The 57,671-nt window shown below is 69.8% G+C and carries 52 protein-coding genes (1 of these 52 only partly in view); 36 read left to right on the top strand and 16 right to left on the bottom strand.

The annotated features are described in order from the left end of the window. The 7 genes from QQY66_RS31780 to QQY66_RS31810 all read left to right on the top strand — a co-directional run. Positions 1-622: the 3' end of a S8 family peptidase gene (locus QQY66_RS31780; RefSeq protein ID WP_301983741.1), read on the top strand. It extends 941 nt beyond the left edge of the window; only the last 622 of its 1,563 coding nucleotides appear in the window; the start codon falls outside the window, past its left edge; the stop codon is at positions 620-622. A 112-nt stretch (positions 623-734) separates the two neighbouring features. Beyond that, complete coding sequence (locus QQY66_RS31785) at positions 735-1,910, top strand: DUF4190 domain-containing protein (protein ID WP_301983742.1); 1,176 nt, start codon at positions 735-737, stop codon at positions 1,908-1,910. Between the two features lie 147 nt (positions 1,911-2,057). Beyond that, positions 2,058-2,810 (top strand): GntR family transcriptional regulator, encoded by a 753-nt coding sequence (locus QQY66_RS31790; protein WP_301983743.1) that lies wholly within the window; start codon positions 2,058-2,060, stop codon positions 2,808-2,810. Positions 2,811-3,139: 329 nt separating this feature from the next. Beyond that, positions 3,140-3,331 (top strand): SPOR domain-containing protein, encoded by a 192-nt coding sequence (locus QQY66_RS31795; RefSeq protein ID WP_301983744.1) that lies wholly within the window; start codon positions 3,140-3,142, stop codon positions 3,329-3,331. A 27-nt stretch (positions 3,332-3,358) separates the two neighbouring features. Beyond that, positions 3,359-3,757, top strand: a complete 399-nt coding sequence (locus tag QQY66_RS31800) for a (deoxy)nucleoside triphosphate pyrophosphohydrolase (protein ID WP_301983745.1) — start codon at positions 3,359-3,361, stop codon at positions 3,755-3,757. A gap of 192 nt (positions 3,758-3,949) precedes the next feature. Then, positions 3,950-4,378 (top strand): ATP-binding protein, encoded by a 429-nt coding sequence (locus QQY66_RS31805; RefSeq protein ID WP_301983746.1) that lies wholly within the window; start codon positions 3,950-3,952, stop codon positions 4,376-4,378. A gap of 249 nt (positions 4,379-4,627) precedes the next feature. Beyond that, positions 4,628-7,303 (top strand): SpoIIE family protein phosphatase, encoded by a 2,676-nt coding sequence (locus QQY66_RS31810; protein WP_301983747.1) that lies wholly within the window; start codon positions 4,628-4,630, stop codon positions 7,301-7,303. A gap of 26 nt (positions 7,304-7,329) precedes the next feature. Here QQY66_RS31810 and QQY66_RS31815 read toward each other — a convergent pair whose 3' ends face one another. Further along, positions 7,330-9,996, bottom strand: a complete 2,667-nt coding sequence (locus tag QQY66_RS31815) for a hypothetical protein (protein WP_301983748.1) — start codon at positions 9,994-9,996, stop codon at positions 7,330-7,332. Positions 9,997-10,082: 86 nt separating this feature from the next. Here QQY66_RS31815 and QQY66_RS31820 point away from each other — a divergent pair, with 86 nt between their 5' ends. Together QQY66_RS31820 and QQY66_RS31825 are read left to right on the top strand one after the other, a co-directional pair. After that, entirely contained in the window at positions 10,083-11,186 is a 1,104-nt protein-coding gene (locus QQY66_RS31820) for a hypothetical protein (RefSeq protein ID WP_301983749.1), read from the top strand. A 139-nt stretch (positions 11,187-11,325) separates the two neighbouring features. Then, positions 11,326-12,249, top strand: coding sequence for a class I SAM-dependent methyltransferase (locus tag QQY66_RS31825; RefSeq protein ID WP_301983751.1), 924 nt, complete (start codon positions 11,326-11,328; stop codon positions 12,247-12,249). 6 nt (positions 12,250-12,255) lie between these two features. On the opposite strand, the gene QQY66_RS31830 is transcribed toward QQY66_RS31825, so the two are convergent. Genes QQY66_RS31830 through QQY66_RS31845 form a run of 4 tightly spaced genes read right to left on the bottom strand, consistent with a single transcriptional unit; the run spans position 12,256 to position 16,119 of the window. Next, positions 12,256-13,023: a succinate dehydrogenase/fumarate reductase iron-sulfur subunit gene (locus QQY66_RS31830; protein WP_301983752.1), complete on the bottom strand. Its 768-nt coding sequence runs from the start codon at positions 13,021-13,023 to the stop codon at positions 12,256-12,258. Next, the gene (locus QQY66_RS31835; protein ID WP_301983753.1) at positions 13,020-14,948 is read right to left on the bottom strand and encodes a fumarate reductase/succinate dehydrogenase flavoprotein subunit; all 1,929 of its coding nucleotides are present in this window, start codon (positions 14,946-14,948) and stop codon (positions 13,020-13,022) included. The genes QQY66_RS31830 and QQY66_RS31835 overlap by 4 nt, the downstream gene beginning before the upstream one ends. Next, positions 14,948-15,784, bottom strand: a complete 837-nt coding sequence (locus QQY66_RS31840) for a hypothetical protein (RefSeq protein ID WP_301983754.1) — start codon at positions 15,782-15,784, stop codon at positions 14,948-14,950. Before QQY66_RS31840 ends, QQY66_RS31835 begins: the two co-directional genes overlap by 1 nt. 44 nt (positions 15,785-15,828) lie before the next feature. Next, positions 15,829-16,119: a hypothetical protein gene (locus tag QQY66_RS31845; protein ID WP_301983755.1), complete on the bottom strand. Its 291-nt coding sequence runs from the start codon at positions 16,117-16,119 to the stop codon at positions 15,829-15,831. Between the two features lie 265 nt (positions 16,120-16,384). Here QQY66_RS31845 and QQY66_RS31850 point away from each other — a divergent pair, with 265 nt between their 5' ends. From QQY66_RS31850 to QQY66_RS31885, 8 genes are all read left to right on the top strand, one after another. Beyond that, on the top strand, positions 16,385-18,565 hold the full coding sequence (locus QQY66_RS31850; RefSeq protein ID WP_301983756.1) for an ABC transporter family substrate-binding protein: 2,181 nt from the start codon (positions 16,385-16,387) through the stop codon (positions 18,563-18,565). Between the two features lie 137 nt (positions 18,566-18,702). Continuing rightward, on the top strand, positions 18,703-18,906 hold the full coding sequence (locus QQY66_RS31855; protein ID WP_301983757.1) for a hypothetical protein: 204 nt from the start codon (positions 18,703-18,705) through the stop codon (positions 18,904-18,906). Positions 18,907-19,073: 167 nt separating this feature from the next. Next, a complete protein-coding gene (typA, locus tag QQY66_RS31860; protein WP_301983758.1) occupies positions 19,074-20,981 on the top strand; it encodes a translational GTPase TypA in 1,908 nt (635 codons plus the stop codon). Positions 20,982-21,569: 588 nt separating this feature from the next. Then, complete coding sequence (locus tag QQY66_RS31865) at positions 21,570-23,195, top strand: ABC transporter substrate-binding protein (RefSeq protein WP_301983759.1); 1,626 nt, start codon at positions 21,570-21,572, stop codon at positions 23,193-23,195. 140 nt (positions 23,196-23,335) lie between these two features. Next, positions 23,336-24,268 carry an ABC transporter permease gene (locus QQY66_RS31870; RefSeq protein WP_301983760.1) on the top strand — a complete coding sequence of 311 codons (933 nt, stop codon included), beginning with the start codon at positions 23,336-23,338 and terminating at the stop codon, positions 24,266-24,268. Continuing rightward, a complete protein-coding gene (locus tag QQY66_RS31875) occupies positions 24,261-25,205 on the top strand; it encodes an ABC transporter permease (RefSeq protein ID WP_301983761.1) in 945 nt (314 codons plus the stop codon). Before QQY66_RS31870 ends, QQY66_RS31875 begins: the two co-directional genes overlap by 8 nt. Before the next feature lie 11 nt (positions 25,206-25,216). After that, positions 25,217-26,266 (top strand): ABC transporter ATP-binding protein, encoded by a 1,050-nt coding sequence (locus QQY66_RS31880; RefSeq protein ID WP_301983762.1) that lies wholly within the window; start codon positions 25,217-25,219, stop codon positions 26,264-26,266. Next, positions 26,259-27,407, top strand: a complete 1,149-nt coding sequence (locus QQY66_RS31885) for an ABC transporter ATP-binding protein (protein ID WP_301983763.1) — start codon at positions 26,259-26,261, stop codon at positions 27,405-27,407. Before QQY66_RS31880 ends, QQY66_RS31885 begins: the two co-directional genes overlap by 8 nt. Before the next feature lie 63 nt (positions 27,408-27,470). Here QQY66_RS31885 and QQY66_RS31890 read toward each other — a convergent pair whose 3' ends face one another. The 6 genes from QQY66_RS31890 to QQY66_RS31915 are packed head-to-tail and all read right to left on the bottom strand — an operon-like array spanning position 27,471 to position 33,231. Beyond that, complete coding sequence (locus QQY66_RS31890; RefSeq protein ID WP_301983764.1) at positions 27,471-28,574, bottom strand: ABC transporter ATP-binding protein; 1,104 nt, start codon at positions 28,572-28,574, stop codon at positions 27,471-27,473. Continuing rightward, positions 28,463-29,428, bottom strand: a complete 966-nt coding sequence (locus QQY66_RS31895) for an ABC transporter ATP-binding protein (protein WP_301983765.1) — start codon at positions 29,426-29,428, stop codon at positions 28,463-28,465. The genes QQY66_RS31890 and QQY66_RS31895 overlap by 112 nt, the downstream gene beginning before the upstream one ends. Next, positions 29,425-29,568 (bottom strand): hypothetical protein, encoded by a 144-nt coding sequence (locus tag QQY66_RS31900; RefSeq protein WP_367667006.1) that lies wholly within the window; start codon positions 29,566-29,568, stop codon positions 29,425-29,427. Before QQY66_RS31900 ends, QQY66_RS31895 begins: the two co-directional genes overlap by 4 nt. Next, positions 29,565-30,458: an ABC transporter permease gene (locus QQY66_RS31905; RefSeq protein WP_301983766.1), complete on the bottom strand. Its 894-nt coding sequence runs from the start codon at positions 30,456-30,458 to the stop codon at positions 29,565-29,567. Before QQY66_RS31905 ends, QQY66_RS31900 begins: the two co-directional genes overlap by 4 nt. Next, positions 30,455-31,483: an ABC transporter permease gene (locus tag QQY66_RS31910; RefSeq protein WP_301983767.1), complete on the bottom strand. Its 1,029-nt coding sequence runs from the start codon at positions 31,481-31,483 to the stop codon at positions 30,455-30,457. Before QQY66_RS31910 ends, QQY66_RS31905 begins: the two co-directional genes overlap by 4 nt. A 5-nt stretch (positions 31,484-31,488) precedes the next feature. Continuing rightward, positions 31,489-33,231 (bottom strand): ABC transporter substrate-binding protein, encoded by a 1,743-nt coding sequence (locus tag QQY66_RS31915; RefSeq protein ID WP_301987563.1) that lies wholly within the window; start codon positions 33,229-33,231, stop codon positions 31,489-31,491. 396 nt (positions 33,232-33,627) lie between these two features. Here QQY66_RS31915 and QQY66_RS31920 point away from each other — a divergent pair, with 396 nt between their 5' ends. The 6 genes from QQY66_RS31920 to QQY66_RS31945 are packed head-to-tail and all read left to right on the top strand — an operon-like array spanning position 33,628 to position 39,297. Beyond that, on the top strand, positions 33,628-35,256 hold the full coding sequence (locus QQY66_RS31920; RefSeq protein WP_301983768.1) for an ABC transporter substrate-binding protein: 1,629 nt from the start codon (positions 33,628-33,630) through the stop codon (positions 35,254-35,256). Between the two features lie 6 nt (positions 35,257-35,262). After that, positions 35,263-36,186 (top strand): ABC transporter permease, encoded by a 924-nt coding sequence (locus tag QQY66_RS31925; RefSeq protein WP_301983769.1) that lies wholly within the window; start codon positions 35,263-35,265, stop codon positions 36,184-36,186. Continuing rightward, the gene (locus QQY66_RS31930; protein WP_301983770.1) at positions 36,179-37,156 is read left to right on the top strand and encodes an ABC transporter permease; all 978 of its coding nucleotides are present in this window, start codon (positions 36,179-36,181) and stop codon (positions 37,154-37,156) included. Before QQY66_RS31925 ends, QQY66_RS31930 begins: the two co-directional genes overlap by 8 nt. A gap of 7 nt (positions 37,157-37,163) precedes the next feature. After that, a complete protein-coding gene (locus tag QQY66_RS31935; RefSeq protein ID WP_301983771.1) occupies positions 37,164-37,292 on the top strand; it encodes a hypothetical protein in 129 nt (42 codons plus the stop codon). A gap of 6 nt (positions 37,293-37,298) precedes the next feature. Further along, on the top strand, positions 37,299-38,273 hold the full coding sequence (locus QQY66_RS31940; RefSeq protein WP_301983772.1) for an ABC transporter ATP-binding protein: 975 nt from the start codon (positions 37,299-37,301) through the stop codon (positions 38,271-38,273). Then, on the top strand, positions 38,266-39,297 hold the full coding sequence (locus QQY66_RS31945) for an ABC transporter ATP-binding protein (protein ID WP_301983773.1): 1,032 nt from the start codon (positions 38,266-38,268) through the stop codon (positions 39,295-39,297). The genes QQY66_RS31940 and QQY66_RS31945 overlap by 8 nt, the downstream gene beginning before the upstream one ends. A gap of 119 nt (positions 39,298-39,416) precedes the next feature. On the opposite strand, the gene QQY66_RS31950 is transcribed toward QQY66_RS31945, so the two are convergent. Next, positions 39,417-41,534, bottom strand: coding sequence for a S9 family peptidase (locus QQY66_RS31950; protein ID WP_301983774.1), 2,118 nt, complete (start codon positions 41,532-41,534; stop codon positions 39,417-39,419). Between the two features lie 156 nt (positions 41,535-41,690). Between QQY66_RS31950 and QQY66_RS31955 the strand changes: the two genes are divergently transcribed. The 9 genes from QQY66_RS31955 to QQY66_RS31995 all read left to right on the top strand — a co-directional run bounded on the left by QQY66_RS31955 (position 41,691) and on the right by QQY66_RS31995 (position 49,989). Then, positions 41,691-41,885 (top strand): hypothetical protein, encoded by a 195-nt coding sequence (locus QQY66_RS31955; protein ID WP_301983775.1) that lies wholly within the window; start codon positions 41,691-41,693, stop codon positions 41,883-41,885. A 23-nt stretch (positions 41,886-41,908) separates the two neighbouring features. Further along, the gene (gene mshB / locus QQY66_RS31960; RefSeq protein WP_301983776.1) at positions 41,909-42,757 is read left to right on the top strand and encodes an N-acetyl-1-D-myo-inositol-2-amino-2-deoxy-alpha-D-glucopyranoside deacetylase; all 849 of its coding nucleotides are present in this window, start codon (positions 41,909-41,911) and stop codon (positions 42,755-42,757) included. Further along, positions 42,754-43,170, top strand: a complete 417-nt coding sequence (locus QQY66_RS31965) for a DUF6113 family protein (protein WP_301983777.1) — start codon at positions 42,754-42,756, stop codon at positions 43,168-43,170. Before mshB ends, QQY66_RS31965 begins: the two co-directional genes overlap by 4 nt. Positions 43,171-43,364: 194 nt before the next feature. After that, positions 43,365-45,854 carry a hypothetical protein gene (locus tag QQY66_RS31970; protein ID WP_301983778.1) on the top strand — a complete coding sequence of 830 codons (2,490 nt, stop codon included), beginning with the start codon at positions 43,365-43,367 and terminating at the stop codon, positions 45,852-45,854. Positions 45,855-45,965: 111 nt separating this feature from the next. Then, positions 45,966-46,424: a hypothetical protein gene (locus tag QQY66_RS31975; protein WP_301983779.1), complete on the top strand. Its 459-nt coding sequence runs from the start codon at positions 45,966-45,968 to the stop codon at positions 46,422-46,424. Positions 46,425-46,566: 142 nt separating this feature from the next. Next, positions 46,567-47,475, top strand: coding sequence for an ABC transporter ATP-binding protein (locus tag QQY66_RS31980; RefSeq protein ID WP_301983780.1), 909 nt, complete (start codon positions 46,567-46,569; stop codon positions 47,473-47,475). Continuing rightward, positions 47,472-48,212 (top strand): ABC transporter permease, encoded by a 741-nt coding sequence (locus QQY66_RS31985; RefSeq protein ID WP_301983781.1) that lies wholly within the window; start codon positions 47,472-47,474, stop codon positions 48,210-48,212. Before QQY66_RS31980 ends, QQY66_RS31985 begins: the two co-directional genes overlap by 4 nt. Beyond that, the gene (locus QQY66_RS31990; RefSeq protein ID WP_301983782.1) at positions 48,209-49,378 is read left to right on the top strand and encodes a sensor histidine kinase; all 1,170 of its coding nucleotides are present in this window, start codon (positions 48,209-48,211) and stop codon (positions 49,376-49,378) included. The genes QQY66_RS31985 and QQY66_RS31990 overlap by 4 nt, the downstream gene beginning before the upstream one ends. Then, positions 49,375-49,989, top strand: a complete 615-nt coding sequence (locus tag QQY66_RS31995; protein WP_301983783.1) for a response regulator transcription factor — start codon at positions 49,375-49,377, stop codon at positions 49,987-49,989. Before QQY66_RS31990 ends, QQY66_RS31995 begins: the two co-directional genes overlap by 4 nt. A gap of 82 nt (positions 49,990-50,071) precedes the next feature. Here QQY66_RS31995 and QQY66_RS32000 read toward each other — a convergent pair whose 3' ends face one another. Next, the gene (locus QQY66_RS32000; RefSeq protein ID WP_301983784.1) at positions 50,072-50,923 is read right to left on the bottom strand and encodes a transglutaminase-like domain-containing protein; all 852 of its coding nucleotides are present in this window, start codon (positions 50,921-50,923) and stop codon (positions 50,072-50,074) included. A 17-nt stretch (positions 50,924-50,940) separates the two neighbouring features. Further along, positions 50,941-51,990 (bottom strand): GNAT family N-acetyltransferase, encoded by a 1,050-nt coding sequence (locus QQY66_RS32005; RefSeq protein ID WP_301983785.1) that lies wholly within the window; start codon positions 51,988-51,990, stop codon positions 50,941-50,943. Between the two features lie 140 nt (positions 51,991-52,130). On the opposite strand from QQY66_RS32005, the gene fdxA reads away from it, so the two are divergent. After that, positions 52,131-52,454 (top strand): ferredoxin, encoded by a 324-nt coding sequence (gene fdxA / locus QQY66_RS32010; RefSeq protein ID WP_210585670.1) that lies wholly within the window; start codon positions 52,131-52,133, stop codon positions 52,452-52,454. A gap of 119 nt (positions 52,455-52,573) precedes the next feature. Continuing rightward, positions 52,574-53,668: a bifunctional succinyldiaminopimelate transaminase/glutamate-prephenate aminotransferase gene (locus QQY66_RS32015; RefSeq protein WP_301983786.1), complete on the top strand. Its 1,095-nt coding sequence runs from the start codon at positions 52,574-52,576 to the stop codon at positions 53,666-53,668. Positions 53,669-53,838: 170 nt separating this feature from the next. Here the strand turns inward: QQY66_RS32015 and QQY66_RS32020 are convergent, their stop codons facing one another. After that, the gene (locus QQY66_RS32020) at positions 53,839-54,285 is read right to left on the bottom strand and encodes an ATP-binding protein (RefSeq protein WP_301983787.1); all 447 of its coding nucleotides are present in this window, start codon (positions 54,283-54,285) and stop codon (positions 53,839-53,841) included. 353 nt (positions 54,286-54,638) lie between these two features. Further along, on the bottom strand, positions 54,639-55,628 hold the full coding sequence (locus QQY66_RS32025; protein WP_301983788.1) for a heavy metal transporter: 990 nt from the start codon (positions 55,626-55,628) through the stop codon (positions 54,639-54,641). Positions 55,629-55,712: 84 nt separating this feature from the next. Between QQY66_RS32025 and dapE the strand changes: the two genes are divergently transcribed. Together dapE and QQY66_RS32035 are read left to right on the top strand one after the other, a co-directional pair. After that, positions 55,713-56,792: a succinyl-diaminopimelate desuccinylase gene (dapE, locus tag QQY66_RS32030; protein WP_301983789.1), complete on the top strand. Its 1,080-nt coding sequence runs from the start codon at positions 55,713-55,715 to the stop codon at positions 56,790-56,792. Between the two features lie 100 nt (positions 56,793-56,892). After that, on the top strand, positions 56,893-57,651 hold the full coding sequence (locus tag QQY66_RS32035) for a TIGR00730 family Rossman fold protein (RefSeq protein ID WP_301983790.1): 759 nt from the start codon (positions 56,893-56,895) through the stop codon (positions 57,649-57,651). Positions 57,652-57,671: the final 20 nt, after the last annotated feature.

The raw sequence follows: 57,671 nt of genomic DNA on the forward strand, positions 1-57,671 counted from the left end.
CTTCGGTTCGGTCCTGGACCTGTTCGCCCCGGGCTCGTCCATCACCTCGGCCTGGCGCACCAGCGACACGGCCACCAACACCATCTCCGGTACGTCGATGGCGGCCCCGCACGTCGCCGGAGCGGCGGCGCTCCATCTGGCCGACAACCCCACGGCCACGCCCGCCCAGGTGTCCGCGGCCCTGGTGAACGCCTCCTCGACCGGAGTCGTCACCAGCCCCGGCACGGGCTCGCCCAACCGCCTCCTCAACGTCGGCGGCGGTACGACGACTCCTCCGGGCCCGCGCTTCGACAACACCGGCGACTACACGATCAGCGACAACGCCACCGTCGAGTCCCCGCTGACCGTCTCCGGCGTCACCGGCAACGCGCCTTCGGCCCTGGCCGTCGAGGTCCACATCGTCCACACGTACATCGGCGACCTCCAGGTCCAGCTGATCGCCCCCGACGGCACGGCGTACACCCTCAAGGCGTACGGCACCGGCGGCAGTTCGGACAACATCGACACCACGTACTCCGTCAACGCCTCCTCGGAGGTCGCGAACGGATCGTGGAAGCTGCGGGTCAGCGACAACGCGGCGATCGACACCGGGCGGATCGACGCCTGGGCACTGCAGTTCTGATCAAGCACCTGTGAAGCAGCAGGCGGCGGTGCGGTGCGCGGAAGGCGTGCTTACGATGCGCGCAGCATCAGTCCCGCATCGCGCCGCCGCCTGAACCAGGAGCACGGTACCCGTGTCCATACCTCCGCCCCCCGGGCCCCACCAGCCGCAGGAGCCCTACGGGCAGTACCCGCAGTATCAGCAGGGCCCGTACTACGGGATGCCGTACCAGCCCTGGGGTCAGGGCTACCACCCGTTCAACCGCCCGGCGCCGGTCAACGGTGTCGCCATCGGGTCGCTGGTCACCGGGCTGCTCTGCTTCATGCCGGGCGTGGGGCTGGTCCTCGGGCTGATCGCGCTGAGCCAGATCAGACGGCGGGGCGAGCGCGGGAAGGGCATGGCGGTCGCCGGATCGGTGCTGTCCTCGGTCGGACTGGCGTTGTGGGCGCTGTCGTTGGCGACCGGGGCCGCGTCCGAGTTCTGGGAGGGCTTCAAGGAGGGCGTGCGCGACGACTCGAGCCTCTCGCTGGCGAAGGGCGATTGCTTCAACTCGCCCGGCGGTCTCGAGGGCTTCACCTACGACGTCGAGTCCGTGCCCTGCACCGGCCGGCACGACGGCGAGGTGTTCGCGGCCGTGGAGATGCCCGGCGGCTCCTATCCGGGCGACGACAAGGTCTCCCAGGTCGCGGACGACAAGTGCTATGCCCTCCAGGACAGTTACGCGATGGACGCCTGGGCCGTGCCCGACACCGTCGACGTCTACTACCTCACCCCGACCCGAGAGAGCTGGCGGCTCGGCGACCACGAGATCACCTGCGTGTTCGGCCACACGGACGGCAACAGCAGCCTGAGGGGCTCGCTGCGCAACGACGCGACGACACTCGACGACGACCAGATCACCTATCTGAAGGCGGCGGACGTCCTCAACACCGCCATGGACTCCGCTCCCGCGGAGGAGTACGTCGAGGACGACCTGCCGGGCCACAAGGAGTGGGCGGAACGCGTCGCGGACGCGCTGACGAAGCAGGCCGGGATGCTCCGCGACCACCCGTGGCCCGCCGACGCCAGGACGCCGGTCAGAGAGCTCATCAAGAACCTGGAGGCCGCCCGGAAGGAGTGGGCCGCTGCCGCCGGGGCCACCGACGTGGAAGCCTTCTACGAGCACTACGACGAGGGCTACGCACTCACCGCCCCGGAGCAGTCGGTCACCGCGCGCGAGGCTCTGGGACTGGCCACGACCGTGCCCTCGTACGACTACGACGACGGCGGCTCGGACAGCGGGGGAGGGGACGCCGGGATCGAGGTGTGATCGCGGCCATAGCGGGGAGAAAGTGCCTGCGTAAAGCCCTCCCGACAGGCAAGTCATCACATCGAGTGATTCTCTGGCCTTCGCTTGCACCGGACAACCCACGGTTGCCACGCTGTTGCTGTCTGTACAACCTGATGGGAGCGGCCAGTGACATTCGGTGAGCAGCCGGCGTACCTGCGTGTCGCGGGTGATCTCCGCAAGAAGATCGTCGACGGCTCACTGCCCCCGCACACCCGCCTCCCGTCGCAGGCCAGGATCCGCGAGGAGTACGGCGTCTCGGACACGGTCGCCCTGGAGGCGCGCAAGGTGCTGATGGCCGAGGGCCTGGTCGAGGGCCGCTCCGGCTCCGGGACGTATGTGCGCGAGCGGCCCGTGCCCCGCCGTATCGCCCGCTCCGGATTCCGGCCCGCCGGAGGTGCCACGCCGTTCCGGCAGGAGCAGGCCGACGGCGAGGCGCGCGGCACCTGGGAGTCCAGCAGCCGGCAGGCCGAGGCGAGCCGTGCCGTCGCCGAGCGGCTCGCCATCCAGCCCGGGGACCGCGTGATGTGCACCAAGTACGTCTTCCGGGAGGCCGGCGAGGCGATGATGCTGTCCACCTCCTGGGAGCCGCTGGCCGTCACCGGCCGCACCCCCGTGATGCTGCCCGAGGAGGGACCCCTCGGCGGCATGGGCGTCGTCGAGCGCATGTCCGCCATCGACGTGATCGTGGACAACGTGACGGAGGAGGTCGGCGCGCGTCCGGGTCTCGCCGAGGAGTTGCTCGCTCTCGGCGGCGTCCCCGGCCATGTCGTCCTGGTCGTCTCGCGCACGTACTACGCCTCGGGCCGCCCCGTGGAGACGGCCGACGTGGTCGTCCCGGCCGACCGCTACCGGGTCGCCTATCACCTTCCTGTGAAGTAGCGCACGCCGTCACGGCAGTTGGACCGGCCCCCGCCCAACGGGCGCCGGTCCGCCCGGCGCTGGAATCCGGTCGTTCTCGCAGGTCGCCCCAGCAGGTGCGGCAAGTCGCTGACCGGATGCGCGAACACGTCCGCACGGCGCACTCGCCGTCGTGCGCCCCCTATGTCTTGGCTGGTTGCGTACCTCTTTGTGAAAAGCCGTATTCGCTGCGTAAAGGTTAGGCGTAGGCTCAGGCATATGCGGATTGCGGTTTCCTTAGCGGGTGGGGCACGGCACAGGCCGCGGGCGGGACTCGTGCGGTCGTGGGCGGGAAGGAGCAGTGGGGCGGAATGAACGACAGCACGATCACTCTTCCCTGGCTCGTCATACGGCAGGACGACAACGGCAATCGCTACCGCGTGGGCCGGTACGCGACCCGGGCCGAGGCCCAGAAGATCGCCGACAGCCTCGACACCCGCGGACACAAGCAGCTCTACTGGGTCGAGCGCATCGGGCAGAACGGATCGGGCGCGACCGACTGAGCAGGCGCCTCCCGTAGGCTCCCGCACATGACGCAACCGATCGTGGTCGTGGGGGCGGCACTCCTCGACGCCGGCCGCCTACTGGCTGCCCGCCGCAGCGCACCCCCCGAACTGGCCGGACGCTGGGAACTGCCGGGCGGCAAGGTAGAACCGGGCGAGACCCCAGAAGCGGCCCTGATCCGGGAGCTGCGCGAGGAACTGGGCGCCGAGACGGAGACGGTCGACCGCGTGCCGGGCCAGTGGCCCCTAAAACCCCCGTACGTCCTCCAGGTGTGGACCGCCCGCCTGCTGCCGGGCTCCCCAGACCCCAAGCCCCTCCAGGACCACGACGAACTGCGCTGGCTGACTGCGGCCGAGCTCTGGGACGTCCCGTGGCTGGACGAGGACGTACCGGCGGTGCAGGAGATCGAGGCTCGACTGAGGTAGCCCCGCAAGGGGCGCGGGGAACTGCGCGACCAGCCCTCACGGACCTGCACCCGCACGACAACATCACCCCCCGAGCTCTCAGGCACGCCCCACACCCCACATACGCCGTTCGTGCCACAGTGCGCCGCCGGGAGCGGTACTGGTGGCGCGATATCGGGTATGTGCCCATTAACCCCACGAAACTGGACGTGCGTGGGCTTGCTGGCCTGGGAAGTGATCGGCGTGATCGACACCGATGGCGACTGCGCCGAGTGGACCTTTCCCGCGGACCCCGGCGCCGTACGCGCCGCCCGTGCCGCCGTCCGCGCCAGGCTGCACGCGTGGGAGCTGGAGAGCGTCGCCGACATCACCGCCCTCTTGGTCAGCGAGCTGGTCACCAACTCCCTGCGGCATGCCACCGGCCCCATCGGCGTACGGCTTGTCCGCCCCGCCGATGTGCGGGACGTCCTGCTGGTCGAGGTCTCCGACCCGCTCCCGGACCCGCCGCGCGAGCGTGAGGCCCGGCCCGAGGACGAGAGCGGGCGCGGGCTCCAGCTCGTCGCCCACTCCTCGCGCCGCTGGGGGACCCGGCCCGGCGAGGCGGGCAAGACGGTGTGGTTCGAACTGGCGGTACCGGGCTGACCGGGTGTATGGCCGCGGACGCACTGACCGGTGACTGGTTCAGGCCGGTGGCGGTTGTCCCGTCGCGTGATTCGACGACGTGTCCGCTGGTTAGAAGACTGGAAGTGTTGTCGCAGTCCGGACCGAAAACCGTCGGGACCGTGCTGTGATCGTGAACACCGTGTCAGGTGGCGCCGTAGTGCTGGATACTGCGGGCAGCCGCCCCCGGTGACCGGTGCCGGGCGCGGTGAGCTGGAGGGGACGGTTCGCGTGAGCGAGATACCAGCGAAGGCCACGGAGTCCAAGGACCCGTCGGGCGGCGCGAGGACGGGAGCCGCGGCTGCCGTCGCGGCCGACGCGACGAGAGCCTCCGGCGCCGGGCGGCCCGGCGACGACGGGTCTTCCGGCGCTGTGCCGTCCGCCGACACACCCCCCGGTGATGCCATGTGGCAGAGCAGTCCGCCCGGCTCCATCTACGACTACATCAAGGTCGCGTCCTTCTCCATCGGTGCCGACGGCCTCGTCGACCAGTGGAGCCTGCGCGCCCAGCAGCTTTTCGGCATCCCCGCCGAGCGGGCCCTCGGCATGGACCCCATCGAGGCGTTCGTCGACCCCGACCTGCGTGAGCAGGGCCAGCGGAAGATGGCGGAGATCCTCGACGGCCGGGAGTGGACCGGTGTGATCCCCTTCCGGAAGGCGGACACGGCCGATGGAGAGGGCGGCGAGGCCCTCGCCGAGGTCTATGTCATGCCGACGCGCACCGAGGACGGTGAGAAGGCCGCGGTCTGCATCGTCGTCGACGTCCGCACCCTGCGCCGGATCGAGACCGACCTCGCCGCCTCGCAGTCGATTTTCGGTCAATCTCCGTTCGGCTTTCTGCTCATCGACCCCGACCTGCGGGTTCGCCGCGCCAACCACCGGTTCGCCTCCACCTTCGGTGGCACCCCGGACGACCACCGCGGCCGTGGCGTCCACGACTATCTGACCCGGCCGGAGGCCGAACGGGTCACCGCGGTGCTGCGCCGAGTCCTGGAGACCGGCGAGACCATCACGGACATGCATGTCACGGGCTTTCTGCCGGGCTCCGACGAGCGCCGCCACTGGTCCATCAACCTCTATCGCGTGCACAGCGGCACCGGTCGTCCCATCGGCATCGCCTGGCTCGGAACCGACATCACCGCCCGTCGCGCCGCCGCCCGCGAGGCCGCCGCCGCCCGGCGCAATCTCGCCCTCCTCAATGAAGCGGGCGCCCGGATCGGCAACTCCCTCGACCTGGAGACCACGGCCCGCGAACTCCTCGACGTCGTCGTCCCCGGCTTCTGCGACCTGGCGACCGTCGACCTCTACCAGGGCCTGCTGGCCGGCGACGAGACCCCGCCCGGGCTCGCCGACGGCAGCGCGGCGCTGCGCCGGGTCGCCTTCGCCAGCGCGGTCTCCGACGCGCCGTTTCTCGGCGGCGGCACACAGGTCGCCGTCGGCGCCGTCCACCACTACCCCTTCAACTCCCCTTGCGCGGACGCCCTGCGCACCGCCAAGCCGCAGCGCGTCCAGCCCGAGGAGGGCGGCCTCGTCCAGTCCACGTTCGCCGTCCCGATGGTCGCCCACGACACCGTCGTAGGACTCGCGCAGTTCTCCCGTACGAAGGGCAGCGAGCCGTTCGGTGACCGGGACCGGGATCTGGCGGTGGAGCTGGCGGCGCGGGCGGCGGTCTGCATCGACAACGCGCGGCTGTACCGCCGTGAGCACGAACGGGCCCTGATACTGCAGCGGTCCCTGCTCCCGCCGGGCGACCCGGTGGCCGCCGGCCTCGACATCGCCTGCCGCTATCTGCCCGGCAACTCCTCCGCCGACCGGCCCAGCGAGGTGGGCGGCGACTGGTTCGACGTCATCGAACTGCCGGGCCACCGTACGGCGTTGGTGGTCGGGGACGTGATGGGACGCGGGCTCAGGGCGGCCGTGGCGATGGGTGAACTCCGGTCCGCGGTCCGCACCTTGGCGCTGCTGGACCTCGAACCGGCGGAGGTTCTCTCCGCGTTGGACGAGATCGCGCGGGGCCTCGGGGCGCCGGGCGGCGTCCAGCAGGCGACCCGCGCGGCGCGCCGCCCGCGTGAGGCGGACCTGTCCGAGGTGTACCTGGCGACGTGCGTGTACGCGGTCTACGACTCCGTGACGCGCCGGTGCACCTTCGCGAACGCGGGCCATCTGCCGCCCGTCCTGGTCGAGCCCGGCGAGGACGCGCTGATGCTGGACGTGCCGCCGGGCATGCCGCTGGGCGTCGGCGGGGAGCCCTTCGAGGAGGTGGAGGTCGAACTACCCGAAGGCGCGCTGTTGGCGCTCTACACGGATGGACTGGTCGAATCCCGCGATCATCCCCTGGACGAGGGCCTGCAAGCCTTCGTGGGCGCGCTGACGGACCCCTCCGAACCCCTGGAGGACGTCTGCGACCACGTCCTCAACACCCTCGACACCCACCACGGCGAGGACGACATCGCGTTGTTGATGGCCCGGGTCCAGGGTCTGCCGGCCGATTCCGTCGGCGACTGGACGCTCCCCCGCGAGCCCCGCAGCGTCGGACGCGCCCGCGAGTACGCGCGCGGGCAGCTGCTGAGCTGGGACCTGGAGCCGCTGGTCGACACGGCCGAGCTGCTGGTGAGCGAACTGGTCACCAACGCGCTGCGCTACGGCGAAGGCGAGATCAGGCTACGGCTCCTCCTGGACCGCACCCTCGTCTGCGAGGTCTGGGACTCCGGCCTGGTCCAGCCCCGCCGCCGCCGCGCCCGCGACACGGACGAGGGTGGCCGTGGCCTCCAGCTCGTGGGCCTCCTCTCGGCCGCCTGGGGCTCGCGGCGCACCCCGCGCGGCAAGACGGTCTGGTTCGAACTCCCGCTGCCGGACGGCGAAACGGGGCTGACGGATCCGGCGGAGGCGTTGCTGAGCTTGTTCTGAGGGGTCGGCTCGGCGGGGCGCGCGGTTCACGTGGCTGTGCCGCCTCGGCGGGCCCGGGTGCGAGGTCCGCCGAAGCTCGCGGGTGGGCCGCCGTCCGGGGCACCGCCCAGCAGAATCCCGCCGAGGACGGCCCCGCCGACGCCCATTTGCTGTTCCGCGGCTGCGGCGAGCGGGTTGCCGTGCACACGGACGTCCTGCTCGGCGAGTGCGTGGGCGTGCCGGGCGAGGGTGTCGGCCGTGACGCGATCGCCGGTCACCGTGCGCGTGGCCGCCGGCATCCGCCCCACGGCAGGCGCATGCCGCTGGTCCATCGGCCGGTCCACGCCGGCCCGCGCTCGCAGCCCGGCCGCCGCACGCTCCTCCGGCCCCGCCGCGAGCAACCGCTCCGCCTCCGCCAGCCGCGTCCGGGCCTCACCGCCCACCGCACCCCGGTGCGTCAACACAAACCCGTCCGCAAGCCCGACCGAGTCCCGCGCGGCGAGTAGTGCAGCCGTCGGCAACACCCCCGCCCGCCCCGACTCCACCGCCACGACCGCCCGCACGATCCGCCGCAGAGCATCGAGCGGATCGTACGACCCACCGATCACCTCTTCCCGTACGCCGGCCAGCACGCCATCAGCATGCCGAATCCGCGCCCGCAACTCCCCGACGGGCATCCCGGAAAGCCCGCCCGCCGGTTCAACGGAAAGCCCCGAAATGGCCCCCGGGGCACCGACACCACGGCCGCCCGGCGACCCGACGCTGCCTGTTCCGCCGCCGCTCGGCGCCCTCGGGCTGCCCGGGCCGCGTTGCTGCACCCTGCCCGCCCCGCGACCGGACGGCAAGCCCGGCCCGCCCGCCTCACCGTGCGGTGCCTTGTCGGCGTCGCTGTCGGTGGGTGAGGGTGGGCTGTCGGTTTCGCCGTTGTCTGGGGGGCCTGGTCCGTCCGCTTCACCGTGTGGTGCCTTGTCGGTGTCGCTGTCGGTGGGTGAGGGTGGGCTGTTGGTTTCGCCGTTGTCTGGGGGGCCTGGTCCGTCCGCTTCACCGTGTGGTGCCTTGTCGGTGTCGCTGTCGGTGGGTGAGGGTGGGCTGTTGGTTTCGCCGTTGTCTGGGGGGCCTGGTCCGTCCGCTTCACCGTGTGGTGCCTTGTCGGTGTCGCTGTCGGTGGGTGAGGGTGGGCTGTTGGTTCCGCTGTTGTCTGGGGGGCCTGGTCCGTCCGCTTCACCGTGTGGTGCCTTGTCGGTGTCGCTGTCGGTGGGTGAGGGTGGGCTGTTGGTTTCGCCGTTGTCTGGGGGGCCTGGTCCGTCCGCTTCACCGTGTGGTGCCTTGTCGGTGTCGCTGTCGGTGGGTGAGGGTGGGCTGTTGGTTCCGCTGTTGTCTGGCGGGCCTGGTCCGCCCGCCTCGCCGTGTGGTGCCTTGTCGGTGTCGCCGTCGGTGGGTGAGGGTGGGCTGTTGGTTCCGCCGTTGTCTGGCGAGCCTGGTCCGCCCGCCTCACCGTCCGGAGCCTCGCCCGCCCCGTCATCGGCCGACGTGCTGATGCCGCCTGCCCGGCCGCCGGACGCCCCGCCTGCCCAGCCGCCAGGCCCCCTGTCCGTCCCGCTGCCCGGCTCAGTCTCCGCCCTGCCCCCGCCCTCGCCCGTCGGCCCCATCTCACCCCCCGCCTCCGCCAGCCACCCCCGCGCCGCCGCGAGCTCCACCTCCGCGCCGGTGAGGGCGGCCGGGACGATGGTCGCGGCCTCGGTGAGGTGGTGGGCCAGGCGGGCGATGGTGGCGAGGAAGGCCGTGGCCTGGGCGATGGCGCTCTCGGCGGCGCGTAGGTGCCGTGCCGCGCGGTCTGTCTCGCCGGAGTCGGCGGCCTGGTGGGCCTCGTTGAGGCGGGACGTGGCGAACACGAGGCGGTCCTTGGCCTGTTCTACGTGACCGGTGACGGCGGCGGTCGCGGTATGGGCGTACCGCTTGCCGAGGTCCGCGAGGGTGGCCTGCACGGCAGCCGTGCGGCCCGCCAGCTCCCGGAACCGGCTCTCCGCGACCTCCAGCGCCTCGCCCACGCCCTGCTCCAGGCCACGGAGTTGATCGAACCCGGCCGCCTCCGCGTCCAGCCTCCGCCCCGCCTCCTGGCACCGCCCGACGATCCCGGCGAGCGCATGCCGCCGGGACGCCCCGTCGGCCGGGACTCCGTCGTCGTACTGCTGTCGCATCCGGAAGGCGGCCGACAGCTCACCCTCCGCGTCCCGCACGGCCCGCGCGAAGGGCGCCACGGCCGCCGTACCGAACAGGGCCTGAGCGAACCCGAGTTCCTCACGGCTGGTGCGGACACAGTCATCGGCCTCGACCAGCAACGCCCGTGCACGCTCGTCGAGTTCGGCGAGGGGCGGCGGTGGGACGATGACGGGGACGCCGCCGGGCGTCGTCCGTGTACGCGTCCGCCTTGTCCGTCGTAGATACGCGTACCCGGCCAGCGCGACTGCCGCACTCGCCGCGACGAGCGGCAGCACGAGGTCGGCGGTGGACGTCTCGTCCTCTTCCTGCGATACCTGCGATGCATGCGCCGCCTGCACGACCGTCCCCGTCCGGACCGCCGGAACCGGATCATCGGCACTGATCGTCATCCCCGGCAACACAAGCCACACCAGCCCGGCCGCACCGCCCAGCCCGGCATGCGCCACCCGCACGGCGGCACGCCGCTGCCGGTCCCGGATCAAGGATGACGTCACATTTCGGAGCGTATGACCGGTTATGCGGGCGCGCGAGCGGGGGACGTCGGGTGGGGTGGGGCTTCGATGAGGGAGGGGATACGGGGATGGACGAACCGACAGCCGCCGATGGTCAGGTCCCGCCACAGGGGCCACCCGCACTCGACGACGAAAGCGGCACGCGTGGTGCGGGTGGGAACAAATGGCTCCGCCGTGCCCGTCGCACCGTCCTGGCCGTCCTCCTGCTCATCCTCCTTCCCACCCTCGCCGCCGAAACAGCCCTCTACATCAACCACACCGGCGACATGGCCCCCGGCACCCACACCCGCAACCGCGACGCGATCTGGCTCGGTCACGCCTGGGTGGACGGCCGTAAGAAGGACGCCGACGTGACCGCGCTGGCCCGGCAACTCGACACCACCGGCATCAGGGACCTCTACGTCCACGCGGGCCCCCTGGAACACGACGGAACGCTGCCGGAGTCGTCGTACCCGAGGGCGCGTTGGTTCATCGACGCGGTGCACAAGGAGATGCCCGGCATCCGGGTGCAGGCCTGGCTCGGCGACGTGCTGGCCACCGAGAGCCCCGACGGCATGCGGCTCGAGCGACCGGAGACGCGCGCGGCGGTCGTCGGCTCGACCCGCCAGATCCTCGCGGCCGGCTTCGACGGCGTCCACTTCGACCTGGAGCCCCTCCACTCGGACGACGGCAACTACCTCACGCTCCTCGACGCCCTGCACCGCGTCACGAGCGCCCAGAACGCGCCCCTCTCCGTCGCCGCCCACCAGATCGACCCGCTCCCCGGCTTCCACTCCTTCTGGGGCACGACCACCGGCCACCCCAAGTGGTGGTCGCAGAAGTTCTTCGGCCAGGTGGCCCGCCGCGTCGACCAGATCGCCGTCATGTCGTACGACACCATGCAGCCGCTGCAGAGCACCTACGGCGGCTATGTCGCCCAGCAGACCTCCCTCGCCCTGGAGGTCACCCCGCCCACCACCGACCTCCTGATGGGCCTGCCGTTCTTCCACGAGAACCGGTTCGGCCACTGGGCCCACGCCGAGACCGTGCCCGCCGCCGTACGCGGTGTCCGCCTCGGTCTGTCCCGCACGGATGCGGACCGCCGCAACTTCGGCGTGGCGCTCTACGTCGACTTCGCGGCGACCGCGGATGACTGGACGGCGTACCGGGTTGCCTGGGTGGCAAAGCCTTGACCAGCATCTTCCTTTGACTTAACCGTTCCGTTGCCTTTTTGTCATGCGGCCTTTCCCCGCAAGGGTCCTTCAGTTTGTTGTGAATGTGCTGTGGCGCCCCTAGGGTCCACATCTCCTATCCCTGTGAGGTCGCACATTTATGCGAGCGCTAATCACCAGCAAGGCCGCCCGGCGCGCACTGCGCCCGATCGCCGAACTCATCGACCAGCGCATCGAACGTCAAGTCCGCCGTGTCGTCGAGGAGTCCGCCCGGGCCGACGTGACGCAGGAGGAACTGAAGAAGCTGCGTAACCGTCAGCGGCCACTGGAGCTGTTCTTCGACGGGACCGGACGGGGCGCGTCGCGGCTGCCGTCGGCGCCCCATCTCAACCGCACCATCGCGGAGTTGGCGGAGGTGTCCGGCGGGGACAGGGATGCCGCCGAGCGCAGTGTGGCCCAGGCGTTCCGGCTGCTCATCGCGATGGAGGCGCTCGGCGTCGGCCGTATCGCGGGCGGCACGATGAACATCGTCGGCAAGCTGTCCGCCGTACCGCTGCTCGACCCGCCGAACGACGAGATCCTTGAAATCGGCACGCTGTACGGGATGTTCGGTGCCGCTCTCATCCGGATGATGGAGCGGGCCGGGCGTGCGCCCAGCCTGACCATCGTCGATCCGCTCGCCGGAACGCAGCTGCAGCCCGGCGCCACCATGGGCACCGACGCCTCCGGCACCCCGGTGAACGGCGCCGCCGTACGCACCAATCTGGCCCTCGCGGGCGCGGCCGGTGCCGCCGCCCGGATCCAGCAGGGCTTCTCGGAGGACCCCGAGGTGCGTGCCCTGGTCGCCGACCGCGCCTACGGCGTGATCATCGTCGACGGTGACCACTCCGCCGCCGGTGTCGCCGCCGACCTGGAGTGGGCCGAGCAGATCGTCGCGCCCGGCGGCATCGTCGTACTCGACGATTTCGGGCACCCCAAGTGGCCCGGGATCAAGGAGGCTTTCGAGAAGCACATGACCACGGACACCCGGTTCACGTACCTGGGTCAGGTGGCCCACTCGGGGTATCTGCGAGCCCAGGCGTAGTACGCCTCAGGAACGCCGCCGGATCTTGTTCCCGAGCCACACCAGGGGGTCGTACTTGCGGTCGACCGCTCGTTCCTTCAACGGGATCAGCGCATTGTCCGTGATCTTGATGCCCTCGGGGCAGACCTCCGTGCAGCACTTGGTGATGTTGCAGTAGCCGAGACCGTGTTCGTCCTGGGCGGTGCGTTTGCGGTCCAGGCCGGACTCGGCTGCGGCGTCCAGCGGGTGCATGTCGAGCTCCGCGACCCGCATGAGGAAGCGGGGCCCGGCGAACGCCGGCTTGTTCTCCTCGTGGTCGCGGACGACATGGCAGGTGTCCTGGCACAGAAAGCACTCGATGCACTTGCGGAACTCCTGGGAGCGGTCCACGTCCTCCTGCATCATCCGGTACTCGCCCGGCCCGAGACCGTCGGGCGGTACGAAGGACGGGATCTCGCGCGCCTTGGTGTAGTTGAAGCCGACGTCCGTGACGAGGTCGCGGACGACCGGGAACGCGCGCAGGGGCGTGACCGTGATCGTCTCGTCCGGCGTGAAGACGGACATGCGGGTCATGCACATCAGCCGGGGCCGGCCGTTGATCTCCGCCGAGCACGAACCGCACTTGCCCGCCTTGCAGTTCCAGCGGACGGCCAGGTCGGGCGCCTGGGTGGCCTGGAGGCGGTGGATGATGTCCAGGACCACCTCGCCGTCGTTGACCTCGACCTTGAAGTCCTCCAGGCCGCCGCCCTTGATGTCACCCCGCCACACCTTGAAGCGGGCCTCGTAGCTGCTCACTCGTAGAGCTCCTCTTCGGCGAGGTACTTGACCAGCTCCTCCTTGTCGAAGAGGGCGAGCAGGTCGGAGCGGATGGGTTCGGTGGTCTCGCGCAGCAGGTCGATCTGACCGCGCACCGGGTCCGTGGCCGCCAACCCGCCGGAGGGGTCGGCCAGTTGGCACAGCAGGTTGATGTTGCGCCACTTGCGGTCCATCGTCGGATGGTCCTCGCGGGTGTGGCCGCCGCGTGACTCGGTGCGCTCCAGCGCCGCCCGTGCCACGCATTCGCTGACCAGCAGCATGTTCCGCAGGTCCAGGGCGAGATGCCAGCCCGGGTTGAACTGGCGGTGCCCCTCGACACCGGCCCGCCGGGCCCGTACGCGCAACTCGGCGAGCTTGTCCAGCGCGTGCTGCATCTCGCCCTCGCGGCGGATGATGCCGACCAGGTCGTTCATGGTCTGCTGGAGTTCCTGGTGGAGGGTGTACGGGTTCTCCGGCGTGCCCTCTTCGGGGCCCTCCGCGGAGAACGGGCGCAGTGCCTCCGCCGCCGCCGAGTCGATCTGGACGTCGTCCACCGGCGGGCGCTCGAAGGCCTGCGCCGCCGCGTACTCCGCCGCGTGCCAGCCCGCCCGGCGTCCGAACACCAGCAGGTCGGAGAGCGAGTTGCCGCCCAGCCGGTTGGAGCCGTGCATACCGCCGGCCACCTCACCGGCCGCGTACAGCCCCGGCACCCCGCGCGTGGCCGCCGTGTCGGACTCGACCGCGATGCCGCCCATCACGTAGTGACAGGTCGGCCCGACCTCCATCGCCTCCGCCGTGATGTCGACGTCGGCCAGCTCCTTGAACTGGTGGTACATGGACGGCAGCCGTCGCTTGATCACCTCGGCGGGCATCCGCGTCGACACGTCCAGGAACACGCCGCCGTGCGGAGAGCCGCGGCCCGCCTTCACCTCGGAGTTGATCGCGCGGGCGACTTCGTCGCGCGGAAGCAGCTCAGGCGGGCGCCGGTTGTTGTCCGGGTCGTCGTACCAGCGGTCGCCCTCCTCCTCCGACTCGGCGTACTTCTCCTTGAAGACGTCGGGGATGTAGTCGAACATGAACCGCTTGCCGTCGGAGTTGCGCAGCACCCCTCCGTCGCCGCGCACCGACTCCGTGACGAGGATGCCCTTCACCGACGGCGGCCAGACCATGCCCGTCGGGTGGAACTGCACGAACTCCATGTTCAGCAGGGGCGCGCCCGCGAGCAGCGCCAGCGCATGTCCGTCGCCCGTGTACTCCCACGAGTTCGACGTCACCTTGAAGGACTTGCCGATCCCGCCCGTCGCGATCACGACAGCGGGCGCTTCCAGAACGAAGAAACGGCCGGTCTCACGGTCGTAGGCGAAGGCCCCGGAGACTCGATTGCCGTCTTTCAGCACCCGGGTGACCGTGCACTCCTGAAAGACCTTCAGGCGGGACTCGTAGTCCCCGGTCTCCTTCTTGTCCTGCTGCTGCAAGGAGACGATCTTCTGCTGGAGCGTCCTGATCAGCTCCAGGCCGGTGCGGTCGCCGACGTGGGCGAGGCGCGGGTACTCGTGGCCGCCGAAGTTGCGCTGCGAGATCCGGCCGTCCTTCGTACGGTCGAACAGGGCGCCCCAGGTCTCCAGCTCCCACACGCGATCCGGCGCCTCCTGGGCGTGCAGCTCGGCCATCCGCCACTGGTTGAGGAACTTGCCGCCGCGCAGGGTGTCACGGAAGTGCACCTGCCAGTTGTCGTGCGGGTTCGCGTTGGCCATCGCGGCGGCGATGCCGCCCTCCGCCATCACCGTGTGCGCCTTGCCGAACAACGACTTGCAGATCACGGCCGTACGGGCGCCCCGCTCGCGCGCCTCGATCGCCGCCCTGAGGCCTGCGCCCCCGGCGCCGACCACGACGACGTCCCACTCCTGTCGGTCCACCACGGACATCAGAAAAACCTCGGATCATCAAAGGCGCCGGACGCGACGAGATAGACGTAGAAGTCGGCGAGCGCCACGCTCACCAACGACGCCCAGGCGAGCAGCATGTGACGGTCATTCAGCTTCCCCACCCACTGCCACATGCGGTAGCGCACGGGATGCTTGGAGAAGTGCTTGAGCTTGCCGCCGACGATGTGCCGGCAGGAGTGGCAGGAGATCGTGTACGCCCAGATCAGCACGATGTTGACCAGGAAGACGAGCGTGCCGAGGCCCATGTGGCCCCACTCGTAGTTCTCGTCGCGGAAGGCGAGCACGGTGTCGTACGTCAGAATCCCGGCGACCAGGATCGCGGCGTAGAAGAAGTACCGGTGGAGGTTCTGCAGGATCAGCGGGAAGCGGGTCTCACCCGAGTACTTCTTGTGCGGCTCCGCCACCGCGCAGGCCGGGGGCGAGGCCCAGAAGCCCCGGTAGTAGGCCTTGCGGTAGTAGTAGCAGGTCAGGCGGAAACCGAGCGGGAAGATCAGGATGATGATCGCGGGGGAGATGCCCCACCAGCCGCCGAAGATCTCCCAGTTGGGGCCGGCGTGCATCGGCTCGCAGCGCTCCGCCAGACAGGGGGAGTAGAACGGCGAGACATACGGCGCCGCGTAGTAGTCCGCGTCGGCGAAGGCCCGCCACGTCGAGTAGACGATGAACGCGAGCAGACCGGCCGTGGTGACGGCGGGCGCCAGCCACCAGCGGTCGGTCCGCAGATGCGGGGCGTCGATCGCGGCGCGCGTACCGGTGCGTACGCCGCCGCCGACGGGATGGGGTTCAGTTGTCGGTGGTTCCGTACCAGTGGCCAACTCATGACTCCGGTCGGTTCGATCGGCTCGAACGGTTCGAGGGTTCAGGGGGCGTGGCGGTCACGGGCGCCGAGTCCCTCGTCGTCCGTGTCGATCCACAGAGAGTCGTCGTACGGGGTGTCGGGGATGGTGACGAGATCGGGGCGCTTGGGCGCCGTGGGGGCGGAGGCCGCCTCCTTCAGCAGCGCGGCGCTCTCGCGCAGGTGATCGCAGTCGGTGCGGACCCGGCGGATGTCCAGCCCGCCGCTGCCCATGTGCTGTTCCAGGCGGCTGACGGCCCTGGACAGGTCGTCGAGGCTGCGCTGGATGGACGTCAGTTCGTCGTGCACGGACATGACGTTTCCTCACTTCCGTAGGCCGGGCGGCCCTGGGCGGCAACGTTCATGCGCCTGCGAGTGTTGCGCGTCACACCTGCCGGTGGGAAGTCGTGTGCACCGATTGGCTGAGGTCCGTTGGGCCGAGTGGGTGGGCTTCCGACACCACCTCGCCGTGTCGCACTGCGTTGCCGAACCCTTTCCTCTTCAGTGACCGCATACGTGTGATCAGCTCCATATACCGCCAAAAGTGATCATAACGCCCTGTGGCCCTCGGAGGTAAGAGATGTCCCACCCTGAGCTGTGGTTGGGCAGCGCCCCGAAGGGGCGCGGGACTGTGATCGATTTCCGGCTACCGCCGGGTGGGCGCGACCAGCCACGACGGACCCGCAGCCGATCGACGGCCATTCGCGGCACTACGGCCTTCCTGAGCGCGAGCGCCCTCGCGCTCACCGGATGCAGCTCCGAGGACCCGGCCGGCAAACCGCTCGCCGGGCAGGACATCGCGCCCGCCGCCCGCGCCCAGGTCGCCGACGGCGGCACCCTGCGCTGGGCCGTGGACTCCGTACCGGAGACCCTGAACACCTTCCAGGCCGACGCCGACGCCACCACCAGCCGCGTCGCCCAGGCCGTCCTGCCGTCGATGTTCCGGCTGGACGCGAAGGGGAGCCCGCGGATCAACCCCGGGTACCTGGAGTCCGCGAAGGTCGTCGACACCGAGCCCAAGCAGGTCGTCCTCTACAAGCTCAACCAGCAGGCCGTGTGGAGCAACGGCCGGGAGATCGGCGCCGCCGACTTCGCCGCCCAGTGGCGCGCCCTGTCCGGCAAGGACAGCTCCTACTGGACCGCCCGCAACGCCGGCTACGACCGCATCGAGCGGATCCAGCGCGGCGCCAACGACCTCGAGGTCAAGGTCACCTTCGCCCGGCCCTACGCCGACTGGCGGTCGCTGTTCACACCGCTGTACCCGAAGGAGGTCATGGGCACGCCGGACTCCTTCAACGACGGAGCGCGGCGCAAGCTCAAGGTCACGGCCGGTCCCTTCATGGTGAAGAAGATCGACCGCAAGGCCGACCGGATCACCCTCACCCGCAATCCGCGCTGGTGGGGACGGCCCGCCAAGCTCTCCCAGATCGTGCTGCGCTCCGTACCGCGCGACGAGCGCGCCGACGAGCTGGCCGAGGGCAAGCTGGACCTGGCCGAGATCGAGCCCGACCTGTCGCACCGCATCGTCCTCGCCGCCCGCCCGCAGGGCACCGGCACGCCGCTCCAGGGCCCCGACGGCTCGGACGACTCGGACGACTCGAAGGCCCTGCGCGGCTTCGAGGTCCGCAAGGCCTTCGAGCCCGCCTACACCCAGCTCGCCCTCAACGGCGCCGACGGCCCGCTCGCCGACGAGCGCGTCCGCCGCGCGGTGGCCCGCGCCCTGGACCGCGAGGAGCTGGCCAAGGCCGTCCTCAAGCCGCTGGGCCTGCCCGCCGTCCCCGTCGGCAGCCACCTCGCCCTCTCCGGCCAGCCCGCCTACGCCGACAACAGCGACGCCCTCGGCGGCCAGGACACCAAGGAGGCCCAGGCGCTGCTCGCGGACGCCGGGTGGGTGCGGGGCGGGCCCGTCACGGAGCAGCAGGAGAAGGGCGAGAAGGCGGCCGGCTCCAAGGGAAGGAAGTCCGAGGATGAGTCACAGGGCGGCGACGACGGGACGCACATCGTCGGCGAGGACAACAAGGCGCGCGCGGCGGACCGCAAGGCGCCGGGCGAGGCCGACCGGGAGAAGAAGCACCCCGAGAAGCGCAAGGAACACTTCGCCCAGGACGGCAGGCAGCAGCTGAAGCAGGGCGGTGCGCCCGGCGCGTACGCCCCCATGGGCACCGCCGCTCCCGCCGCCGCGCCGGCCGGCCCGCTCGCGAAGAACGGCAAGCCGCTCACCCTCACCTTCGTCCTTCCAACGGGCGACGGCTCGGAGACCCTCCGCACGGTGGCCGACCGAACCCGGCGGATGCTGGACCGGGTGGGCATCCGCACCAAGCTGAAGAAGGTCTCCGACGACAGCTACTTCAAGGACCACATCGCCTCCGGCGAGTACGACCTCGCCCTCTACTCCTGGCCCTCCTCCGCCTTCCCCGCCACCGACGCCCGCCCCATCTACGCCAAGCCCGTCCCCGCCGCCGACGGCTCCCTGAACGTCGAGCAGAACTACACCCGCGTCGGCACCGACCAGGTCGACCAGCTCTTCGACCAGGCCCTCTCCACACTGGACGAGTCCGAGTCCCGCAGCCTCATCCGCAAGGCCGACTCCCGCATCTGGGCCACCGCCGCGTCGATTCCGCTGTACCAGCGCCCTCAACTGACGGCGGCGAAGAGGAGCGTGGTCAACGCGGGGGCCTTCGGCTTCCAGACGCCGGTATATGAGGACATGGGGTTCTTGAAGAAGGGGGCTAGGGCATCGGCCAGCGCATCGGAAAAGTAGGGCCCACGGTTCCGCGAGGGCTCCGGCGACGAGGAGGAGCTTTGAACCAGCCCGGTTGACGGTCAACGTCAAGGAGACAGTGCGTGCTTGGTTCTCGCGACGCACTGGCCGCAGCGCATCCGATCGGGAGGTACCGGATGACGGTTTCGCCCTCGGTGAGGCCGTACGAAAGCAGCGGCAGGATCTCGGGCTGTCCCATCGGGCACGCAGAAAGTGGGACCGTCCCGGTCGACGGCACCCTCGAATGCGATACGAAGACGGAGATCGACGGCAACACCGCCGGACAGGAAGCCGCACGCCTCGGCCGCGGGGCGGACTCGGCAGCCGCCAAAGGCGCCTGACCAGGAACGGAGGCACTCCGGTGCCCAGGTCACACGGTCCCGCGGAGGCCCTCACCGCGGGATCCCCGTACGATGGGGTAAGGCCGTGGCATGTTCAGCCCGGCAGGGCCCGCGTGACACAGACGTACGCGTAGGCCGTCCTCACCACTCCGGGAGTACGCCACATCATGGCCACGCGCCACGACATCCGTAACGTAGCCATCGTCGCCCACGTCGACCACGGCAAGACGACCATCGTCGACGCCATGCTCAAGCAGGCCGGCTCCTTCGCCGCGCACGCCGCCGAGTCCCTCGACGACCGCATGATGGACTCGAACGACCTGGAGCGTGAGAAGGGCATCACGATCCTGGCCAAGAACACGGCCGTGAAGTACCACCCGAAGGATGGCGGCGACGTCATCACCATCAACATCATCGACACCCCCGGCCACGCCGACTTCGGCGGCGAGGTCGAGCGCGGTCTGTCGATGGTGGATGGGGTCGTTCTTCTCGTCGACGCCTCCGAGGGGCCCCTCCCGCAGACCCGCTTCGTGCTGCGCAAGGCCCTGCAGGCCCGCCTCCCCGTCATCCTCTGCATCAACAAGACGGACCGGCCGGACGCCCGTATCGACGAGGTCGTCAACGAGACCTACGACCTCTTCCTCGACCTGGACGCGGACGAGGAGCAGATCGAGTTCCCGATCGTCTACGCCTGCGGCCGTGACGGCATCGCCTCGCTGACTAAGCCGGACAACGGCACGGTGCCGGCCGACTCCACCAGCCTGGAGCCGTTCTTCTCCACCATCCTGGAGCACATCCCGGCCCCGACCTTCGACGAGGCCGCCCCGCTCCAGGCCCATGTCACCAACCTCGACGCCGACAACTTCCTCGGCCGTATCGCGCTGCTCCGCGTCGAGCAGGGCGAGCTGCGGAAGGGGCAGACGGTCGCGTGGATCAAGCGTGACGGGAACATCAGCAGCGTCCGCATCACCGAGCTGATGATGACCGAGGCGCTCACCCGCAAGCCCGCCGAGAAGGCCGGCCCGGGTGACATCTGTGCCGTCGCCGGTATCCCGGAGATCATGATCGGCGAGACCCTCGCCGACCCCGAGAACCCGATCCCGCTCCCGCTGATCACGGTCGACGAGCCCGCGATCTCCATGACCATCGGCACCAACACCTCGCCACTGGTCGGCCGCGGCGGCACCGGCAAGGGCGCCGACAACAAGGCGGCCGTCAAGGACCGCAAGGTCACTGCCCGCCAGGTCAAGGACCGCCTCGACCGCGAGCTGATCGGTAACGTCTCGCTCCGCGTCCTCGACACCGAGCGTCCCGACGCCTGGGAGGTCCAGGGCCGTGGTGAGCTGGCGCTCGCCATCCTGGTCGAGCAGATGCGCCGCGAGGGCTTCGAGCTGACCATCGGCAAGCCCCAGGTCGTCACCAAGGAGGTCGACGGCAAGACGTACGAGCCGGTCGAGCGCATGACGATCGACGTGCCCGAGGAGCACATGGGCGCGGTCACGCAGCTCATGGGCGTCCGCAAGGGCCGGATGGACAACATGTCCAACCATGGCTCGGGCTGGGTCCGCATGGAGTTCGTCGTACCGTCCCGCGGTCTCATCGGGTTCCGGACCGAGTTCCTGACCCAGACCCGCGGCACCGGCATCGGCCACTCCATCCACGAGGGCTTCGAGCCCTGGTTCGGCACCCTGCAGACCCGTAACAACGGCTCGCTGGTCGCCGACCGCGCCGGTTCCGTCACCGCCTTCGCGATGACCAACCTCCAGGAGCGCGGCGTGCTGTTCACCGACCCGGGTACCGAGGTGTACGAGGGCATGATCGTCGGCGAGAACTCGCGCTCCGACGACATGGACGTGAACATCACCAAGGAGAAGAAGCTCACGAACATGCGGTCGTCCTCGGCCGACTCGTTCGAGGCGATCGTGCCGCCCCGCAAGCTCTCCCTGGAGCAGTCCCTGGAGTTCTGCCGCGACGACGAGTGTGTCGAGGTCACCCCGGAGGCCGTGCGCATCCGCAAGGTGAACCTGGACGCCCGAGAGCGCGCCCGCGCCGCGAGCCGCGCCAAGCACGGCTGACCCTCCGCACCGTACGACCGCGCCGGGCCCCCTCCGCGCCGAGGAGGGGGCCCGGCGCGGCTGCGTTCGAGCAGACATAGAGAGAAGGCATAGGGAAAACCCTCGTCTTCACTCAGGAAGCTCACAGGCCACACGAAACGGCTTACCCTGCTGCCGACGCGCCCCGTTCTGGTCCTGACGTCTCGTCAAGGACCGCGCGTCCGGGCCTCGCGGGCATGCCGATGGCACCCCGCGCATGGATCACCGTAACCGCAACTGGTTTTCTCCTCCGGATCGTCCGGTATGCGGACGCCTGCGACCGATAGGTGTGTAACAAGTCCGTTTCGCAGGGATCTTTCGGCAAACGCTTTGTCCGGATTTTGGAAGAAGTATGCGCCAGGTGTGATCGAACCGAGACCTTGAGGGTGTGGTTCGGCCATCGGCCCATGGCAGATAGTTAGGCGCGTAGAGCTCGGACTAACGGGTCACGCGCTGCAGGCGGCGCCGACTCACGAGCGTGGGGGCACTTGACTATCTCCGGCACCGGTGACGGTGGCGTGTCGTGTGCTCCCCCTTGCGGTGAACCAATGGACTCATGAGGAGGAACCCATGCGTGGTGCCAAGAGCGCCAAGTGGGTCGCGATAGCCGCGGTTGTGGCGCTGGCCGCGACCGCCTGTGGTGGCAGTGACGGCGACAGCGGCAATGACAGCAACGCCGCCGTCGATCCGAACGGCAAGTTCTCGATCGAGGTGGGTGAGCCGCAGAACCCGCTGCAGCCGGCCAACACCATGGAGTCCAACGGCAGCATCGTCACCCGGGCGCTGTTCACCGGGCTCGTCGACTACGACTCGTCCGGCAAGATCGTCATGATGAACGCCCAGTCGGTGGACACCACCGACAACAAGACGTTCACGGTCAAGCTGAAGCCCGGCTGGAAGTTCCACGACGGCACCCCCGTGACCGCCGAGTCCTACGTCAAGGCGTGGAACTGGGCCGCCGCCCCGGCCAACAAGCAGACCAACAGCTTCTGGTTCTCGGACATCCAGGGCTACGCCGACGTCGCCCCCGAGAAGGGCAAGCCGAAGGCCACCGAGATGTCCGGCCTGAAGGTCGTCGACGACAACACCTTCACCATCACCCTCACCAGCCCGATCCCGTACTTCGTGTACAAGCTGGGCTACGAGGTCTTCTCCCCGCTGCCCGAGTCCTTCTACAAGGACCCGAAGGCCGCGGGCGAGAAGCCGATCGGCAACGGCCCCTACAAGTTCGTCAGCTGGGACCACAAGAAGCAGATCGAGGTCGTCCGCAACGACGACTACCAGGGACCGAACAAGGCCAAGAACGGTGGTGTGATCTTCAAGAACTACACCAACCTGGAGACGGCCTACGAGGACCTGAAGTCCGGCAACGTCGACGTCCTGCGCCAGATCGCCCCCCGTGACCTGCCCGTCTACAAGCAGGACCTCGGCGACCGCGCTGTCGACCAGGCCTACTCCGCGATCCAGACGATCGCCCCCGCCTTCTACACCAAGCAGTGGAAGGGCATCGACCCCAAGGTCCTCCAGGGCCTGTCGATGGCGATCGACCGCAACACCATCACCAAGACGGTGCTCCAGGGCACCCGCGAGCCCGCCACCGGCTGGGTCGCCAAGGGCGTCCTCGGCTACCAGCCGAGCCTGGGCACCGACATCTTCACCTACGACCCGGCCAAGGCCAAGGCGCTCATCAAGGAGGGCGGCGGCGTTCCGGGCAACAAGATCTCCATCCAGTACAACGCGGACGGCGGTCACAAGGAGTGGGTGGAGGCGGTCTGCGGCTCCATCACCAAGGCCGTCGGCGTGGCGTGCACTGGTGACTCGAAGGCCGACTTCCAGGCCGACCTCCAGGCGCGTGACGCGAAGGAAGTCAAGTCGATGTACCGCTCCGGCTGGGTGCTCGACTACCCGTTCAACGCGAACTTCCTGCGTGACCTGTTCGGCACCAACTCGTCCGGCAACCAGAGCGGCTTCTCCAACCCGGAGATCGACAAGCTGATCAAGGACGCCGACGCCGCCAAGACGGAGGAGGAGTCGGAGAAGCTGTACCAGCAGCTGGAGAAGAAGCTGCCTGAGTACATGCCGAGCATTCCGCTCTGGTACTACAAGGTCAACGCGGGCTTCTCGGAGAAGGTCACCGGCGTCAAGTACGCCCAGGACGGCGACCCGATCCTGACCGGCGTTCAGGTCAAGAAGTAACCGCAACGACCGTTGTCCCGGGCGCGGCGTGACCCGCCCGGGGAACGGCAGCGGCCGGGGGGCCCTTTCCACCCGCATCTTCAGGTGATGCGTGGGGAAAGGGCCCGTTGGCTGCCCGCCGTGACTGACATGGAGGCACAATGGGGCGCTACGTCGCACGACGACTGCTCCAGATGATCCCGGTGTTCATCGGGACAACTCTGCTGATCTTTCTCATGGTCTACGCCCTGCCCGGTGACCCCGTGCGCGGGCTCTTCGGCGACAAGGCCGGTGATCCGCGGGTCATCGCGGCGCTGAGACATGAGTACGGCCTGGACCAGCCGATCCTGGTGCAGTACTGGAACTACATGAAGGACATGATCCTGCATGGCGACTTCGGCACGCAGATCGCCAGCGGACGGCCCGTCACGGACGTACTGGGCGATGCCTTCCCGGTGACCCTGCGCCTCGCATCGCTGGCCTTCGCCATCGAGGCCGTCCTGGGCATCGCTCTGGGCGTGCTGGCGGGCCTGCGCGCAGGGCGGCTCACCGACAACGTGATCCTCGTGATCACGCTGCTGTTCATCTCGATTCCGATCTTCGTCCTCGGCTTCATCTGCAAGCTGGTCTTCGCCGAGCAGCTCCACTGGTTGGACCCGAACGTCAATGACTCGACGAACTACGGCCAGTTGCTGATGCCGGCCATCGTCCTGGCGACGGCGTCACTGGCCTATGTGACCCGGCTGACCCGGACCTCGATTGCCGAGAACCGGCGTGCGGACTACGTCCGCACTGCGATCGCCAAGGGGCTGCCCAGGAGCCGTGTGGTGGGCGTCCACGTCATGCGCAACTCGCTGATCCCCGTGATCACTTACCTGGGTACCGACATCGGTGCGCTGATGGGTGGCGCCATCGTCACCGAGGGCCTGTTCAACATCCAGGGAGTGGGCGGCACGATCTACGAGTCCCTCGTACGCCGAGAGGGCACCACTCTGGTCGGCCTGGTGACGATCCTCGTCCTCGTCTATCTCCTTGCCAACCTGCTCGTCGACCTGCTCTACGCGGTCCTTGACCCGAGGATTCGCTATGCCTGATGTGACCAAGACCGATGTCAAGAGGGCTGTACAGGGCGGCCCGACGCCCGCGGTGACGCTGCCGGACTCCAAACCGGAGAAGGGCCGCAGCCTCTGGGGCGACGCCTGGGCCGACCTGCGCCGCAGCTGGATCTTCATCATCTCCAGCGCGCTGATCTTCATCCTGCTGCTGATCACCTTCTTCCCCGGGTGGTTCACCAGCGCGCAGCCGATCCTCGGCGACCTGTCCAAGCACTACCTGCAGAAGCCCAAGCTGGGTGAGATCGGTTCGCCCGACTGGCTCGGCTACGACCAGCAGGGCCGCAGCGTGTACGCCCGTGTCATCTACGGCACCCGGGCCTCCATAGCCGTCGGCTTCGGCACCACCCTGGTCGTCACGCTGGTGGGCGGCACGGTCGGCATGATCGCCGGTTACTTCGGCGGCGTCGTCGACTCGATCCTGTCGCGGCTGACGGACGTGTTCTTCGGTATTCCGTTCCTGCTCGGCACCATGGTCTTCCTCAACTCCTTCACGGAGCGCACGCCCTGGATCGTCATCGGCGCACTGGGCTTCTTCGGCTGGACGCAGATCTCCCGGGTGATGCGCGGTGCGGTGATCACCACCAAGCAGTCCGACTACGTGCAGGCGGCCAAGGCCCTCGGCGCGAGCACCCCGCGGATCATGTTCCGGCACATCCTGCCGAACACCCTGGCCCCGGTGATCGTCGTCGCCACCATCTCGCTCGGCGTCTACATCACGGCCGAGGCCACGCTGTCCTTCCTGGGCCTGGGGCTCACCGGCGCCTCGTGGGGCAACGACATCTCCGACGGCGGCAACCAGATCCGCGTGGCCCAGTGGATCATGCTCTACCCGTCGATCATGCTCAGCATCACGGTGCTGGCGTTCATCATGCTCGGTGAGGCCGTACGCAACGCCCTCGACCCGAAGATGCGCTGAGGGAGGCGTACGTGACCGTCATCGAAGAAACAGCCGTGCCCTCGCCCCGCGACGGCGACGGCTCCCCGTTGCTCGAAGTGCGTGACCTGCACGTCGAGTTCCACACCCGCGAGGGCCTGGCCAAGGCCGTCAACGGCGTCAACTACACCGTCAGCGCGGGCGAGACCCTCGCCGTGCTCGGCGAGTCCGGCTCCGGCAAGTCCGTGACCGCGCAGGCCATCATGGGCATCCTCGACATGCCCCCGGCGCGGATCCCGAAGGGCGAGATCCTCTTCCGTGGCCAGGACATGCTGACCATGTCGGGCGAGGAGCGCCGCAAGATCCGGGGACAGAAGATCGCCATGATCTTCCAGGACGCGCTCAGCTCGCTGAACCCGGTGCTCAGCGTCGGCTACCAGCTCGGTGAGATGTTCCGCGTCCACCAGGGCCTGTCCAAGAAGGACGCCAAGGCCAAGGCGATCGAGCTGATGGACCGGGTGAAGATCCCGGCCGCCGCGGCGCGGGTGGGCGACTACCCGCACCAGTTCTCCGGCGGTATGCGCCAGCGCATCATGATCGCCATGGCGCTGGCCCTGGAGCCGGATCTGATCATCGCCGACGAGCCGACCACGGCCCTCGACGTGACCGTTCAGGCCCAGGTCATGGATCTGCTCGCGGAGTTGCAGCGCGAGTACAACATGGGCCTGATCCTGATCACCCACGACCTCGGTGTGGTCGCCGACGTCGCGGACAAGATCGCCGTGATGTACGCGGGCCGGATCGTGGAGCGTGCCCCGGTGCACGAGCTGTACAGGCGCCCCGCGCACCCGTACACGCGGGGTCTGCTGGACTCGATCCCGCGCCTGGACCAGAAGGGCCAGGAGCTCTACGCGATCAAGGGTCTGCCGCCCAACCTGCTGCGCATTCCGTCCGGTTGCGCCTTCAACCCGCGCTGCCCCAAGGCGACGGACCTGTGCCGTACGGAGATCCCGGACCTCAAGCCGGTCACCGAGCAGGACGGCACCGAACTGGTGGGCCGCGGTTCGGCCTGCCACTTCTGGAAGGAGACGATCCATGGCTGAGATCGGCAAGAACGACGAGCCGCAGGACGCCACGCCGAACGTCTCCGAGGTGGAGACCGTGGCCGCCGACACCGAGTCGGAGGCCGTCGCGGCCATCGAGGCCCCGGTCGAACGCGGCGAGCCGATCCTCCAGGTGCGCAACCTGGTGAAACACTTCCCGCTCACCCAGGGCATCCTGTTCAAGCGGCAGATCGGCGCCGTCAAGGCCGTCGACGGCATCTCCTTCGACCTGTACCAGGGCGAGACCCTGGGCATCGTGGGCGAGTCCGGCTGCGGCAAGTCCACGGTCGCCAAGCTCCTGATGAACCTGGAGAAGGCGACCGCCGGCGAGATCTTCTACAAGGGCCAGGACATCACCAAGCTGTCCGGCCGCGCGCTGAAGGCGGTCCGCCGGAACATCCAGATGGTGTTCCAGGACCCGTACACCTCCCTGAACCCGCGGATGACGGTGGGCGACATCATCGGGGAGCCCTTCGACATCCACCCCGAGGTGGCTCCGAAGGGCGACCGGCGCAAGCGGGTCCAGGACCTGCTGGACGTCGTCGGCCTGAACCCGGAGTACATCAACCGCTACCCGCACCAGTTCTCGGGCGGCCAGCGCCAGCGCATCGGCATCGCGAGGGGGTTGGCTCTCAACCCGGAGATCATCATCTGCGACGAGCCGGTGTCGGCCCTCGACGTGTCGGTCCAGGCGCAGGTCATCAACCTGATGGAGGGGTTGCAGGACGAGTTCAACCTCTCCTACATCTTCATCGCGCACGACCTGTCGATCGTCCGGCACATCTCGGACCGGGTCGGGGTGATGTACCTCGGGAAGATGGCCGAGATCGGCACGGACGAGCAGATCTACGACCACCCGACGCACCCCTACACCCAGGCGCTGCTCTCCGCGGTCCCCGTCCCGGACCCGGACGCCCGCGACCACCGCGAGCGGATCATCCTCACCGGCGACGTCCCGTCCCCGGCCAACCCGCCCTCCGGCTGCCGCTTCCGCACCCGCTGCTGGAAGGCGCAGGACAAGTGCGCCGAAGAGGTCCCCCTCCTCGCCGTCCCCGAGCGGTTCCGCAGCGAGGACACCCCGGCTGCCCACGAGTCGGCCTGCCACTTCGCCGAGGAGAAGGACGTCGTCCACGCGGCGTGATCCACCTCCACACGGGTTCCCGGCACCTCATCCAGGGTGCCGGGAACCGGCGTTTTCACACCGCTACGTCGTGACCCGCGCCCGCGCCCAATGACAAGCCACCTGCGCCCCACCACCCCCGCCCAGCACCTCCAGATCCCGCGTCCGGCACGCGTCCGCGACGCCCGCTGCCTCCGCCTCGCCGTTCGCCAGGATCTGGCAGCGGGCGTGGAAGCGGCAGCCGGAGGGGATGCGGGAGGGGTCGGGGGGCTCGCCGGTCAGGACCACCGGGGTGCCGGGGGCCTCGGGGACGACGGACAGCAGGGCCTGGGTGTACGGGTGTTGAGGTGCTGTCAGGACGTCCTCGACAGCGCCCGTCTCCACGATCCGGCCCAGGTACATCACCGCGACCCGGTCGGCGATGTTCCACGCCAGGCCGAGGTCGTGGGTCACCACCAGCGCCGCCAGGCCCAGTTCGTCGCGGAGCCGTAGCAGCAGGGCGAGGATCTCGCCGCGTACGGAGGCGTCGAGTGAGGCCACCGGTTCGTCCGCGATGATCAGTTCGGGGTTCAGGACCAGCGCTCCCGCGATCACCACGCGTTGCCGCTGGCCGCCGGACAACTCGTGCGGGTAGCGCAGGAAGAAGCGCTCGGGTGGGCGCAGTCCGGCCCGGGAGAGGGCCTGCGTCACCGCCTCCCGCTCGTCACCGTCGTAGCCATGGATCCGCAGGCCCTCCGCCACCGCGTCGTACACGGTGTGCCGTGGGTTCAGCGAGCCGGACGGGTCCTGGAGCACCAACTGCACGCGCCGGCGGTAGGACTTGAGCGCCCGGGAGGTGTACGACAGCGGCTTCCCGGCGAAGCCGACGCGCCCCGCCGTCGGAGTCACCAGCCCGAGCAGCGCCCGCGCCAGCGTCGTCTTGCCGCACCCCGACTCGCCGACCAGCGCCACGATCTCCCCGGCCCTGATGTCGAGGTCGACACCGTCCACGGCCCGGGCGGAAGCGGCACCATGGCGGCCGGGGAAGGTGACGTGCAGGCCTTCGGCGGTGAGCAGGGGCGGGGATGTACTCGTCTTCACGTGCGGCTCCTCGCGTCCGTCACATGCACACACGCCGCCCTCCGCCCCGGCCCCGCCTCCCGCAGCGCCTGGTCCTGCGACGCGCACTCCGTCAGGGCCACCCCGCATCTGGGATGGAACGCACACCCGGAGGGGAGGTCCGAGGGGTCCGGTGGGTCACCCGCCAGGCCGCGTGGCGCGAAGCGCGACGACGGGTCGCCGATGCGGGGGAACGCGGAGGACAGGGCCTCGGCGTACGGGTGCCGCGCGTGCTCGTGGACCTCCTGGGCCGGTCCCTCCTCGACCACGCGGCCCGCGTACATCACGGCGAGCCGGTCGCAGGTGTCGGCGAGGACGGCCAGGTCGTGGCTGATCATGATGAGGCCGAGGTCCTGCTCGGCGACGAGGCCCTCGATGAGCCGCAGGATCTGCGCCTGGATCATCACGTCGAGGGCGGTGGTCGGCTCGTCGGCGACGACCAGCAGGGGGTCGCAGGCCAGTGCCATGGCGATCATCACCCGCTGCCGTTGGCCACCGGACAGTTCGTGCGGGTACGCGCTCGCCCTGGCCGCCGGAAGGCCCACGTGCTCCAGCAGCTCGCCCGTCCTCTTCCGCGCCGCCGCCGCGGTACCCCCGCCGTGCAGCAGGATCGGCTCGGCGATCTGGTCGCCGATGCGGTGGACGGCGTTGAGGGAGTGCATCGCCCCCTGGAAGACGATCGAGGCGCCGGCCCAGCGCACCGCCCGCACCCGCCCCCACTTCATGGTGAGCACGTCCTCGCCGTCCAGCAGCACCGATCCGCTGATCCTGGTCCCGGCCGGCAGCAGTCTCAGCAGCGCCAGTGCCAGCGTCGACTTGCCGCACCCGGACTCGCCCGCGATGCCGAGCTTCTGCCCGGCGGCCAGCGTCAGGTCGACGCCCCGCACCGCGTCCGCCCCGCCGGGGTAGGTGACCTCCAGGTTCCGGACTTCGAGCAGTGTCACTGGGTCGCCTCCTTGCTGCACCCGGACTCGTCCGTGATGCCGTGCTTCGGCCGCGCCGCCGGTGTCAGGTCGACGCCCCGCACCGCGTCCGCCTCGCTGGGGTAGGTGACCTCCAGGTTCCGGACTTCGAGCAGCGTCAACGGGCCACCCCCAGCCTCGGGTTGAGCACGGTCTCCACGGCACGCCCGCACAGTGTGAACGCCAGCGCCACCACCGCGATCGCGATCCCCGGCGGCACCAGGTACCACCAGTCGCCGGAGCTGACCGCGCCTGCCTCACGCGCCTCCTGGAGCATGCCGCCCCAGGAGACCACCGTCGGATCGCCCAGGCCCAGGAAGGCGAGTGTGGCCTCGGCGAGGATGGAGGTGGAGATCATCAAGGTCGTCTGGGCCAGGATCAGCGGCATGACGTTCGGCAGGACGTGCCTCGACATGATGTGCCAGTGCCCGCCGCCGAGTGCCTTCGCGCGTTCGATGTACGGCCGTGATTCGACGGCCAGTGTCTGCGCCCGCACCAGCCTCGCCGTCGTCGGCCAGATCGTCACGCCGATCGCCAGCACGACCGTACCGAGCGACCGGGACATCACCGTGGCCAGCGCGATCGCCAGCACCAGCGTCGGCATCACCAGGAACCAGTCCGTGATCCGCATGACCACGGTGGCGTACGGTCCGCGGAAGTGCCCGGCCGTGATGCCGACGAGCCCGCCGATCAGCACCGACAGCACTGCCGCCAGCAGACCCACCAGCAGTGAGACGCGCGAGCCCCACACCAGCAGGCCCAGCAGATCGCGCCCGAACCGGTCGGTGCCCAGCGGGAATTCGGCGCTCGGGCTCTCCATCGGGTTGCCCGGCGCGTCGGTCACGCTCGCGACGTCGGAGCCGACCGTCAGCGGCGCGGTCAGCGCGACCAGAACGAAGAGGGCGAGCGCGGCCAGGCCCAGCAGGCCCGCGCGGTGCGTCCGGTACTGCTTCCAGAAGCGGGCGGCGGAGTCCCGCCGCCGCTGCCGGCTGAGCGCGGCAGCCGTCGTCATCGGCCCACCCTCGGGTCGAGCAGCGGATAGACCAGATCCGCCACCGTGTTCATCACGACCACCGCCGCCGCGAAGACGAAGAACAGGCCTTGGACCAGGGGGAGATCTGGCACGCTCAGCGCCTGGTAGAAGAGCCCGCCCAGCCCCGGCCACGAGAAGACGGTCTCCACGAGGATCACGCCCGCGACCGTCCGGCCCAGGTTCACGAAGATCAGCGTCACGGTCGGCAGCATCGCGTTGGGCACGGCGTGCCGCCGCCGCACCAGGTCGTCCCGGAGGCCCTTGGCGCGCGCGGTCGTCAGATAGTCGCTGCCCATCTCGTCCAGCAGCGCCGAGCGGGTGACGAGCAGCGTCTGGCCGTACTCGACCGCGACCAGGGTGATCACCGGCAGTACGAGATGGTGGGCGACGTCGATGACGTACGCGAAGCCCTCCTCGCCCCCCGACTCCATGCCACCGGTCGGGAACAGGCCCGGGATCGGGCCGATGCCCACCGCGAACACGATGATGAGCAGCAGGCCGAGCCAGAAGGAGGGGATGGAGTACAACGTGAGCGCCAGGCCCGTGTTCAGGCGGTCGCCCAGCCCGCCGCGCCGCCATGCCGAGCGAGTGCCGAGGAAGATGCCCAGCGCCGTGTACAGGACGAAGGCCGTCCCCGTAAGAATCAGCGTGTTCGGCAGCGCCTCGGTGATCTTGTCGATGACAGGAGCCCGGAACTGGTACGACGTGCCCAGGTCGCCGGTGAGCGCCTTGCCGCAGTAGTCAGCGAACTGCTCCCACAACGGCAGGTCGAGGCCGAACTCCCGGCGATACGCGGCCAGTTGCTCGTTCGACACCTGACGGCCGCCGGTCATGTGCTTCACCGGGTCACCGGGGATCAGCCGGAACAGGAAGAAGCTGGTGACCAGGACGGCGAAGAGCGAGACCACGGCGCCGCCGACCTTGCCCGCCCCGTAGCGGAGATACCCCGTGCCCGGGCGCTCGGCCTTCTTCGGCGCCGCCGCGGCTGCCGTGTCAGTGGCCATGGACGCTACTCACGGTCGTCGGCGGTCGCCCGCCGACGCAGCCCGAAGAACACGCCCGCACCCACGAGGACCACGGCTCCGGCCACGATGCCCACGACCACGCCCGTCGAGCTCGACGAGTCGTCGGAGCCGGACGCGGCCGGTACCGCCGACCACCAGCTCCAGTAGCCGTCCTGACCGAAGATGTTGCCCGCCTTCTCCGGCATGGTGGTGATCGACTCGATCTGGTCCGTGCGGTAGGCCTCGACCGCGTTCGGGTATGCCATGACGTTCATGTACCCGAGGTCGTACAGCCGGGACTCCATCTGCTTGACGAGGTCGGCCCGTTTGGCCGGGTCGTACTCGGCGAGCTGCTGGGCGTAGAGCTTGTCGTAGGTCTTGTCGCAGATGAAGTTGTCGGTCGCACCCACGTCGTCCGGGGTCGCGGGCAGGGCGCCGCAGGTGTGGATCGACAGCACGAAGTCCGGGTTGGGGTTGACGGACCAGCCGTCGAAGGCGAGGTCGTACTCGCCGGCGAGCCAGGGGTCGCTCACGTTGTCCAGGCAGTCGAGCGTGATGCCGATGCCGAGGTCGGCCCACCACTCCTTGAGGTACTGGCCGACGGCCTTGTCCTCGGGTTCGGTGGCGTGGCACAGGACGCGGTAGTTGATCGGCTTGCCGTCCTTGCCGACCCGCTTGCCGTCGCCGTTCTTCTTGTAGCCCGCCTGGTCCAGGAGCTGGTCCGCCTTCGCGGGGTCGTAGGCGATCTCCTGGTCGGCCGACGGTTTCCAGTAGTACGTCGAGAAGCGCGGCGGGATGTAGCCCTCGCCCTTCACGGCGTGGCCCTGGAAGACCTTGTCGATGATGGTCGTACGGTCGACCGCCATGAACAGCGCGTGCCGTACCCGCTGGTCCAGCAGGGAGGGGTCGCCGTTGCCGAACTTCTCGCCGTTCGCGGCGCGGGCGCCCGGGTTGGTGGCGAGGGCGTAGAAGCGGCGCCCGGGCGCGTCGTTGACCTTGATGTCCTGCTGGCCCTTGAGCGCGGACGCCTGAGCGGGCGTCAGGTCGCCGAAGAAGGACACCTCGCCCTTCTGCAGGGCCGCCACGGCGGCGTCACCGTCCTTGTAGTACTTGAACAGCAGCTCGTCGAACTTCGGGGCGCCGCGCCAGAAGCTCTTGTTGGGCTCCAGGCGTACGTAGCTGTCGGCCTTGTAGCCGGTGAGGACGTACGGGCCGTTGCCGACGACGGGGAGGTCCTTGTCGTTGTTGAACTTGGAGAAGTCCTTGACCTTCTCCCAGATGTGCTTGGGCACGATCGGCACATCGAGGGCGGCCATCGTGGCCTGCGGCTTGTTCAGCTCTATGACGAGCTGGGTGGGGTTGGTGGCCGTCACCTTCTTGAAGTTGGAGACGAAGCTGCCGTTCGCGGTCGCGGCGTTCTCGTCGGTCATCATCTTGTTGAACGTCCAGGCGGCGTCCTCGGCGGTGACCGGTTTGCCGTCCGACCACTTGGTGCCGGAGCGGATCGTGTACGTCCAGGTGAGCTTGTCCGCGGACGGTGTCCACCTGGTGGCGAGACCCGGGATCGCGTGGGCGTCCTTGGGGTCGTAGTTGGTGAGGTACTCGTACATCAGCCGGAAGATGCTGGTGCTGACCAGACGGTTCGCCAGGAAGGGGCTCAGCGAGTCCACGCTCTGCGAGACGGCGACGGTGAGGACCTTCTTGTCGTCCGCGGCGGTGGCGGGCTGGGGTACCAGGACCGCCGACATCGTGAGGAGTGCGGCGACCATCAGGGGAATGCGGGTCCGGAGTCTGACATGTCTCTTCAGCTGCATGGAACCTGACCTCGCGTCATCGCTCGCACAGGCGGACAGTTTTCCGGTGTCTATCAGCGCCGCTCCGGGGCCGTCAATGGCGCCTGCAACCCTGGTGGCCTGCGGAAACAACAAGTTGATATGCCTCATGCCCCAGAGGTCCAGACCGGTGAAGCGTCCCTGGTGAGGGGCTGACGGCCTGTTTGGGCCAAGTGTGCACCCGGACGGATGGCGCTGACGTGCGAGTGATCCATTCCGGGCCGATATTGGCCGGTAAGGGTCGGACCTTCACTCGGAACTTCACCGGACCTTGACTCGGACCCTGACTCGGTCCTCACGAGGAGGCACTCCATGCGCGGAGCCACGCACGCCAAGTGGGTCGCATGCGCGGCGGCGGCAGCGCTCGCGGCGACGGCCTGCGGAGGGGACAGCGGCGGCGGCAGTGACAGCGGCGCGGTGCTCTCCTCCTCCTGGGGTGACCCGCAGAACCCGCTGGAGCCCGCCAACACCAACGAGGTGCAGGGCGGCAAGGTCCTCGACATGATCTTCCGGGGACTGAAGCGCTACGACCCCGAGACCGGCGAGGCGAGCGACATGCTCGCCGAGAAGATCGAGACGTCCGACTCGCAGAACTTCACCATCACCATCAAGGACGGCTGGACCTTCAGCAACGGCGAGAAGGTCACCGCGAAGTCCTTCGTCGACGCCTGGAACTACGGCGCCAGCCTGAAGAACAACCAGAAGAACGCGTACTTCTTCGGCTATATCGAGGGCTACGACAAGACGCACCCGGAGGACGGCAGCAAGCAGTCCGCGGACACCCTCTCCGGCCTGAAGGTCGTCGACGACAGGACCTTCACCGTCAAGCTCAGCCAGAAGTTCTCGACCTTCCCCGACACCCTCGGCTACCCCGCCTACGCCCCGCTCCCGCAGGCGTTCTTCGACGACCACGCCGCCTGGCTCAGCAAGCCCGTCGGCAACGGCCCGTACACCATCGACTCGTACACCAAGGGCTCGCAGATGTCGCTGCGCGCCTGGGACGCCTACCCCGGTGCGGACAAGGCACAGAACGGCGGCGTCGACCTCAAGGTCTACACCGACAACAACACCGCCTACACCGACCTGATGGCCGGCAACCTCGACCTCGTCGACGACGTTCCGGCGTCCCAGCTGAAGAACGTCAAGGCCGACCTCGGCGACCGCTACCTCAACACGCCCGCCGGCATCATCCAGACCCTCGCGTTCCCGTTCTACGACAAGAACTGGAACAAGCCCGGGATGGAGAAGGTCCGTACGGGCCTGTCCCGGGCCATCGACCGCGATCAGATCACCAACACCATCTTCCAGAAGACCCGCACACCGGCCACCGACTGGACCTCCCCGGTCCTCGGCGAGGACGGCGGCTTCAAGGAAGGCCCGTGCGGTGACGCCTGCGAGTACGACGCCGCGGAGGCGAAGAAGCTCATCGAGGAGGGCGGCGGGCTTCCCGGCGGACAGGTCAAGATCACGTACAACGCGGACACCGGCTCCCACAAGCAGTGGGTCGACGCCGTCTGCAACTCCATCAACAACGCCCTCGGCAACGACCGGGCCTGCGTCGGCAACCCGGTCGGAACCTTCGCCGACTTCCGCAGCCAGATCACCGACCTGAAGATGAGCGGCCCGTTCCGGGCGGGCTGGCAGATGGACTACCCGCTCATCCAGAACTTCCTCCAGCCGCTCTACTACACCAACGCCTCCTCCAACGACGGCAAGTGGTCCAACAAGGACTTCGACAAGCTCGTCGACCAGGCCAACGCCGAGACCGACACCACGAAGGCCGTGGGTCTCTTCCAGGACGCCGAGGAAGTCGTACGGGACAACATGGCCGCCATTCCGCTCTGGTACCAGAACGGCAGCGCCGGCTTCTCCGAGCGGTTGTCGGACGTGAAGCTCAATCCGTTCAGCGTCCCTGTCTACAACGAGATCAAGGTCAGCTGAACCGCCGTGGGACGGTACGTCGCCCGGCGGCTGCTCCAGATGATCCCGGTCTTCATCGGAGCCACGCTGCTGATCTTCCTGATGGTGAACGTGATGGGCGACCCCATCGCGGGCCTGTGCGGCGACCGGCAGTGCGACCCGGCGACGGCCGCGCAGCTGAGGAAGGAGTTCGGCCTCGATAAGCCGGTCGTGCAGCAGTACCTGACCTACATGGGCAACGTCTTCACCGGCGACTTCGGCACCGCCTTCAACGGCCAGCCCGTCACCGAGCTGATGTCGTCGGCGTTCCCGGTGACCATCCGCCTGACGATCGTCGCCATCCTCTTCGAGATCGTCATCGGCATCACCCTGGGCGTGGTGACGGGCCTGCGCCGCGGCCGTCCGATCGACACCTCCGTCCTCCTGATCACCCTCGTCGTGATCTCCGTCCCCACCTTCGTCACCGGCCTGCTGCTCCAGCTGCTCCTCGGCGTCGAGTGGGGCTGGATCAAACCGTCCGTCTCCACGGACGCGACCTTCGACGAGCTGATCGTGCCCGGCCTGGTCCTCGCCTCGGTCTCCCTCGCGTACGTCACCCGCCTGACCCGCACCTCCATCGCGGAGAACAAGACGTCCGACTACGTCCGTACGGCGATCGCCAAGGGCCTGCCCCGGCGCCGGGTCATCACCAAGCACCTGCTGCGCAACTCGCTCATCCCCGTCGTCACCTTCATCGGCACCGACATCGGCGCACTGATGGGCGGCGCGATCGTCACCGAGCGGATCTTCAACATCCATGGCGTCGGCTACCAGCTCTACCAGGGCATCCTCCGCCAGAACACCCAGACCGTCGTCGGCTTCGTGACCGTCCTCGTCCTGGTCTTCCTGGTGGCCAACCTGCTCGTGGACCTCCTGTACGCCGTACTCGACCCGAGGATCCGCTATGCCTGAACCGAAGGAGCCCCAGGGCGCCATCGCCGGCACCGGAATGGGAGGCGCGATGGACCTCGCGGCCGGCGAGGCGGAGACGCTGCAGCAGACGCCGGGTGGCCCGGAAGGCACCGGACCTCAGGGCAAACCCCGCTCCCTCTGGTCCGACGCCTGGCGCGACCTGCGCGGCAACCCCGTCTTCATCATCGCCGGGCTGGTCATCCTGTTCCTGGTCGTCATCTCGCTCTGGCCTTCGGCCATCGCCTCCGGCAACCCCCTCAAATGCGACCTCGCCAAGGCCCAGGAGGGCTCACAGCCCGGCCATCCCTTCGGCTACGACGGTCAGGGCTGCGACGTCTACACGCGCACCGTGTACGGCGCCCGGAACTCCGTCGCGGTCGGTGTGTGCGCCACGCTCGGCGTCGCGATCCTCGGCAGCGTGCTGGGCGGGCTCGCCGGGTTCTTCGGCGGGGTCTGGGACTCGTTCCTGTCCCGGATCACCGACATCTTCTTCGCGATCCCGGTCGTGCTGGGCGGTCTGGTGCTGCTGTCGGTGGTCACCAGCAGCACCATCTGGCCGGTCATCGGGTTCATGGTGCTGCTCGGCTGGCCGCAGATCTCCCGCATCGCCCGCGGCTCCGTCATCACCGCCAAGCAGAACGACTACGTCCAGGCCGCCCGCGCCCTCGGCGCCTCCAACTCCCGCCTGCTGCTGCGCCACATCACACCCAACGCCGTAGCACCGGTGATCGTCGTCGCGACCATCGCGCTCGGCACGTACATCGCGCTGGAGGCGACCCTGTCGTACCTGGGCGTAGGCCTGAAACCCCCGACGGTCAGCTGGGGCATCGACATCTCCGCCGCCTCCCCCTACATCCGCAATGCCCCCCACGCCCTGCTGTGGCCCTCCGGCGCCCTCGCCCTCACCGTCCTCGCGTTCATCATGCTGGGCGACGCGGTCCGCGACGCCCTCGATCCGAAGCTGAGGTGAGGGGGCGATGGTCCCGACTGCGCGGGTTGAGCGGGCCCTGCCCTCGTGGCATCTGTGCGCGCCCGCCGTCACGGCCGGCGTGCTCTTCATGCTCGGCGACGCGGTCCGCGACGCCCTCGATCCGAAGCTGAGGTGAGGCCGCATGCTGCTCGAAGTGCGGGATCTGCACGTGGAGTTCAGGACGCGGGACGGGATCGCCAAGGCGGTCAACGGGGTCAGCTACGGCGTGGACGCGGGCGAGACGCTGGCCGTGCTCGGGGAGTCCGGGTCCGGGAAGTCCGTGACCGCGCAGACGATCATGGGGATCCTCGACATGCCGCCGGGGCGGATCACCGGCGGTGAAGTCCTCTTCCAGGGCAGGGACCTGCTCTCGCTGAAGGAGGAGGAGCGGCGGAAGGTCCGCGGTGCCGAGATGGCGATGATCTTCCAGGACGCGCTGTCGTCGCTGAACCCCGTGCTCTCCGTGGGCGACCAGCTCGGCGAGATGTTCGTGGTCCACCGGGGCATGTCGCGGAAGGACGCGCGGGCCAAGGCGATCGAGCTGATGGACCGGGTCCGTATCCCCGGCGCCGGCCAGCGCGTCCGCGACTACCCCCACCAGTTCTCCGGCGGCATGCGCCAGCGCATCATGATCGCGATGGCGCTGGCCCTGGAGCCCGCGCTGATCATCGCCGACGAACCGACCACCGCCCTCGACGTCACCGTCCAGGCCCAGGTCATGGATCTGCTCGCCGAGTTGCAGCGCGAGTACAACATGGGGCTCATCCTGATCACGCACGACCTCGGCGTGGTCGCCGACGTCGCCGACCGCATCGCGGTGATGTACGCGGGCCGGATCGTCGAGTCGGCGCCGGTCCACGACATCTACAAGGCGCCCGCCCACCCGTACACCCGCGGCCTGCTCGACTCCATCCCGCGCCTGGACCAGAAGGGCCAGGAGCTCTACGCCATCAAGGGCCTGCCGCCGAACCTCATGAACATCCCGCCGGGCTGCGCCTTCCACCCCCGCTGTCCCCTGGCCCAGGACGTGTGCCGCACCGACGAGCCCCCGCTGTACGAGGTCTGCGAAGACCGGGGCAGCGCCTGCCACTTCTGGAGGGAGTGCCTGCATGGCTGAGCAGATCCTGGAAGTGCGCGGGCTCCTCAAGCACTACCCGCTCACCCAGGGCATCCTCTTCAAGAAGCAGGTCGGCGCCGTCAAGGCCGTCGACGGCGTGGACTTCGAACTCGCCCGCGGCGAAACCCTCGGCATCGTCGGCGAGTCCGGCTGCGGCAAGTCGACGGTCGCCAAGATGCTGGTCAACCTGGAGAGACCGACGTCCGGGTCGATCCGCTACAAGGGCGAGGACATCACCAAGCTGTCCGGCCGTGCCCTGAAGGCGGTCCGCCGGAACATCCAGATGGTGTTCCAGGACCCGTACACCTCGCTCAACCCGCGTATGACGGTGGGCGACATCATCGCAGAGCCGTACGACATCCACCCCGAGGTGGCCCCGAAGGGCGACCGGCGCAAGCGCGTGCAGGATCTGCTGGACGTCGTCGGACTCAACCCCGAGTACATCAACCGCTATCCGCACCAGTTCTCCGGAGGCCAGCGCCAACGCATCGGCATCGCAAGGGGGTTGGCGCTGCGCCCCGAGGTGATCGTCGCCGACGAGCCGGTATCGGCGCTGGACGTCTCGGTCCAGGCGCAGGTGATCAACCTGATGGAGCGGCTGCAGGACGAGTTCGAGCTGTCGTACATCTTCATCGCGCACGACCTGTCGATCGTCCGGCACATCTCGGACCGGGTCGGGGTGATGTACCTCGGGCGGATCGTGGAGACCGGACGGGACGCCGAGATCTACGACCATCCGACGCACCCCTACACCCAGGCGCTGCTCTCCGCGGTGCCCGTCCCGGACCCCGAGGCGCGCGAGCACCGGGAACGGATCATCCTCGCCGGCGATGTCCCGTCCCCGACGAACATCCCCTCTGGCTGCCGCTTCCGCACCCGCTGCTGGAAGGCCCAGGAGCGCTGCGAGCTGGAGGTGCCGCCGCTCGCGGTGCCCCCGGAGTTCACGGCAGGCCCGGCGGCGCACGACTCCGCCTGCCACTTCGCGGAGGAGAAGCAGGTCGTACCGGCCGAGAACACGGAGTAACACAGAGGCAACTCGGCCGACCCGTTTCCGATATACGGACGCGCCAATCTCTACAACGTACGGCCGTGCGGGTGCCGTAAACAGGCCGGGGCGCGCCATGTCGCCCCGGCCTGTTGCCGTCAGCGCAGCCCCAGCGAGCGCTTCAGGAAGTCCACCTGGAGCAGCAGCAGATTCTCGGCGACCTGTTCCTGCGGGGTCATGTGCGTGACCCCCGACAGCGGCAGCACCTCGTGCGGGCGGCCGGCGGCCAGCAGGGCCGAGGAGAGGCGGAGGGCGTGGGCGACGACCACGTTGTCGTCGGCCAGGCCGTGCACGATCATCAGCGGGCGGTGCGGCTCGGCGGGGGAGGACAGACCGTCGTCCGTCACCAGGGAGCTCTTCGCGTACGACGCCGGGTGCGCGGCCGGGTCGCCCAGGTACCGCTCCGTGTAGTGCGTGTCGTACAGCCGCCAGTCGGTGACCGGGGCGCCCGCGATGCCCGCGTGGAAGACGTCCGGGCGGCGCAGCACCGCGAGCCCGGCGAGCCAGCCGCCGTAGGACCAGCCGCGGATCGCCACCCGGGAGAGGTCCAGCGGGTGGCTCTTCGCGAGGTCCTGCAACGCCTCGACCTGGTCGTCGAGGGAGACGGTGAGGTCGTGGTGGACCGCCTTCTCCCAGGCTGGGGAGCGGCCGGGGGTGCCGCGGCCGTCGGCGACGACCACCGCGAAACCCTGGTCGGCGAACCACTGCGAGGTGAGGTGGGCGTTGTGCGCGGCGACCACGCGGGGCCCGTGCGGACCGCCGTACGGATCCAGCAAAACCGGAAGAGGGGTGTCCCCTTGGTGGTCCTGAGGCAACAGCACGGCGCACGGGATGCGCCGTGCGCCCCCCTCGGTGAGGATCACGCGGGGGGACATTCCGGGATCTTCCGCGTACGAGGGGACGGCCGCCGCCCTCTTGCCGTCGCGCAGCACCTGCACCCGCGCCCCCGGCTTGTCCGGCACCGCCGACACCAGGACCGTCACGCCCCCGGAGCGCACGGCCGAGTGCACGCCGGGCTCCTGGGAGACGCGCTCCATGCCGAGCTCGTTCACCCGGTAGACGTGCACTTCACCGGTCTCCGGGGCGGCCGCGTCCTCGCCCGCCGACGCCGAGACCAGCACGTCGTCGTCGGAGACGTCGAGCACGGCGCGCAGGTGCAACTGCGGTCCTGTCAGCGGGCGTTCACCGACCGCGAGGACCCGGGCGCCGCCCTCGTCGGCGATCCGCACGAGCTGTCCGGAGGGGCTCCAGCAGGGCACCCCAGGGAAAAGTTCAAGCCATGTTGGATCTTCGTCCGCGTGCACCATACGGGTCGCGCCGGTGTCCGGGTCCACGGCCAGGAAGAGCTGGCTGCGCTGGTCCCGGGCCTGGACGAGCAACAGCGGTGCACCCGCCGCTGACCAGTGCACATGCGCCAGATACGGGTAGCGCGCCCGGTCCCAGACGACCTCCGTGCGGCTCCCGTCGAGGCCGATCACGAACAGCCGGACCTCCGCGTTGGCGCTGCCCGCCACCGGATACGCGACGTGGTCCGGGTCACGTTCCGGATGGGCCGGGTCGGAGATCCACCAGCGCTGCACCGGCGTGTCGTCCGCGCGGGCGACCAGCAGCCGGTCCGCATCCGGCGCCCACCAGAAGCCCCGTGACCGGCCCATCTCCTCGGCCGCGATGAACTCGGCGAGTCCGTACGTCACTTGATCCGACTCCGGCTGCGCGAGCGCCCGGTCACCCTCGCCCTCGGCCCCCACGATCCGCAGGGCGCCCCGGACGACGTAGGCGATATGCCGTCCGTCGGGGGCGGGGCGCGGGTCGATCACCGGGCCGGGGACGGGGAGTTCGCGTGCCGTGCCGGCCTGTAGCTCGGCCGTGAAAAGCCGCCCTGACAACGCGAAAGAGGCCAACTCGACGGCCGTGTCGGTGGCGTAGCCGACGATGCCGGCGCCGGACTCGCGGCTGCGTTCGCGGCGCGCGCGTTCCTCGGGCGACAGGTTCTCCGACGTGCCGCCGAGCAGGGCGCGCGGGCCGGCCGCCACGCGCTCCCCGCCGTCCGGAAGGTCCAGCACCCAGAGCGAATTGGCCCGGTCCGTACCGGAACCCGAGCGCAGGAACACGACACGGGAACCGTCGGGTGCCACGGTGAACGAACGCGGCGCGCCGAGCGTGAATCGCTGGGTGCGGGCGTGCCGTCGGGGGAAGGAGTCGGGCTCTGTCGTCATGCCCCGACCATATTGGCCATGCGCCCCCTTGTGCGGCCGTGCGCCGACGGATGCGCACGCACCGATAGTTATGATCACTAGCGCTGCGTGGGTATGAACCTGCTGGCTGTCGTATGGATTTACAAGGTGCCCTGCTCTGAATGGAGGTGAGCCGCCGTGGCACTCTCGATCTCGGCGGTGGTGCTGCTGGCGATCATCGTCTTCCTGCTGGTCAAGAAATCAGGCCTCAAGGCGGGACACGCGGTCGTCTGCGTGCTGCTGGGCTTCTATCTCGCCTCCTCGACCGTCGCTCCGACCATCAGTGAGCTGACGACGAACCTGGCCGGGATGATCAGCAGCATCAAGTTCTGATCCACACCTTTAGGGTGGGTGCCATGACGGACCTGCCCGCTCGGCGTCTCCTGCTGGTGCACGCGCACCCGGACGACGAGTCGATCAACAACGGCGCCACCATGGCCAAGTACGCCGCCGAGGGCGCCCAGGTGACCCTGGTCACCTGCACCCTCGGTGAACTCGGCGAGGTCATCCCGCCCGAGCTGCACCACCTGACCGGCACCGCCCTCGGCGCGTACCGGCAGCGCGAGCTCGCCGCCGCCATGGCCGAGCTCGGCGTCGAGGACGTCCGTCTCCTCGGCGGCCCCGGCCGCTACCGCGACTCCGGGATGATGGGCCTGGCCGACAACGACGACCCCGCCTGCTTCTGGCAGGCCGACGTCGACGAGGCCGCCGCCCATCTCGTCGAGGTGATCCGCGAGGTACGGCCCCAGGTCCTCGTCACCTACGACTCCAATGGCGGCTACGGGCACCCCGATCACATCCAGGCCCACCGGGTGGCCATGCGCGCCGCCGAGCGGACCGGCCTGGGGATCCGGAAGGTCTACTGGAACCGCGTGCCGCGCCCCGTCGCCGAGGCCGCCTTCGCCCGGCTCCAGGACGACCTGCCCGGCCTGCCCTTCGACAAGTCGGCCGCCGTCGACGACGTGCCGGGTGTGGTGGACGAGACAGAGGTCACCACCGCGATCGACGGCACCCCGTACGCCGCCGCCAAGGCCGCCGCGATGCGCGCGCACGCCACGCAGATCGACGTGGCCGAGCCCTACTTCGCGCTCTCCAACGAACTCGCGCAGCCCATCTTCACCACGGAGTACTACCAACTGGTCCAGGGGGAACCCGCCCTTCCGGGAGAGACCGACCTGTTCGCCGGAATCGAGGAGGCGTCATGAGTTCGGCCGACCGGACCTCGATGCTGGCCCAGCCCCTGCACCGCCCGTCCGCCGTGCGGGCCGCCGCCTATCTGGGCCTCTTCGTGCTCGGCGCGATCGTCGGCGGGGCCGGGGCGCTGGTGCAGTCCGCCTGGATGCCGGGCGGGCTGCTGCTCGCCCTCGCCGGTGAGGCCGGGGCCTGTCTCGGCGGGGCGCTCGCCGCGCGCAGCAGAGGCGGGGCCGTCGCGCCGGCCGGCGGCTGGATGCTCGCCGTCATCCTGCTCACCGCCAGCCGCCCCGAGGGCGACTTCGTCTTCGCCGCAGAAGGCGGCTCCTATCTCTTCCTGCTCGGCGGTATGGCTGTAGCTGTGATCTGCGCCACGCTTGGCCCGGGGCGGCAACCGGGCGGCGGCCCCGTCCGACTTGGGAAATGACGTAACACTTCGTCTTCCGGGGGTGTGAGGGTGTCCCCCACACAGCACAGCGTGCTCGTGTTGGTCCCGTGTGGGTTTCCCGGGCGGTCGTGGGATACGGGCCGGAAGTGGCCAGTATGGTGGTGGCCGCCGCCGAGCCGCCCGAACTGTGCTGAGGACGAAACGGGCGGCGGAGCCAACCGGGAGAACCTGCCTTGAGTCGTGAAACTGACAGTCCGTCCTCCGGGCCCAACGGGCGCGGCGGAGCCGCCTACCCCTCGGGCACGCCGCCGTACGGGACCCCCGCGGTCTCCGGCGACGGTCCGGACACGGGCCGCGCGGCCACGCAGCCGGAGGAACGCAAGACCGAGACCACGCTGACGACCCGGGTCCGGATCAACATCCCCGGGTCACGGCCCATTCCGCCGGTCGTCGTGCGCACACCCGTCGCGGACTCCGGCGCCGCGGACGACACCGACGCCCCCGCGCCGGGGCCCGGTTCCGCCACGTCCATGGGCATGGGCACCGTCGAGGCTCCCGCCGAGCCCACGGCCCCCCAGCCGGCCGCCGAGGAGAAGACGAGCGACTGGTTCGCGCCGCGCCCGACCTCCAAGGGCAAGGGCGGTCCAAGTGGCCCCTCCTCCAACGGGGGCGCACCGTCCGGCGGTTCGGGCGCGGGTGCGTCCGGCAGCGGTACGGGTGCGGGCGCTCCCGGTCGTACGGGCGCTCCCGGCGGTCCGCGTCCGGGCGCCGCCGGTGCCGGTCGGCCCGGTGGTGTGGTCGGTTCCATGGGCGCGCCGGGCGGCGGCTCCCGCCCCGGCGCCACGAACGGCTCCGGGCTGCCCGGCGCCACCGGCGGACCCGTCGCCCCCGGGCACGGCGGCGGCACCGGTTCCTTCGACGTGACCGAGGCGCTGGCGGCCGGGCCGCTGGGCAACGGGGCGCGTCCGGGTTCGGGCGGCGGCGAACCGGCCCGCGACGACCTGCCGTACTTCTCGGACAACGACCGTGGCGGCCAAGGCGGTTCGGGCGGCTACGGCGCCCAGAACGGTCAGGCCGGCCCCGCGGGCCCGGGCGGGCCGAGCGGCTTCAACGGACCGGGCGGCCGTGGCGGCTCCGGCGGACCCCAGGGTCCCGCGGGCCCGACCGGCGGTCCGGTCACCGGCGACGGCCCGATGGTGCCGCCGATCGGCGTCGGGCCGGGCGGTGGCCCGGACGGCTTCGGCGGCGGGCCCGGCAACGGCCCCGACGGATTCGGCGGAGCGCCGGGCGGCTCAGGACGTGACTTCGGCGGCCCGGGCGACGGGCGCGGCGGTCGGGGCGGCGCGGGCAGTGCGTCCGGTGGTTACGGCGGTCCGGGCGGCGCGCCCGGCAGTCCGGGCGTGTTCACCGGGCCCGGTGGCCCTGGCGGTTCCGGCGGCCCCGCTGGCCCCGGTACGCCCCCCGGCGGCGTCCCCCAGGCCGGCATCGGCGCTCCGGGTTCCGGCCCCGGAGGGCTCGGTCCCGGCGGCGGTCTGAGCGACGACACCGCGATCCTCACCCCGCAAAAGCCCGCCCCCGAGCCGGGCCCGCAGGGTTACCCCGCCCCGGACAACGTGTCCGGACACACCGTCACCAGCGGCATCCCCGTGGTGCCGCCCGGCGCCGCGAACTCCCCGTTCGCGCCCGGCACGCACCCCGACGGTCCGCTGCCGCACACGCCCCCGAAGCTGCCCGAGCCGGACGAGAAGAAGGCCGCGCCCGCGGCGGCGCCCAGGAAGAAGAGGGGCCGCAACAAGCTGGCCCTGGTCGGCGTTGGCGTGTTCGTAGTCGCCGGTGTCGCCTACGGCGCCGGCCTGCTGATGAACCACTCGGACGTACCCAAGGGCACCACCGTGCTCGGCGTCGAGATCGGCGGCGGTACGCGCGACGACGCCGTCAAGAAGCTCGACGACGCCTTCGGTGACCGTACGAACCAGGCGCTGAAGCTGTCCGTCGACGGCAGGACCGTGTCGCTCAAGCCGGACCAGGCGGGCCTCCAGTTCGACGAGCAGGCCACCGTCCGCGCGGCCGCGGGGAGCGACTACAACCCGGTCTCCGTCATCGGCTCGCTCTTCGGCAACCACCGCGTCGTCGACCCGGTCATGCCGGTCGACGAGGAGAAGCTGACGGCCGCCCTGGAGGACGCCGCGGGCGGTGCCGGCTCGGTGACCGAGGGCACGATCAAGTTCGAGTCCGGCAAGGCCGTCGCCGTCTACGGCAAGGCGGGCAAGGGCATCGCCGTCGGCCAGTCGACCGACGCGGTCGAGGAGGCGTACCGCAACCAGGTGGAGACCGGCAAGGCCACCCCGGTCGAGCTGCCGACGACCACCCAGCAGCCGACGGTGTCGAACGCCGAAGTCGACCGTGAGATGAAGGCCTTCGCCACGCCCGCGATGTCGGCCAACGTCATCGTGAGGACGGACGCCACTCGCTTCATCGAGTTCAGCCCGCAGAACTCCCTGTGGAAGTTCCTCCGGGTGAAGGCCGTGAACGGCAAGCTCGTAGACAGCCCCGACCTGAATGCGCTCCAGGAGCTTTACGGCCAGACCTTCGACGGCGTGCTGATCACCCGGAGCACCGGTGAGAAGACGCCCGTTACCCCCCAGGACGTCTACGGCGCCCTGCGTCAGGCCCTGCTGAGCACGACCGACCGGGACGCCGTCATTGAGACGAACCCGAACTAGTCGAACACGACGGAGAGAGGGCACCCGGCGAACACCGGGTGCCCTCTCGCTGGTGATCCGGCTCGTTGCAAGATCAACCTCATCGGCACACCTACTAAGACAGGAATCTGCATGCACTTCCTTCGTCGAGTCATGGTGTTCCTCGCCAGCTTGATCACGCTCACCGGTGCGACCGTGCTCCTGGCGTCCCCCGCACAGGCGGCCACCTCCTGTTCGGGCACCATCACCTACTCCGACACTGTCTCGCGCAGCGGCAGCGTCATAGGCGAGCTGGTCATCTACTACAACACCAGCAACGGCGGCACCAACAGCGCCTGCTTCTACCACCGTGGTGTGTCCTACGGCGTCGCGGCTCCCACCTCGATTCAGATTCTGCGGTGCTCGCAGACGTCAGGCATCGGCCAGGTGTGCACCCCGACCCAGAACTCGGTTCCAGACAGAGGTAATTACGCCTACTACGCCGGTCCGGTCGGCGTGACCGGCACGGCGAACTACTGTGTCTCGGCGGTCGGTCAGATCTGGTGGGGCGATCGCGGGTACCCCATAGACACCGGCAGGCGAGGATGCTGAACGACGCGGCTTGAGGGACGCAGCTCACAAGGGGCACCCGGCACGCGCCGGGTGCCCCTGGTCGTCGTATGACATCTGTCATCCAGCAGTCAGGATCGCCGACACTGCCGGGCGAGGGGCCGCGAGAGCCACTCTGGATCACATGACGACGACAGTGGTCGCATTCGACCAGGTGAGCAAGACATACGGCACCGTGCGGGCCGTGGACGGACTGAGTCTGACCCTGCGCCCGGGGGAGACCGTGGCGCTGCTGGGACCCAACGGAGCCGGTAAGTCGACGACGCTCGATCTGCTGCTCGGCCTGAGGCAGCCCGACAGCGGCACGGTCCGGGTGTTCGGGACGGGGCCGCGTGAGGCCATCGTCGCCGGGCGAGTGGGCGCGATGCTGCAGAGCGGCGGGCTGATGGACGAGGTCACGGTCGCGGAGCTGGTACGGCTGGCCTGTGCCCTGCACCCGAAGCCGTACCCGGCGAACGACGTCCTCGCCCGCGCCGGGATCGCGCAGATCGCCGACCGCAAGGTCAACAAGCTCTCCGGCGGCCAGGCACAGCGTGTCCGGTTCGCCCTCGCGACCGCCGGCGACAGTGACCTGATCGTCCTGGACGAGCCGACCACCGGCATGGACGTCACCACCCGCCAGGCCTTCTGGGCGACCATGCGCGAGCAGGCCGACCAGGGGCGGACCGTGCTGTTCGCCACGCACTACCTGGAGGAGGCCGACGCCATCGCCGACCGGGTGCTGGTGCTGCACCGGGGCCGACTGCTGGCCGACGGCACGGCGGCCGAGATCAAGGCGAAGGCAGGCGCGCGGAGGATCTCCTTCGACCTCTCCGACGGCACCCTCGACGAGGCCGCACTGCGGGCGCTGCCCTTCCTCACGCGTCTCGACGTGTCCGGCCACACCGTCCGCATCCAGTCCGCCGACGCCGACGCCACCGTCCACGCCCTCTACGGCCTCGGCCTGCACCCCCGCAACCTCGAAGTCGCCGGGCTCGGCCTGGAGCAGGCGTTCGTGGCCATCACCGAGGCCGAGGAGGCCCGTATCTCATGAACAATCTCATCCGGCTGGAGCTGACCCGCGCCCTGCGCAACCGCAAGTTCCTGTTCTTCTCCGTGCTGTACCCGTCGGTCCTCTTCCTGCTCATCGCGGGCAGCGCCGACAGCACCACGAAGGTCGACGGAACGGGCCTGACCCTGCCGACGTACATGATGGTCTCCATGGCCTCCTTCGGCGCTCTCACCGCCGTCCTGATGGGCAACAGCGAGCGCATCGCCAAGGAGCGGGAGAGCGGCTGGGTACGGCAGTTGCGGCTGACGCCGTTGCCGGGCCGCGGCTATGTCCTCGCGAAGACGGCGAGCGCGGCCGTGGTCAGCCTGCCGTCGATCGTGATCGTCTTCGCCGTCGCCGCCGTGGTGAAGGGCGTACGGCTGGACGCCTGGCAGTGGCTCGCCCTGACCGGCGCGATCTGGGCCGGCAGCCTCGTCTTCGCGGCGCTCGGTGTGGCCATCGGCTATCTCGCGAGCGGGGACGCGGTCCGCCCGATCACGATGATCACCTACTTCGGCCTGTCCATCCTCGGCGGTCTGTGGATGCCGACGACGACCTTCCCGGACTGGCTGCAGGACATCGCCAAGTGGGTGCCCACGCACGCGTACGCTGCCCTGGGGCAGGCGATCGAGCAGAGCCAGGCCCCGCACGCCAAGGACATCGCCGTCCTCGCCGTCTTCTTCGCCCTGTTCACCGGCGGCGCGGCCTGGCTGTACCGGAAGGACACGCTGAAGGCGTGAGCAGCATCGGGATCGGCATCGGGCAGCGCCCGCAGAACCGCCGGCAGAAGGCCGTCAAGCTGCTGTGGACGGGGATCTGGCTCGCCTACCTGAGCGCGCCCGTCTCCGACCTCCTGCACGGTGGGCACAGCGACGGTGTCCGCGTCCTCGGCTGGATCGGGCTGGTCGCCTTCGTCGCCTGGTACTTCGCCCTGATCTTCCGCACCGGACGCGGCGAGACCAACGGCGTGGTGCTCGGCTCGGTGGCCGTCCTGGCCACCCAGTCGACGGTCCTCTCCCTCACCCTGGGCCGCGAGTGGCTCGTCCTGTTCGTGTACGTGGCGATCTCCTCCGGGGCTGCCCTGCCGTTCCACCTCGCACGCTGGACCATCCCGGCCGTGTCCGCCCTGCTGACCGGCGTCGCCCTCGCGGTCCCCGGCGGCACGTCGTTCCTGGCCGGACTGCTCCTCCCGGCCCTCCTCGGCGGCTTCTCCATGACCGGCGTACGCGAACTCATCCGTACGACCATCGAGTTGCGCGAGGCCCGCACCACCGTCGCCCAACTCGCCGCCAACGAGGAACGCCTGCGCCTGGCCCGCGACCTGCACGACCTGCTGGGACACTCCCTGTCGCTGATCACGCTGAAGAGCGAACTCGCCGGCCGAATGCTCCCCGCCCACCCCGACAAGGCGGCCCAGCAGGTCGCCGACATCGAACAGGTCAGCCGGCAGGCCCTGGTCGACGTACGCGAGGCGGTGTCGGGTTACCGCCGTCCCCGCCTCTCCGCCGAACTGGCAGGCGCCCAGGTCGCGTTGACCACCGCCGGAATCACCGTCGACCTGCCGCCCGCCGAACCCGACCTCACCGGCGTCCCGGAGGACAGCGAGACCGCCCTCGGCTGGGCCCTGCGCGAGGCGGTCACCAACGTCGTACGCCACAGCGGCGCCCACCGCTGCACGGTGGAACTCCTCCGCCGCCAGACCCTCGACGGCCCCATGCTCGAACTCTCCGTGGAAGACAACGGCTCCGGCAGCCCCGGCAGCAGCCCCGGCCACGGACTCACGGGCCTCACCGAGCGCCTGGAGAAAGCGGGCGGCAGCCTCGAGGCGGGCCGCGTCGGACACGGCTTCCGCCTGGTCGCCCGGGCCCCCGCCGGCCGGACCACCGACGTAGGATCCGGCACATGAGCCGCACGATCAAGGTCCTGCTCGCCGAGGACCAGTCGATGGTCCGCGAGGCCCTGGCCGCATTGCTGGGCCTGGAGGACGACATCGACGTCGTCGCCCAAGTGGCGCGAGGCGACGAGGTACTGGCGGCGGCCCGCGCCCACGACATCGACGTGGCCCTGCTGGACATCGAGATGCCGGGCATGACGGGCATCGAGGCGGCGGCCCAGGTCCACCGGGAACTCCCGGCCGTGAAACTGGTCGTCCTCACCACCTTCGGCCGCCCCGGCTACCTCCGCAGCGCCATGGAGTCCGGCGCCGACGCCTTCCTCGTCAAGGACGCCCCGGCGGCACAATTGGCGGAGGCGGTCCGCAAGGTACTGGCGGGGGAGCGGGTCATCGACCCGACCCTGGCGGCAGCGGCGCTGGCGGAGGGCGCGAACCCGCTGACGGACCGCGAGCGAGAGGTGCTGCGAGCGGCGCAGGACGGCTCGACGAACGCGGAGCTGGCGGCAGCCCTGCATCTGTCGCAGGGCACGGTCCGCAACTACCTGTCGACGGCGATCCAGAAACTGGCGGTGCGGAACAGGGCGGAGGCGGCGCGGCTGGCAAGGGACAAAGGCTGGCTGTAACCCCCCAGGGGCGCGGGGCTGTATCAATGTGCGGCTCCGCCGCGTGGGCGCGACCAGCCCGCACGCACCCGCACCCGCCCAATCAGTTCAACATCGCACGAGCCCCATGCGCCTGCCCCCGCACCTTCTCAGCAGCAGCCTCATCCACCGCCCCCACCACCTCCGCATACGCCTCCAACTCAGCCGCACCCCGGAGAAAATCCCCCCGCCGCACCAGCAGCTGCGCCCGCTCATACCGCAACCGAGCCGGATGCGAAGGCAACAGCAGCGACAACTCCACCCCCCACAACGCCACATCCGACCGCTCAGGCCGAGCCGCAGCCCAGGCCCGCACGTTGTTGAGAATCCGCACCACCACCTCCAACGGATCGGCCGGCGCCAGCATCGACGGCTGCAGCGCGGCCCCCGTCGCCCCCGCGACCATCAACTCCACATCACCCCCGCTCAGCACCCGCCCCCCAGCAAAGGGATCGGCCAGCACCTGCTCCTCCGCGTCCCCGAACCCGACCACGAAGTGCCCCGGCAACGCGACGCCGTACACATGCGCCCCCGCCCGCCGAGCCACCTCCATCCACACCACCGACAGCAGAATCGGCAACCCACGCCGCCGCCGAAGCACCTCATGCAGCAACGACGACTCAAGGCGCCGATAGTCCGTGGCCCAGCCGCGAAACCCGCACCGGTCCCCGAGCAGCTCCCGCAACGCCACCGCCCACGACCGCGGCCCCCCGGGCCGGAACGGCAGCTGCCCCGCCAGCTCGTCCAGCTCGATCTGCGCCGCATCGATCCCGGCCTCGTCCAGCGCCCCGTCCGCCTCCGCGCCGACCAGCAGGCACAGCGTCGACAGATCGGGCCGTTCGGAACGTGCCTCTTCGGCGAACCGCCGCCGCAGCTCGGCGGACCGTTCAGGCGGGGGAGGGTAGGGGGGACGCATAGCTGGCTCGTGCCCTCTCACTGCGATCCGTACCGGCCGGCGTCGTTCGCCACGTCCGTCGCCACCTCGTCCGAGGCCGGCTCGCGATAGTGGTGGTACGAGTGATGCGCACCGAAGCCCATCCCGCCGTACAACGCCCGCGCCCCCTCATTGTCCGCCTCGACCTGCAGCCACGCAGCCGACGCGCCCTCGTCGAGTGCCTTGCGGGCCAGCGCGGCCATGACCTTCGTGGCCAGCCCCTCCCGCCGCCGCTCGGGATCCGCCTCGACGGCGGCGAACCCGGCCCACCGCCCGTCCACGACCAACCGCCCGATGGCGGCGGGCGCGGCCCCGCCCGCACCGGGCACCGTCGCGAACCACACCGACGGCCCACCCCCCAGCACCCTCAGCGCCACGTCACTCACGCCCTTGCGCTGATAACGCCCCAGCCACTGCGCATCGGCGGCCCTGGACAGCACGACCCCGGCCCCCGTCGCCCGGTCGGCGACCGGTGCCAGGCCGCCGATCCACATCTCAGCCGTCACCTCCCGGGCCCACCCGCGTCGCTCCAGCTCGGCGCACAGCAGCTCCTGCGTACCCTCGGCCCCGGTCGCGGTCTGGATGTACGCGGGCAGCCCACGGTCGCCGTACCACCGCCGTACGACGGTGAGCGCCTCGTCGAGCGGCAGGCCGGGGTCGCCGAGCGGCAGCACGGAGTTGGCGCGCCGGGTGAACCCGGACGCGGCCCGCAGCTCCCACTCGCCGAGCCGCTCGCTCTCCACCGGCCGCCAGGCCCGGGAGGCGACCCGGGCCAGCTCCTCGTACGAGGCGGCGGGACCGCGCCGACGGGCGGGCGCGGGCGGCACCACCTTGCCCGCGACCAGCGAGGACTCCGGAATCCGGACGGACTGCCCGTCCCGCCGCCTGATCACGAGCACACCGGTGTCCCATGATGTGAGAACACCCACCGTGTCGGTGAATTTCTCGTGCGTGGTTCCAGGCTCGTTCAAACGCCGTACCGAGACACGTTTGCCCACGTCAGCAGTGGTGATACGGATCTCGAGGCGTCCGGCCGCGGAGATTTCCACAGGTCAGTTCACCCCTCCTGTTCGGATCATGCCCAAGAACGGAGATACTAGATGCGGGCATCGACGACGCCGCGCTCCCGCGCGCCAGGCGGCGGAGCCTGAGGAGGCCCGCCAGCGCCCTACCGAGGAGGAACGACAGCGTGACCTACGTCATCGCGCAGCCTTGTGTCGACTTGAAGGACAAGGCGTGCATCGAGGAGTGCCCGGTCGACTGCATCTACGAGGGCCAGCGGTCCTTGTACATCCACCCGGACGAATGCGTCGACTGCGGAGCCTGTGAGCCGGTCTGCCCGGTCGAGGCGATCTTCTACGAGGACGACACTCCGGAGGAGTGGAAGGACTACTACAAGGCGAACGTCGAGTTCTTCGACGAGCTCGGCTCCCCCGGCGGCGCAAGCAAGCTGGGCCTGATCGAGCGCGACCACCCCTTCATCGCCGCGCTGCCGCCGCAGGCTGCCGAGTAACCCGCAAGCGGCCCGCACCATCGTGCCGCCTCGGTCCCGTACGGCCTGATCGCCTTGATCGTCGCGCCGCCGTACGGGACCGAGGCGTTTGCGCCGTTCGAGAAAGTGAGCCAGAACCCGTGTCCGCAGTCTCCGACCGCCTGCCCACCTTCCCGTGGGACAAGCTCGCGCCGTACAAGAAGACGGCTGCAGCCCACCCCGACGGCATCGTCGACCTGTCGGTCGGCACCCCGGTCGACCCGGTCCCCGAGCTGATCCAGAAGGCGCTGATCGCCGCGGCCGACTCCCCGGGCTATCCGACCGTCTGGGGCACGCCCGAGCTGCGCGACGCGATCACCGGCTGGGTGGAGCGCCGACTGGGCGCCCGCGAGGTCACCCACCACCACGTCCTGCCGATCGTCGGCTCCAAGGAACTGGTCGCCTGGCTCCCGACCCAGCTGGGCCTCGGCCCCGGCGACCGGGTCGCCCACCCGCGCCTGGCGTACCCGACGTACGAGGTCGGCGCCCGCCTGGCGAGGGCGGACCACGAGGTGTACGACGACCCGACGACGCTGGACCCGACGAACCTGAAGCTCCTCTGGCTCAACTCCCCGTCGAACCCGACCGGCAAGGTGCTGTCCAAGGCCGAACTGATCCGGATCGTCGCCTGGGCCCGCGAGCACGGCGTCCTGCTCTTCTCCGACGAGTGCTACCTGGAGCTGGGCTGGGAGGCCGACCCGGTCTCGGTCCTGCACCCGGACGTGAACGGCGGCTCGTACGAGGGCATCGTCGCCGTCCACTCCCTCTCCAAGCGCTCCAACCTGGCGGGCTACCGCGCGGCCTTCCTCGCCGGCGACCCGGAGGTCCTCGGCCCCCTCCTGGAGATCCGCAAGCACGGCGGCATGATGACCTCCGCGCCCACCCAGGCCGCCGTGATCGCCGCCCTCTCCGACGACGAGCACGTCCGCATCCAGCGCGACCGCTACGCCGCCCGCCGCGAGTCCCTCCGCGCAGCCCTCCTCACCCACGGCTTCCGCATCGAACACAGCGAGGCCAGCCTCTACCTCTGGGCCACGAGAGACGAGTCCTGCTGGGACACCCTCGCCCACCTCGCCGCCCTCGGCATCCTGGTCGCACCGGGCGACTTCTACGGCGAGGCAGGCAAAAAGTTCGTACGAGTGGCTCTCACAGCGACGGACGAGAGGGTGCAGGCGGCGGTAGAACGCCTGGCGTGACAGCTGACCGCTGACCGCTGTGGGCATTCGTTCCGCAGGGCGGAACGGGTGGGCACGGCCTGCAGCGCCAGGCACCGGCTGAACACGCCCCGGCCCCTGCCGACGTAGACACACAAAACGACGGGGCCCAGGAAACGTCCCTGAACCCCGTCGCGGCCAAACCCAGGCGGTCAGCCGACCGGCAGCTGCACCGGCACGGACGGCGCAGCCGGCAGCCCGCTCTGCGTGAGGGACCCCGTCGACACGCCACTGTCCGCCGCCGCGGCGGTCGCGTCGCCGAGGAGGGCCCCGGCCGACCCCGCCGCGTCCCCGGCGGTCTTCTGCGCCGCCGGCGTCGCCTTCTTGACCGCCTTGCCGCCGGTCTTGCCCGCGGCCGGCACCGCGTTCTTGACCGCGTTGCTGCCGGCTTCACCCGCGAGCCCGGTGACGTGCTGCGCCGTACCGTCGACGCTGTCGCCGACGCTCGCCCCGTCCAGGGCGGTCAGCCCGCTGAGGTTCGGGGTGGCCGGCAGTTCGGGGGCCGCGCTGGCGGAGCCGGCCGCACCGACCCCGGCTGCCGCTCCCGCTGCGACGAGCAGCGCGGTACGGGCGATCCGGCGGGTCAGGGGGAGGGACATAATGCTCCTTTGACGGGAGAGAACGTTGGAGTGTCCGACCTTGCCCGGCAGTTGATCCCCCTCCGCGACCGACTGGCCGCCGGCCTGCGGTGGTTGATCGAGCGGGCTCGGACGCAGTGACTACCGCTCGAAGCCCGCGAAGGTTGCGGCGGGCCAACGTAAAGAGTTGGTAATGCGTCGCATTATCGGCTGCGGATAAAAACGGGCAAACGGTGCCCCGCTCGAAACTCTGCCGAATCCTTACAGCCCTTTGTTCTCAAGGGATTTGGCGTATACGGGGGTGACGGCGCGAAAACCTGAGCACACCGTCGCCCGCGCGTGCCGCGCATAACTCCCGCGAGCGACCTTCCGTACTACTGCGCGGTCACGACTCGGACCGAGTCAGCCGTGTCCGCCGTGTTCTTCTCCGCACCGGCGGTGCCCGCGCCGACCGCCGGCCGCCACCGGCTGTCCGTGTTCCCGGCGGTCCACACCCGTCCGGCGTAGGAGACGCGTTCGATATGCAGGTCGGAGGCGTTGGCCACGGCCCAGTGCGCCAGCTGCCAGCCGCGCTGCGTCAGGCTGCGCCCGGTGCCGCCGTCGGAGTCGTCGGTCACGGGCAGCGTCAGGGTCCGTCCGTTGCTCTCGATGCTCGGGGAGGGCGTGGGAGTCGACGACGCCGCGTCGCTCACCACCGCGCCGGCCGGCTCCAGCCCGTCGCGCCCGAAGTCCCGGGCGAGCGCGGACCGTACCGTCTCGGTCCCTTCCGCGCGGGTGGCACCCGGGCGTCCCGCACAGGTCAGGGTGGCCGCCGAGCGTCCGGTGAGAGCGGCGGCGAGCAGCACGGCGTCCGGCTCGTGCTTGGCGTAGGCCTCCGGAAAGCCGCTGCGCTGCACGCGCTGCGCGGCCACGGTGAGCGGGAGGCGGGTGTAGCCGGGGACCTTGGCCAGATGCTCGTAGAAGATGCCCGCCGCGTAGGTCGGGTCCATGATCTGCTTCTGCGTGCCCCAGCCCTGCGAGGGCCGCTGCTGGAACAGGCCGAGCGAATCCCGGTCGCCGTGGTCGATGTTGCGCAGCGCCGACTCCTGGATCGCGGTCGCCAGCGCGATCGCCACCGCCCGCTCGGGCAGGCCGCGCGCGGTGCCGACGGCGGTGATCGTCGCCGCGTTCACCGCCTGCTCGGGCGTGAACTCGTAGGCCGTCCCGCCGTCCTGGCCCGACACCACCTTGCATCCCGGTGTGCCTGTGCCGCCGGTGATGTACTGCATCACGAGATAACCGGCGATGGACAGCAGGACCACGAAGGCCGCCCCGAAACGGAAGAGGCGGCCGCGGCGTCGTCGAGCAGGGGATGGCGCTGGCATTCGTACAAGGTAGCCGAGGTTACCGAGGGGTATGGGTCCGGTGGGGAAAGTGGGCCGAAGGCCTGGCGGGTTAGGGTCGACTCCATGGCCGACATCCCGCTTGACCTCACGTTGGACGCCGCGCGGCTGACCGCGCAGCTCGTCGACTTCCCCTCGGAGAGCGGCACCGAGAAGCCCCTCGCCGACGCGATCGAGACCGCCCTGCGCGCCCTGCCGCACCTGACGGTCGAGCGGTACGGCAACAACGTCGTCGCCCGTACGAACCTGGGCCGCGCCGAGCGCGTGATCCTCGCCGGCCACATCGACACGGTCCCGATCGCCGAGAACGTCCCGTCGCGGCTGGACGAGGACGGCGTCCTGTGGGGCTGCGGCACCTGTGACATGAAGTCGGGCGTGGCGGTCCAGCTGCGCATCGCGGCCACCGTCCCCGCGCCGAACCGCGACCTGACCTTCGTCTTCTACGACAACGAAGAGGTCACCGCCGACTTGAACGGCCTCAAGCATGTGGCGGAGGCCCACCCCGAGTGGATCGAGGGCGACTTCGCGGTGCTGCTGGAGCCGTCGGACGGGCAGGTCGAGGGCGGCTGCCAGGGCACCCTGCGGATGCTGCTCAAGACGAGCGGCGAGCGCTCCCACTCCGCGCGCAGCTGGATGGGCTCGAACGCGATCCACGCGGCGGCCCCGATCCTGGCGCGGCTGGCGGCCTACGAGCCGCGCTACCCGGTCATCGACGGCCTGGAGTACCGCGAGGGCCTGAACGCGGTGGGCATCTCGGGCGGCGTCGCCGGAAACGTCATTCCGGACGAATGCGTCGTGACCGTCAACTTCCGCTACGCGCCGGACCGTACGGAGGAGGAGGCGATCGCCCACGTCCACGAGGTGTTCGCGGACTGCGGGGTGACCGAATTCGTGGTGGACGACCACAGCGGCGGCGCCCTCCCCGGCCTCTCCCACCCGGCGGCCGCGGCCTTCATCGAGGCGGTCGGGGGCACCCCGATGCCCAAGTACGGCTGGACGGACGTCTCCCGCTTCAGCGCGCTGGGCGTCCCGGCGGTGAACTACGGCCCGGGGAACCCGCACTTGGCCCACAAGCGTGACGAGCGCGTGGAGACGGCGAAGATCCTGGCGGGGGAGAAGCGTCTGAAGGCCTGGCTGACGGCGTGACGACGCGGCGGATGCGGGCGGCGGACATGCCGATGTCCCCCGTCCGTAACCGGCCTGGATCTACGCTGAGGTGGAAATACCGCAAGCGGAGGGAGCGCACATGGCTACCGGGAACCCCGAGGGCAAGAAGCGGCCACCGGAGGAGCAGCGCCTGGGACCGGTCCTCCGGCGGCGGAGTCAGGTCACGGCGAGTACGACCGACCAGCGGCTGCTGGACGCCGGCGGCCCCTCGGACTGGGTCCACACCGACCCCTGGCGCGTCCTGCGCATCCAGTCGGAGTTCATCGAAGGTTTCGGCACCCTCGCCGAACTCCCGCCCGCGATCAGCGTCTTCGGCTCCGCCCGTACACCGGTGGACTCACCGGAGTACGACGCGGGCGTCCGCCTGGGTCGCGGCCTGGTGGAGGCCGGCTGGGCAGTGATCACAGGCGGCGGCCCCGGCGCCATGGAGGCAGCCAACAAGGGCGCCTGCGAGGCCAAGGGCATCTCCGTCGGCCTGGGCATCGAGCTCCCCTTCGAACAGGGCCTCAACCCCTACGTCGACATCGGTCTCAACTTCCGCTACTTCTTCGTCCGGAAGATGATGTTCGTCAAGTACGCCCAGGGCTTCGTGGTCCTCCCCGGCGGCCTCGGCACCCTCGACGAACTCTTCGAGGCCCTCACCCTCGTCCAGACCCAGAAGGTCACCCGCTTCCCCATCGTCCTCTTCGGCAGCGCCTACTGGGGCGGCCTCATCGACTGGCTCAGGAACACCCTGATCGCCCAGGGCAAGGCATCCGAGAAGGACCTGATGCTGTTCCACGTGACGGACGATGTGGACGAGGCGGTGGCGTTGGTGTCGAAGGAGGCGGGGAGGTAGCTTTTCAGCCCTCGCGCGGT

The organism is Streptomyces sp. DG2A-72 (assembly GCF_030499575.1).
Taxonomy (GTDB): Bacteria; Actinomycetota; Actinomycetes; order Streptomycetales; family Streptomycetaceae; genus Streptomyces.

Bases quoted from the DNA above. Each gene is read 5' to 3' on its own strand.
- QQY66_RS31795 (WP_301983744.1), top strand. From the start codon at position 3,140: ATGAACGACAGCACGATCACTCTTCCCTGGCTCGTCATACGGCAGGAC.
- QQY66_RS31800 (WP_301983745.1), top strand. From the start codon at position 3,359: ATGACGCAACCGATCGTGGTCGTGGGGGCGGCACTCCTCGACGCCGGC.
- QQY66_RS31820 (WP_301983749.1), top strand. From the start codon at position 10,083: ATGGACGAACCGACAGCCGCCGATGGTCAGGTCCCGCCACAGGGGCCA.
- QQY66_RS31825 (WP_301983751.1), top strand. From the start codon at position 11,326: ATGCGAGCGCTAATCACCAGCAAGGCCGCCCGGCGCGCACTGCGCCCG.
- QQY66_RS31835 (WP_301983753.1), bottom strand. From the start codon at position 14,948: ATGTCCGTGGTGGACCGACAGGAGTGGGACGTCGTCGTGGTCGGCGCC.
- QQY66_RS31845 (WP_301983755.1), bottom strand. From the start codon at position 16,119: ATGTCCGTGCACGACGAACTGACGTCCATCCAGCGCAGCCTCGACGAC.
- QQY66_RS31850 (WP_301983756.1), top strand. From the start codon at position 16,385: ATGTCCCACCCTGAGCTGTGGTTGGGCAGCGCCCCGAAGGGGCGCGGG.
- QQY66_RS31855 (WP_301983757.1), top strand. From the start codon at position 18,703: ATGACGGTTTCGCCCTCGGTGAGGCCGTACGAAAGCAGCGGCAGGATC.
- typA (WP_301983758.1), top strand. From the start codon at position 19,074: ATGGCCACGCGCCACGACATCCGTAACGTAGCCATCGTCGCCCACGTC.
- QQY66_RS31865 (WP_301983759.1), top strand. From the start codon at position 21,570: ATGCGTGGTGCCAAGAGCGCCAAGTGGGTCGCGATAGCCGCGGTTGTG.
- QQY66_RS31870 (WP_301983760.1), top strand. From the start codon at position 23,336: ATGGGGCGCTACGTCGCACGACGACTGCTCCAGATGATCCCGGTGTTC.
- QQY66_RS31875 (WP_301983761.1), top strand. From the start codon at position 24,261: ATGCCTGATGTGACCAAGACCGATGTCAAGAGGGCTGTACAGGGCGGC.
- QQY66_RS31885 (WP_301983763.1), top strand. From the start codon at position 26,259: ATGGCTGAGATCGGCAAGAACGACGAGCCGCAGGACGCCACGCCGAAC.
- QQY66_RS31890 (WP_301983764.1), bottom strand. From the start codon at position 28,574: ATGCGGGGTGGCCCTGACGGAGTGCGCGTCGCAGGACCAGGCGCTGCG.
- QQY66_RS31905 (WP_301983766.1), bottom strand. From the start codon at position 30,458: ATGACGACGGCTGCCGCGCTCAGCCGGCAGCGGCGGCGGGACTCCGCC.
- QQY66_RS31910 (WP_301983767.1), bottom strand. From the start codon at position 31,483: ATGGCCACTGACACGGCAGCCGCGGCGGCGCCGAAGAAGGCCGAGCGC.
- QQY66_RS31915 (WP_301987563.1), bottom strand. From the start codon at position 33,231: ATGTCGGCGGTCCTGGTACCCCAGCCCGCCACCGCCGCGGACGACAAG.
- QQY66_RS31920 (WP_301983768.1), top strand. From the start codon at position 33,628: ATGCGCGGAGCCACGCACGCCAAGTGGGTCGCATGCGCGGCGGCGGCA.
- QQY66_RS31930 (WP_301983770.1), top strand. From the start codon at position 36,179: ATGCCTGAACCGAAGGAGCCCCAGGGCGCCATCGCCGGCACCGGAATG.
- QQY66_RS31935 (WP_301983771.1), top strand. From the start codon at position 37,164: ATGGTCCCGACTGCGCGGGTTGAGCGGGCCCTGCCCTCGTGGCATCTG.
- QQY66_RS31940 (WP_301983772.1), top strand. From the start codon at position 37,299: ATGCTGCTCGAAGTGCGGGATCTGCACGTGGAGTTCAGGACGCGGGAC.
- QQY66_RS31945 (WP_301983773.1), top strand. From the start codon at position 38,266: ATGGCTGAGCAGATCCTGGAAGTGCGCGGGCTCCTCAAGCACTACCCG.
- QQY66_RS31950 (WP_301983774.1), bottom strand. From the start codon at position 41,534: ATGACGACAGAGCCCGACTCCTTCCCCCGACGGCACGCCCGCACCCAG.
- mshB (WP_301983776.1), top strand. From the start codon at position 41,909: ATGACGGACCTGCCCGCTCGGCGTCTCCTGCTGGTGCACGCGCACCCG.
- QQY66_RS31965 (WP_301983777.1), top strand. From the start codon at position 42,754: ATGAGTTCGGCCGACCGGACCTCGATGCTGGCCCAGCCCCTGCACCGC.
- QQY66_RS31975 (WP_301983779.1), top strand. From the start codon at position 45,966: ATGCACTTCCTTCGTCGAGTCATGGTGTTCCTCGCCAGCTTGATCACG.
- QQY66_RS31980 (WP_301983780.1), top strand. From the start codon at position 46,567: ATGACGACGACAGTGGTCGCATTCGACCAGGTGAGCAAGACATACGGC.
- QQY66_RS31985 (WP_301983781.1), top strand. From the start codon at position 47,472: ATGAACAATCTCATCCGGCTGGAGCTGACCCGCGCCCTGCGCAACCGC.
- QQY66_RS31995 (WP_301983783.1), top strand. From the start codon at position 49,375: ATGAGCCGCACGATCAAGGTCCTGCTCGCCGAGGACCAGTCGATGGTC.
- QQY66_RS32000 (WP_301983784.1), bottom strand. From the start codon at position 50,923: ATGCGTCCCCCCTACCCTCCCCCGCCTGAACGGTCCGCCGAGCTGCGG.
- QQY66_RS32020 (WP_301983787.1), bottom strand. From the start codon at position 54,285: ATGTCCCTCCCCCTGACCCGCCGGATCGCCCGTACCGCGCTGCTCGTC.
- QQY66_RS32025 (WP_301983788.1), bottom strand. From the start codon at position 55,628: ATGCCAGCGCCATCCCCTGCTCGACGACGCCGCGGCCGCCTCTTCCGT.
- dapE (WP_301983789.1), top strand. From the start codon at position 55,713: ATGGCCGACATCCCGCTTGACCTCACGTTGGACGCCGCGCGGCTGACC.
- QQY66_RS32035 (WP_301983790.1), top strand. From the start codon at position 56,893: ATGGCTACCGGGAACCCCGAGGGCAAGAAGCGGCCACCGGAGGAGCAG.